The organism is Acidisoma sp. S159, from assembly GCF_009766125.1.
Lineage (GTDB): Bacteria > Pseudomonadota > Alphaproteobacteria > Acetobacterales > Acetobacteraceae > Acidisoma.
This window is the reverse complement of the sequence record NZ_LMUG01000032.1, coordinates 569,350-626,387: the sequence shown is the minus strand read 5'-3', so window position 1 is coordinate 626,387 and position 57,038 is coordinate 569,350. Positions and strand designations below refer to the sequence as shown.

Genomic DNA, 57,038 nt, shown 5'->3' with positions numbered 1-57,038 from the left:
AATGGGCGGTGGCGCCGATCACCTTCACGCCGCGGCTATGCGCCTGATGATAGGGCTTGGCGCCCTTGAAGCCCGGCAGGAAGGAGTGGTGGATATTGATGCAGCGGCCCGTCAGCTTTGCCGTGAGCCCGTCCGACAAAACCTGCATGTAGCGCGCGAGCACGACAAGGTCGGTGCGGGTTTCCTGCACCAGGCCCCAGAGCTCGGCCTCCTGCTCCATCTTCGTCGTGCGGGTGATCGGCAGGTGGTGGAAGCGGATGCCGCTGAGGTCGATCCCCGCATAGGTCTCGCGCGAGTGGTTCGCGACGATCGCGGTGATCTCCATCGGCAATTCGCCGTTGCGCCAGCGATAGAGCAGATCGACGAGGCAGTGATCGAACTTCGAGACCAGAAGCATGACCCGCTTCTTCTCCGCGCGGTCGCGCAGCGTCCATTCCATGCCGAAACGGTCCGCGATGGTGCCGAAGCCGTCCCTGAACTCACGCTCGAAATCGGTGCCGCTCTCCGCCGAGGGGGCGAAGACGACGCGCATGAAGAAGCGATCGGTCTCCTCGTCGTCGAACTGCTGCGCTTCCAGGATATTGCCGCCGGTCTCGAACAGATGCGTCGTCACGGCCGCGACGATGCCGGGGCGGTCCGGGGAGGCAATGGTCAGCACGTAATGCGGCTGGGACAGGGTGGGCTGGGACATTGTGAGCGAGGCTCCGGATGTGACGGAGATGAAGGAGAGGGCAGCAGGTTAAATACGGCAGGGCGACTATGGCGCGCGGACGGCGGCGACCCGAACGTTGTCTTGACCCGTCCCGCTAGTAATCCGCTTCCTTGTCTCCGTTTTTGCCGCCCGCGCCAATCTCCGCTGTGTCGCGGACCACGCCGCGAACCGGAAGGCGGAATGTGCCGGGGCCGAACATGTGTCCGCGATCGGCTTTCGCCTGAAGATAGGCGCGGTTGGCGTCCGTCACGTAAACGCCGGTGCGGCGGACCTCGGCGACGTCGATCCCGGCCGCTCGCAATGCCGCGACCTTGTCGGGATTGTTAGTGAGCAGCCGGATGCGCGAAACATCCAGCGCCTGAAGCATCGCGGCGGCGATGCCGTAGTCCCGCGCGTCCTCCGGAAGGTTGAGGCGGCGATTGGCGGCATAGGTGTCGAGGCCGCGATCCTGCAAAAGATACGCATCGAGCTTGGCATAGAGGCCGATGCCGCGGCCCTCCTGACGCAGATACAGCAGGATCCCGCCTTCTTCGGCGAGCAGCCCGATCGCCTCATGCAGCTGATGGCCGCAGTCGCAGCGGGCGGAGGCAAAGACGTCTCCGGTAAGGCATTCCGAGTGAAGGCGCACGAGCGTCGGGCGCGTCGCGTCCGGGTGGCGGCCGGAGAAGCGAAGCGCCACGTGCTCTTGCCCGTCGAGTCCGTCAAAACCAATGAACTCAGCCTCGACGCCGTCCGGACCCATGGGGATCAGCACCGGCGCACGTGCGACGCATGGCTGGCCGACAGCCGCCAAAGCCGGGCGAGTGGGGATATGTGTCATGCCGTCACCGGTGGCGGAGCTTTGGGTGGCGTGGCCCGGATGGGGGCAATATTGAGAGGCTCATAGGTTTCCAGCACGTCGTCGTCATATTGCTCGCGCGCGATCATACGCAGGTGCGGCGCGTCCGCCAGTCTATCCAGGCCGAGGCCGCGCAGGGCAGGCAAGCCGTTGTCGCCCAGCAGGATCGGCGCGCGATGCCAGGCCAGGCGATCCACCAGGCCCCCGCGCAGCAAGGCACCGGCAATCCCGGCACCCCCTTCGCAGAGGATCGAGGTCAGTCCGAATTGCGCGAGCCGCGCCAAGCCCTCGACAAGATCGAGGTTTCCGGCCTGGTCGCGCGGGCCACGGATGATCGTCGCCCCAAGCGCGGTGAGACTAGCGGCTCTCTCCTCCTGCGCATCCTCGGCAGTAAGGAGGATGAGCGCGTGATCCCGCGCCTGGCTCGCGACGCGGCTTTCGGGTGGTGTGCGTAGCGTGCTGTCGGCCACCACGCGCCAGCGCGGCCGGTCGGTGAAGCCATCCAGCGTGCAACGCAGCGTCGGGTTATCCGCCACTACCGTGCCGATACCGACCATTACGGCGTCATGCGCGGCGCGCATCTGCTGCACGACCCCACGCGCAGCGGGGCCAGTGATCCAGCGGCTCTCGCCTGAGCGCATGGCGATACAGCCGTCCAGACTGACGCCAAGCTTGAGCGTCACCCAGGGCAGGCCGCGCGTCACACGCTTGGCGAAGCCCGCGATGATCGCCTCCGCCTCCTCCGCCATCAGCCCGGTATCGACCGTTATGCCGGCCGCGCGGAGGCTCTCGATCCCCCGGCCCTGGACGCGGGGATCGGGATCATGGGCATGGGCGACCACGACACGCGCCACTCCGGCGGCGATCAATGCGCCGGCGCAAGGCGGGGTATGGCCCTGGTGCGCGCAAGGCTCCAGCGTGACATACGCTGTCGCCCCTCGCGCTGCTTCGCCTGCCGCCAGCAGCGCCACGGCTTCGGCATGGGGCCGGCCACCCGGCTGCGTGGCGCCCCGCGCGATGACCCGGCCGTCCCGCATGATGACGCAGCCGACGGCGGGGTTGGGCGCCGCGGTACCGAGTGCGCCGCGCGCGAGGGCTATGGCCTCCGCTATTCCGGCACGGTCGAGGTCGCTCCAGTCCGTCATCGCGCGGCAACCGATTCGGGGAAGGGCAGCAACAGCGTCGCCCGGCCGCAAGCGACGCCGAGATAGGCGCCCGCGACGATATCGCCGAGGAAGTGGAAATCGCCGCCGAGCAGGCCAATAGCGGTGAGCACGACAAGTGCCGCCCAAAGCCAGCGCAGCCTTGGCGCCCGCCACCACAGCACGCCCGCCATCGCACTGATCGCTGTGGTGTGGCCGGAGGGGAAAGCGGACCAGCCGATGCCGCCGTGGAACGGAAAGAAACCGTATGTCCCGTCGTGGATGAAGGAGGGGTTGTGGTGGCTCCAGGTCTCCGGCCATGTGCGGCCGAAGGCGTATTTGAGCTGATCCTTGAAGGCGATGGCGATCGTCACCGCCAGGGCACAGGCGATCGCGGTCCAGCCGTCCTCGCCCGGACGCCAGCCTCGCCAGGCTGCAAGCGCGAAGCAAACCAATGCCGGACCGGCAAGGTTGAGCGGGACCTGGCCGACCCCGGCCAGCGGCACGAAGAGCAGGCTGCGGCCGAAAGCATCATGCACGAAGCGGGCGATCGGCCGATCCATAACCACCACCGCGAGCAGGACCAGCACCACGCCGGACAGCACCGCCAAGGAGAAGCCGCCGACCGTGGGCGGTGGCGGCCGCAGGGTCGCGCTCACCCCTTGTTGCGCATCAACCGCGCCTTGTCCCGCTGCCAGTCGCGCGCGGCGATGGCGTGCCGCTTATCCTCTTTCTTCCGCCCCTCGCCGACACCGAGCAGAACCTTGGCGACACCGCGATCATTGAAGTGGATTTGCAGCGGCACCAGCGTCACCCCGTCGCGCGCCACGGCACCGGCGAGCTGATTGATCTGCTTATGCTTCAGCAGCAGTTTGCGCGGCGCCCTGGGCTCGAAGCGCGACAGCACGCCGGCCTGATATTCCGGAATGTAGCAGTTGAAGAGCCAAAGCTCGCCCTCGCGCTCGCCGGCCCAGGCTTCGGTCAGTGTGGCGCGGCCATGGCGCAGCGACTTCACCTCGGCGCCCTTCAGCACCAGGCCTGCCTCGACGGTTTCCTTGATCGCATAATCGAAACGCGCCTTGCGGTTCTGCGAGGCGATGCCGTGCGAGATCAGGCCCGACTTCGATTTTTCCTTGGCTTCGGCCATGTCAGTTGATCAGGCCCACCTCGGCCATGGCATCCCGCACCGCCGAGCGCGTCTCGGGCGCCACCGGTGCCAGAGGCAGACGGCAATCAGGCGCGCCGAAGCCCAGCAAATGCGCCGCGTATTTCACCGGACCGGGATTGGTCTCCACGAACATCGCGTCATGCAGCGGCGTCAGGCGGTGCTGGATGGCGATGGCGTCCCGCACCCGATCCTCCGACCAGGCGACATGCATTTCGCTCAGCAACCGCGGCGCCACGTTGGCGGTCACGCTGATGCAGCCGACGCCCCCGGCCGCGAGATGGGCGATGGCGGTGTGGTCCTCGCCCGAGAGCTGGCAGAAAGTGGCGCCGCAGGCGCGGCGGATCTGCATCGGCCGCGCGAGATTGGCGGTCGCATCCTTCACGCCGATGATGTTGGGATGGAGCGCCAGCCGCGCCATCGTCGCGACGCTCATATCGACCACGCTGCGACCGGGAATATTGTAGATGATCACAGGGATATCGGCCTGATCGGCGATCGCCTCGAAGTGCAGGTAAAGCCCTTCCTGGGTCGGCTTGTTGTAATAGGGCGTCACCACCAGCACCGCATCGGCCCCGGCGGCCTTCGCATGGCGTGCGAGGTCGATCGCCTCGGCCGTGCTGTTCGAGCCTGCGCCGGCGATCACGGGCACGCGGCCGCCGGAGACCGCGATGGTCACTTCCACGACACGGCGATGCTCGGCATGGCTGAGCGTGGGTGACTCGCCCGTGGTGCCGACCGGAACGAGGCCGTGGCTGCCCTCATTGATCTGCCAATCGACAAAGCGCTCGAGCGTTTTCTCGTCGACCGATCCATCGGGATACATTGGCGTGACGAGGGCGACGAGCGATCCCCAGAACATGGCTTTTCCTTAGGCGGCTGGCCCTTGAGCGCGGGCGAAGTGAGGCGGGGAAACTAGGGTCCGCCGGTGCCTGTCGCAAGCGGGAGGCTTTCCGCTATCATTCTTTCGCGGCCGAGCCGGTTGAGTGGGAGTTGGAGTCGGATGAAAGACGTGGCGTCCGATGCGGAGCGATCGGGCTTAAGGCATGGTAGTCCGATGCTGAGCCGCGCTCTTGAGATCCGTCATGGCACGCGAAGGCGGGGCGGCCCCCCGCGTGCCATCCACGCCTTACCTTCGTCGCGCACGCAAAAAGGCGTGGATGACCAGCCTTCGCCGAGCATGACGTGGAGAAATAAAGATGGTTCAAACCAAAGTCATCCCGTTCTAGACACCGTCGCCGCGCTCATCGAAGGCTATGCATGACGGCGAGATCGGGCGGCCCGCGACGACTGAACCGCCTTCTCCTGACCGCCGCGTGCCTCGTCGCGATCGTGCGGCCAGCCGCCGCGCAGACCACCTATGCCTCGCCTATGGATGCGGTCGCCGCGCACGACTGGAGTGCGGCCTCCACCATGGCGGGCCAATATGCCGATCCGGTCGCGGGCAAGCTCGTCACCTATTACCGGCTACTGACCCGCGGTGCCGCGACCGCCGCCGAGATCGACGGCTTCATGCGGAGCAGTCCGGACTGGCCACAGCAGCCGCTGCTCGAAACCCGCTGGGAGCAGGCGCTTGTCGAGGAGGCAGATCCCGCGACACTCGTGGCGCAGTGCCATGGCCGGTGGCCGGAGGGTGTGCAGGCATTGCTACGCTGTACCGACGCGTTCGCGGGCACCAGCGATCCCGCCGATGCAAGCGAAGCCGCCCGCCGCGCCTGGACCGCCACGGGCCTGACGGATCCCGCACAAATCGCTGTCTTTCTCGGCCAGTGGGGTTCGCAAATCCGCCCGGAGGATGATTGGGCGCGCTTCGTCGCCCTCGCCCGGAAATCCTCACCAGCCGCCGGGGCGCAGATCCAGCGGCTTGCCGCCGCTGACCAGCCCGTTGCCCTGGTTTGGGTGGCGCTCAATGATCAACAGCCCGACGGCGCAGCCCTGCTGGCCGCTTTGCCCGAGGCGCAGCGACGGGAGCCGGGACTGTTCCTCGCCGCCGCGCGATACACGCGAAAGACGGTGGGCGATCCGCAGGCCCTGGCGCTGTGGATGAGCGACGGCAATCCCGCCTTGGCCGCTGGACTGCCGGTGCAGCAGCACGCGCTTTGGACCGAGGCCGAAAAACTCACCCGCGCGCTCATCACCGACAACCAGGCGCCGCAAGCCTACGCCTTGGCCGATCTCATCAAGCCGCTCGCACCCGCCGATCGGGGCGACGAGGAGTTCCTTGCGGGCTTCATCGCTCTGCGGCTGCTGCATCAGCCGGACAAAGCGGTGCTCCATTTCCGGACACTCGCTGGCCTGTCGTCCTCCGTCATCACGCAGGCACGGGCGCATTATTGGCTGGCACGGGCGCTCGCCACCCAAGGGAGCGCTATGCAGGCGACGGCGGAATATGGCCGCGCCGCTGCCTGGCCGACGACCTTCTACGGACAGCTCGCGGCGCTGGCACTCGGCCAGGGACCCTCTGGGCTGAATACGCGCATCCTCAACGTCCCAACGCCGGGCTGGACCACCGAGGAGGCGCTCGACTTCGCGGGGCGCGAGGTGGCGCGGGCCAGCGCCTTCCTCGTCGCCTGGAATGAGCCGCGTCGTGCCTACAACCTCCTCATGGATCTCGGGCCGATCGCGCCCGACAGCCCCGACATGGCGATGGCCGGGCAGCTCGCGCTCGGCTTCCAGGTGCCGGCCGCCGCGGTGGGCGTCGCGCGCTATGCCGGGCTGCACGGGCAGATGCTGCTCGCCGCCGGCTGGCCCATTCCGGTGCAGCCGCCCGCCGGTGCAGTCGAACCTGCCGTTCTGCTGGCGCTCATGCGGCAGGAGAGCAGCTTCGATGTCGCGGCTGTCAGCCCGGCCGGGGCGCTCGGCCTCATGCAGCTTATGCCAGCGACGGCGCGGCTTGTGGCGGGCCAACAAGGCGTCGCGCTGACGCCGGGCGCCCTGACCAATGACCCTTCCGTCAACATGACGCTCGGCACCGACTATTTCGGCGGGTTGCTGCAGCGTTTCGACAATTGCCTGCCCTGCGCCATCGCGGGCTACAATGCCGGTCCCAACCGGGTCGACCAATGGCTCGGGCAGAACGGCGACTTCCGCACGCCGAACGGACCCGATGTGCTCGACTGGATCGAGCTCATCCCTTTCGACGAGACGCGCAATTACGTCCAGCGGGTGACCGAGGGCATCGAGATCTACCGCGCCAAAGAAGGCGTGGTCCTGCTCCATCCGCTCGCCGCGTGGCTCCGCTGAGAGTTTCTCGGGCCGTCGCGAGTGCGGCAGGCATCGGCTTCTTTCCTTGGGCACCGGGCACCGCCGCTTCGGCTGCCGCCGCCGTGCTCGGCGCGGTCATCCTGCGCTACGAGGGCTGGTCGGCGCTGGGCGCCGCCGCTGTCCTGGCGACGCTCGGCGGCGTGCTGGCGATCCGCGCGGCGGAGGCGGCGGATGATCCCGGCTGGGTGGTGATCGACGAGGTCGCCGGCCAGTGGATCGCGCTGCTCGGTCTGCGCCATGTGTCGCTTGGCGGTTTGGTTGCGGCTTTCGTACTGTTCCGGCTGCTCGATATCGCGAAACCCGGCCCGATCGGCTGGGCGGACCGTCAGCACAATGCGATCGGCGTGATGGCGGACGATGTCATCGCGGGGCTGATCGGCGCGGCGATCCTCTGGGCGCTGCTGCAGTGGCGGCCCACGCTTCTGGGGTGAAGAGGAGACCGCTGCGATGTTTCCACCCGACTTCCTTGCCGCCGCCGAGGCCGTGCTCGGCGCCTGCCGGGCGCGCGGCTGGCAGGTGACGACGGCTGAAAGCTGCACAGGCGGTCTCATCGCCGGGCTGCTGACGGCGATCGGCGGTTCGTCGGATGTCGTGGATGGCGGAGCGGTGACGTATTCCAACGCCGCGAAAACCCGCATGCTCGGCGTGCCGGCTGCGTTGATCGCCGCCCATGGCGCGGTGAGCGAAGAGGTGGCGCGCGCCATGGCGGAAGGCGCGCGGCGAACCGCTGGCGTCGATCTCGCGGTGGCGGTTACCGGGGTCGCCGGGCCGGGCGGCGGAACGGCGGAGAAGCCGGTGGGTCTGGTGTGGTTCGGGTTGGCATCACCGGCAGGCGTCGCCACGCAGTCGCGCATTTTCCCGGGTGATCGCACGGCGATACGGATGGAAACGGTGCGACACGCGATGGCGGCTTTGCAGAAGGCCGCCGAGGCGGGACGTTACGTCTGAGGACTTGTTGATTTACGTTTTCGCGTAGTGTCGAAAATCGCGCGCGTGATGTTTCTGGTTTGAACCGCGCTTACTCCATCACGTCATGGCACGCCTTCGCGTGCCATGACGGATCTCTTGGCGCGCTCAATATCAAAGAATCACGCCATAGAGGACATCGTTGCGCATACGTTCAAGCAGCGATCGCGCTCAACGCTGTTTCCAGCTTGTCCATACCTTCGTCCAGCAACGCATCGGACACCGTCAGCGGCACCAGAACGCGGATGACATTTGCGTTGTTGCCACAGGACAGCAGGATCAAACCCTCCTCCAGGCCGCGCGTCGTGACCTGCTTGGTCGCTATGGCGTCCGGCTCGAAGCCGCCCTTCTCCTTGAAGATCTCGAAGGCCACCATGCCACCCAGGCCGCGAATCGCGCCGATGGGGATGGAGGAATTGCCGCGCGCGATTTCCTCCAGCCGCTGCTTGATGCGGGCGCCCAAAGCCTCCGACCGCGCGAGCAGCTTCTCCTCCGCGATCACGTCCAGCACGGCAAGCGCGGCGGCGCAGGCGATCGGGTTGCCGCCATAGGTGCCGCCCATGGCGCCGGGCTCCGGCTTGTCCATGATTTCGGCGCGGCCGATGACGCCGGAGAGCGGAAAACCGCCGGCGAGCGACTTTGCGGTCGCCACCAGATCGGGAGCCACGCCCGAATGCTCGATCGCGAACATCTTGCCGGTGCGCGCGAAACCGCATTGCACCTCGTCGGCGATCAACAGGATGCCGTGACGGTCGCAGATCTCGCGCAAGGCGACGAGCAGTTCCTTGGGGGCGATGTAGAATCCGCCCTCGCCCTGCACCGGTTCGATGATGATCGCGGCGCAGCGCTCGGGATCGAGGTCGGCCTTGAACAGCAGATCGAGCCCGCGCAATGAATCGGCGACCGAGACGCCCTGATGCTCGATCGGGAAGGGGATGTGGAAAACATCCGGCGGCATCGGGCCGAGGCCCTTCTTGTAGGGATTGACCTTGCCGGTCATTGCCACCGTCAGCAGCGTGCGGCCGTGGAAGGCGCCCGTAAAGGCGACGACACCGGAACGCCCGGTAACCAGCCGCGCGATGCGGATGGTATTCTCGACTGCTTCCGCGCCGGTGGTGAAGAGGATCGACTTGGCCGGGCCCGGAAAGGGCGCCAGAGCGTTGAGGCGCTCGGCGAGCTCGATATAGGGCTCGTAGGGCACGACCTGGAACGAGGTGTGGGTGAAGCTCGCCATCTGCTTCGTCGCGGCGGCGATGACCTTGGGGTGGCAGTGACCGGTATTGAGCACGCCGATGCCACCCGCGAAGTCGATGAAACGGCGGCCGTCCTTGTCCCAGAGTTCGGAATTCAGGGCGCGCTCGGCAAAGACCGGCGTGGCATTGGCAACGCCGCGTGGCACCGCGGCCCGCCGCCGTTCGAGTAGCTCCGTGTTCTTGGACATTATGACGCTCGCTGGCTGTTACCAAGCGTCAGACTACCAATCCTTGCGAGAGGAGGCGAGGGGTGGCCCGGCCTCCTAGCCGTTAGACGTCGGCGTGGAACGTGTTGCCCGCTGTCGTCGGCTTCACATGCCCGGCGCGGATGACATAGTCGCCGAAGCTCTCCTCATCCTCGCGTGCCTCCGCATATTCCCGAAACAGCGAACCGAGGGCGCCGACGGCGGCGTCATGCCCGACATCTGGGCGATACAGCTTGTTCAGCCGCTCGCCCTCGAAACTGCCGCCGAGATAGAGGTTATAGGTCCCGGGCCCGCGACCCACGAAGGCGATCTCGGCGAGGTAGGGCCGCGCGCAGCCATTCGGGCAGCCGGTCATGCGGATGACGATGTCATCCTGCTGCAGTCCCGCCTTTTCGAGTTCGCCCTCGAGCGCCGTCAGCAGCTCGGGCATGTAGCGTTCACTCTCGGCCAGCGCGAGGCCGCAGGTCGGTAGCGCGACGCAGGCCATGGCATTGCGGCGTAGCCCGGTATCGGCACTCGTCGCCATGCCGTGCTCGGCGAGAAGCGCCTCCACGACTGGCTTCTGCGCCGCCGAGACATTGGCGATCATGAGGTTCTGATTGGGCGTGAGGATGATGACGGCGGTGCTTCCATCTAGCGCGCGCGCGATTTCCCGCAGGCCGGTCTGCAACCGCTTCTCCGGCCAATCCTTGATACGGCCGCTCTCGACGAAAAGCGTCGCATGCCAGTTGCCGTCATCGCCTTTGGTCCAGCCGTAACGATCTCCGCGACCGGTGAAAGCGGGCACATGCGCGGGGCCGAGCTTGTAGCCGAGCCGCTGCTCGACCTCGTCGCGGAAACGGTCGAGACCCATTGTCTCGATGGTGTATTTCAAACGTGCATGTTTGCGTACTGAGCGATTGCCGAAATCGCGTTGCACCAGCACGACTTTCTCCGACACATCCACCGCCTGCTCAATGGTGCAGGAGCCGAGATGGTCCGCGGCACGGGGGAAGGTATCGGACTCGCCATGCGTCATGCCCATGCCGCCACCGACCAGCACATCCCAGCCAACAATCTTCTTGCCCTTGAGGATCGCGACGAAGGAAAGATCGTGGGCATAGACATCGACATCATTCTGCGGCGGCACAGCGACGGTGATCTTGAACTTCCGAGGCAGATAGGTCTTGCCATAAATCGGCTCGACCTCATCGCTCGCGGCGTCGCTGGAGGTGTCGACGACCTTTTCGTCATCCACCCAGATCTCGTGATACGCACCCGTCTTTGGCGAAAGATGGTCGCTGATGTCGCTGGCGAGTTTCAGCGCGGTCGCATGAATCGCGCTCTGATAGGGATTGGCGGCACACATCACATTGCGATTGACGTCCCCGCAAGCGGCGAGGGTGTCGAGCAGCGCCTTGTTGATGGTGTTGATGGCGGGCCGTAGGTTGCTTTTGATGATGCCATGGAACTGGATCGCCTGGCGCGTGGTGATGCGCAGCGTGCCGTTCGCGCGTTCCTCGGCGATATCGTCGAGCGCCAGCCATTGGGCGGGCGTCATCTGTCCGCCCGGCACCCGCACGCGCGCCATGAAGCTGAAGGCTTTCTCCATCTTCTTGCGGCCGCGCTCGGCCCGCACGTCGCGGTCATCCTGCTGGTAGATGCCGTGAAACTTCGTGAGCTGCGTGTCATCTTCGGCAAGCTGGCCGGTGATGATGTCGCCAAGGCCCGCGGCAATGCCGCCGCGCAGGCCGTGGCTTTCGGTCTTGATGTATTCGTTGCGGGACAGCGGCGGCTTGTCGGTGGAGTCAGCCATCGGTTCGACTTTCAGTAAACGTCGCGCAGATACCGGTTCTCGCGCCGCAGCATATCCAGCTGCGACGTGGCCGCCGTTTCGTCTTTGCCGGTCTGATCGGCGATCACGCGGATCAGCGCGGCATGCACGTCCTTCGCCATGGCATTGGCGTCGCCGCAGACATAGATGGCGGCGCCATCGGCGATCCAGCGCATGAGTTCCGCGCGCTGCTCCCAGATGCGGTGCTGCACGTAAATCTTCTGGCGCTGATCGCGGGAAAAGGCCGTGTCGATGCGGGTGAGCAACCCGGACTTCTGCCAGTCCTGCCATTCCAGCTGATACAGGAAATCATGCGTGAAGTGGCGGTTGCCGAAGATCAGCCAGTTGCGGCCCTTGGCCTCGGTCGCCTCGCGCTGCTGCATGAAGGCGCGGAAGGGCGCCACGCCTGTGCCCGGCCCGATCATGATGACCGCGCGATCGGGATCGGCGGGCAGCCGGAAATGCGGGTTCGGCTTGAGATAGACCTTGATCGTCTGCCCCGCGCGGCGCCGCTCGGCCACATCCACCGACGCCACGCCCCTGCGTTTGCGGCCATGCGTCTCATAGCGCACGGCGGAAACCAGCAGATGGGCCTCGTCCTCGGCGAGCAGGCGGCTGGAGGCAATGGAATAGAGGCGCCCGGGCAGGGGGCGCAGCAAGCTGGTAAGCTGGCTCGCATCCAGCTTCATCGGCGCCGCAGCCAGCAGGTCAATCACCTGCCGGCCGGGCAGCCAGGCCTTCAGCGCGTCAACATCGGCCGCCAGAGTTTTCAGCGCCGCGCTGTCGGTGAGCTTGGCATAGGCCTCGACCTGCGGCCGCGTCAGCGTCGTGATGTCCTGCGCCTCGGTCAGCGCGGTTTGCGCCATGGCATCGCCCGCCAGGCCAGCGACCACCAAAATCTCATCGACAAGAGCGGGGTCGTTGCGTGGCACGATGCCCAGCGCGTCGCCCGGCTCATGCGCGAGGCCGGAGCCTTCGAGGGACAGTTCGGCATGCCAGGTCTCGGCGGAAGAGCCGGTGCCGTTGAGGTTGATAAGTTCCCGGATCTCGGCCTCGAACGGCGTGTTCCGGGTATAGGCCGGTTCGGCCTCATCTTCCTCGCCGGCACCGCCGCGGGCGAAATCGACATGGATGACAGCGCTTTCATCCGCGGGCGCCGCCTTGTCGATCGTCTCTTTCTTAAGCGTTTCAAGGGCGGACTTGATCCACGCCGCCGCCGGCTTCTCGAAATCGACGTCGCACTCGACCACGGGCGCGAGGCGCGTGCCGCCGAGAGCGGCCAGCCGCTCGTCAAAGAGATGGCCGGTCGAGCAGAAGTTCACATAGGCACGGTCGCCCAGCGCCAGCACGCTGAACCGCGTCTTGTCGAAGCGTGGCGCATCCTCCGCCTGCAATGCCTGGAGGAAGTCGGTGGCGCGCTGTGGCGGATCGCCCTCGCCCCAGGTCGCGGCGATGAGCAGCAGGTTCTCGGCCTTGGCGGCCTCGGTGGGCGTGATGTCGGCCACATCGGCGACGCGCGGAGCGAAGCCGAGCTTCTGCGATGCCTTGCGGATATTCGCCGCGAGTGTTTCCGAATTACCGGATTCCGTGGCGTAGAGGATTAGCAGCGGCACCTTCTTGGCCGCAGCGTGGGCCGGTGCTGCGAGCGCGGGTTGAAGCACCGGGCCGGTGGCGGCCTGATAGCCGGCGAGGAAGCCGCTCAGCCAGGCGCGCTGTTCGGGCGAACTTTTCGTGATGACGCCATTAAGCGCGGCGATCTCCTCCGGCCGGAACGGCGCGGTGGGCGGCAGCTGGGGCAAGCTGGGCATGATCGCTCGTGTCACTCTTCGTTCGTGGCCGGCATATCCAGCCAGCCGTTCTGCTTCACCAAGTCCCGGGTCATCGCCGCGAGAGCGGGCAGGCCATGGCCTTCCTGCCGCCACACATCGCGCTTCCGGCTGATCGTTTCCAGCCGCTCGCCCCATTCCGGTCCAAACTCCCGCGCCAGCTGCCCACGGATCGTTTGGGCAAGCCCCGGGCTCCGGCCGCCGGTCGATACTGTAAGCAGTAATGCCCCACGCCTTAGTTCAGCGCTATTGTGGAAGCTGCAATGCTCCCGCCGGTCCTCGACATTGACCAGAACTTTCTGAGCTCGGGCTCGGACGGCTAAGGCCGCCGCCGCCTGCTCCGGCACGCCGACTACCCAGAGGACATCGAGCGCCGCCAGAGCGGCCTCATCGGGCAGGCCATGCCGAAGCTGTGCGCCGGCGGCCTCCGTCAGCGCGTCATCCGCCTCATCACAAAAGCAGAGCGCGCCCTCGGCGCCCCCGGCCAGCAGCAATTGCCATCGCCGGAGGGCCGCCGGCCCATGGCCAGCAAGCGCCATCCGCAGCATCGATGGATCGAGAGAAACCGGATTCATGCCGCCATAGGCAGGATTTCGTCGATCCGGGCAAGATCCGGGCGGGATTTGGAAGGAGAGGGCTCAACTCTGTCGGAAGGAGAGAAAATCCTTCCAAATCTCGCGCAGAAAGGAGTGCGGCCTGATTCGATTCTTACCTCGTTATCAGCGCGTGTCGGTTCCGAGGCGTTGCGCAGGCCCGTACGTGACTTCAATGTTCTAACGGCGAACGATGAATTTGCGGTGGAAGAAGGAGCGAGTAAGCCTGATATAATCGAGGAGAGACGGAGCCCTGCCCCATTCGGCAAAAGACCTATCCCGTCGCACTTTCTCGATCACGCTAATACCCGATGTAACGGAATTCGAATGGACCATGCGTCATGGCCGTTCTCATGTCTTCGTTCAAAGGGTGAGTAACTCTGGATGTTTAAGGAAATCCGTCACATTCTCTCTGGTCGTCGGCCGAAGGATCGAGTCTAGGCGCGGCCCAGGCCGGCTCCACGAAAAAACAAGCCTTAGATAATGTCGGGGTAAGTCCTTGGTTGAGTCGGAAGACTGAGCCGCGGGCGCAGGGCGAGCCTCTTGTCGCAAGGGCATGAGAATCGATCAATTCTGCGGTCCAAAGTAACCGAACAAGGGTGAACGCTTTGTCTTCGGATCGATGGACCGCATAAAGTTGAACTCAGGATGCCTGTGGATAAAATAAGTCATTGCGGTCAGCAATTCATTCGAATTGGATGGCCTGTGTGTGATGCACTCATAAATTTCTGCTGCGGAGAACTCGTGTCCTGGATTGGCCAAAAGGAACTTCACCCATCCGCGTGGCTGGAAGAGCACAGCTTGAGTTGCGAGGTGTGTTTCCCCCCACTCCTTCAGCTCCTGTACCCGGAAAGTTAGTAACTGCTCTTGCTGCCGTTGGAGCGCCTTTTTCAGTTCCTTCTGCAGTCGAAGTTCCCCTGCCAGGAGCTCCCTTGGTCGTTTGTTCGGGTCCATCTCACATTGCGCTGCTGGAAGCCCGCGTAACACATAGGAAGGCGGCGGCTGGTGCGGAGCGGGCTCATACTGATGAAACCCATAGTGTGTGGGCCAAGGATCGAACGGGTTTACGGCGGTAAAAGGCGAAGGATTGATGGCCTGTGGCGGAAGGGCCGGGATGAAGGGCGGAGTTCCTTGCGCGTTCGATTGAGGTTGGCCTGAATTGACGAGAGTAAAATCCGGGCTGTACGGGATTGACGAAACGGGAGCGTCCCCCGACATCGGCAAGCACCTACGCAATGTATCCTCAAAGGAACCAGGCCCAGAGTACGAAACACCTGCGTGGTAGGGAGTATAACCAACCCGCGCGTTTCTGTTGGTGATGTACATGTTTGTCGTTTTTGGCACGGTTCTCTCCGGCTGCAATGATCGGGCCTCTCTCTCTCGTCGAGAGCCTTGAGCGAGCTGCTCAGCGAGGAAATGCACCGTCCTTTGTTCACCGAAGATGAAAATGCGATCCATCTCATAGAATAGAGACACGACTTCGCAGCGCGATATTCGGCTCTTCGTGGATCACAGAACAACCAATCCGCGACGAAACTCAGCGCAGCGAACCCTGACGCGTCCCGAGCCGTGATTAGCTCGTGATCCCGCCGTCCGCCGTGGAGCGTAAAGTCGTGCCTTGAGACTGGCTCTGCGATTGCGAGCCTCCGCCGCTCTGGCTCTGGCTTTGACTTTGGGATTGCTCAGTCGCAACCTCGGGCTCGGCTGGACGCCAGTCGCGGAAGAAGGCGCGGCCGATTACCGCGGCAAGCGTAATGAGGTCGCGCTGCATGGCGTCGAGGAAATCATGCAGACCGTCCTGGATGATCTGCTTCGCGGTGCGGTCCAGCAGTGCGCCGCGCATCTCCTCGATCTGCTCGAGCGCCGTCAGCGTCCCGCGCAGCCCGTAGCTGGTGCGGAGCTGGGTGAGGTGCCATTCCGCCTGACTGAGGCATAGCCGCACGCTGCGCGGAAAGCACGGGTCGGCGAGCAGGAAAGAGACCACCTGGTCGCCGCTGAAATCCACCGGCGCGATGCGGCGGAAGGCGTGATAGCCCGCCACCGCGCGCAGCATGCCGCCCCACTGCGTGCGCTCCTCAAGCTGACGCTCCTCCCGGCCGTTCGGCGCGAGGCGATGGAACTTGATGTCGAGCAATCGTGTGGTCTGGTCCGCTCGCTCGATAAGGCGGCCGAGTTCGTAGAAATGCCAGCCCTGGTCACGGAAGAACGTGCCCTCGGTGATTCCGGTATGGGTTTGTACCGCTTCCTTGATGCGGGTGCAAAGACGGGAAAGCGCATCGCCCCGCAGCTCCCAATCCTGAACCGTCGCGAGTTCGCGGTGGAAGACATTGAGGTGCTTCCACATCTCGGTACTGATGATCGGCCGCAAGGTGCGGGCATTCGTGCGCGCGGCCTCGATCGAGCCGATCACCGAACTGGGGTTGGAAGTGTCGAGCAGGTAGTAATGCTTGACCGCTTCGGGATCGAGCACCGTGTGATTTTTGGCGAAATGCTCCTCGTCGGCATGGATGCGAATGAGCGCATCCCAAGCCTCGGCCTCCAATCCTGGACTTTCGAAAGTCTGCGTCACATCCACAAGGCGAGCGAGGTTCTCAACGCGCTCCATATAGCGGGCGAGCCAGAACAGTCCCTCGGCATAGCGGGCGAGAAGCGGCATCTCCTGCACGCTCACGCGGCTGTCTCCGCGATCACCCAGGTATCCTTGGACCCGCCGCCCTGCGAGGAATTGACGACGAGGCTCCCCGCCTTGAGCGCGACGCGGGAGAGGCCGCCTGGCAAAACCCAGGTGCTGCGCCCGGTCACAGCAAAAGGCCGCAGATCGAGATGGCGCGGCCGGATGCCTTCGGGGGTCAGCGTGGGACCCACGGAAAGCCCGATCATCGGCTGGCTGATCCAGTTCGAGGGATCGGCGAGCAGCGCGGCCCGTGCGGCATCAAGCTCCGCGAGGGTGGAGCGCGGACCAATGGTGATGCCGTAGCCACCGGATTCACCCACCGGCTTGATGACGAGCTCATGCAGCCGGTCAAGCGTCACCGCCAGGCCGGCAGCCTCGCGACAGATATTGGTCTCGACGTTCAGCAGGATCGGCTCCTGATCGAGGTAATATTTAATGATGCGCGGCATATAGGCATAGACCGCCTTGTCATCCGCGACCCCGGTTCCGACGGCATTGGCGATCGCCACATTGCCTTTGCGCCAGGCCGCGATGAGCCCCGGCACACCGATCATGCTGTCCGGGCGAAATACCAGAGGATCGAGAAAGTCGTCACCTAATCGGCGGTAGATCGAATGCACCGCGCGTAGCCCTGAGGTCGTGCGCATGAAAACGCGGTCGTTCTCGATGACGAGGTCGGCGCCTTCCACCAGCGGCACGCCCATCTCGCGGGCGAGGAAGACATGCTCGAAATAGGCGGAGTTGTAGATGCCAGGCGAAAGCAGCACGACTTGCGGATCCAGCACACCCTCTGGTGCGATCTCCGTCAACGCCTCTCGCAAGCGCATGCCGTAGTCATCGACCGGCCGCAGCGCCATGCCGGCGAGCAGATCGGGAAAGGCGCGCCGCATCAGATGGCGGTTCTCGATAACGTAGGAAACGCCGGAGGGGGTGCGCGCATTGTCCTCCAGCACGCGGAACTCGCCGTGCTCGTCGCGCACGATGTCGATGCCGCAGATATGGGCATAGGTTCCGAAGCGAACCGGGAAATGTTCCATCTCCGGGCGGTAGTTGGAGTTGCCGAGGATGAGGTCGGCGGGAACGATTCCGTCGCTGATGATGTGCCGGTCGTGGTAGATGTCGTGGAGGAAGCAGTTGATCGCCGCGACGCGTTGCCGCACGCCGGCTTCCAGCTTGCGCCATTCCGCAGCGGTGATGATGCGCGGGATGCAGTCGAAGGGCAGGATGCGATCGATCGCGCGGGCCTCGGAATAGACCGTGAAGGTAATGCCGAGGCTCATCAGGTCATTTTCGGCGGCGGTCGCCCGGGCGCGCAGACCCTCCAGACCGATGGCCGAGATCCGATCGCGCACCGCCTGCCCAGCTCCGCCATCGCCTGCGCGGCCGGCCGAGAGCTCATCGACGAAGCCACCTGGATCGCAGTCTGCAAACAGATCTTGCGTGATAATATCGGCTTCCTCGGTTCGTGTTGACCTTTCGGCTATAAGCTGTTTGCCGCAGGGCTGCCAGACCCCTAGAAATGGCTGCTTGCTCGGCTAACGCTGTCCGCCAAAGGCCCCAGGAGCAATGGATTTCCGGCAGGAATTTATTTGCAAATCTGAGGAATACCGGCTTTACCTCACCCAACTCGCGGAGGTCGGGAGGCTCCTTCCTCCCCGATTTCAACGAGTTTCATCCGTCCGGAGTTCGACATGCGCCGCCTGATCGCTGGATTAATGGCAACCGCCTTGCTCATGCCCGGCGTGGCGAGCGCCGCCTGTCTCAAAACATACGAGGGCACCGCCCTCAATGTGGCCGGGCTCAAGAGCCAGCTCATGGTGACCGCACTCTCCTGCGACACCCGCGACCGCTACAACACCTTCATCCTGGCATTCCGACCGACGTTGATGAGTGAGGATAACGCGCTCAATTCCTATTTCTCGCACCACTACCGCCACAACTGGCGGTCTGAGCATGACGCCTACATTACCCAGCTCGCCAATGTGCAGTCCGAGGCGGGGATCAAGCAGGGCACCTTATTCTGCCAGCAGAACGTAGGCCTGTTCGATCAGGTGGCCAAGTTCAGGACCGGCACACAGATGGCGGAATTCGCCAACAACGCGCCGCTGATCCTGCCTTTTCCAGTGGAGATCTGTGGTTTCCATCGCGTCCCGGTGGCCGCGCCGGTAATTCAGACCGTGGCGGATCAGACCGGCAAGCCAGTGGCTGCTGGCGGCACGGCAGCCGCGCCGCCTGCTGCTCCGGCGACCGGGAAGAAAGGCAATTTCTTCGGCAATATCGCCCACGGTATCGGCAGCATCTTCTAAGGCGTGATGTCTTTGGTCTGAACAGGGACCCAAACTCTCGTCATGGCACGCGAAGGCGTGCCATCCACGCCTTGCCTTCGTGACCCAAGCGAAGGCGTGGATGCTCGGCCTTCGCCGAGCATGACGTGGTGGAACGCATATGGTGCGATCCAAAGACGTCCTGCTCCAGCCCGGGCGCCCGCGCCTTCCTCGAGCGAAAAACGGATTAGGGAAGGCCGACGGCGGCCTTCTTTGTTGGCCGACAGGAAGACGCTTACCGCACGATGACCTCGACCCGGCGGTTGCGCGCTTGCCGCACGCCTGGTCCGGTGACGACCAGCAGATGCGTCTGCCCAAAGCCCAGATCCGTGATCGCATTCGGGGGCACGCCGTCGGCGACAAGCTGGGTTCGGACGACGGCCGCCCGGTGCGCCGAGAGACCAAGATTATAGGCCGCCGAGCCCGAGGTATCGGTGTAGCCGTTAACAGCGATCCGCGTGAATTCGGTGCGGTTCGACGCGGCCGCGGCCTCCGCGATGATGTCCCTCGTCTGCGGCGTCAGGTTCGCCTTGTCCCAACCAAAGAAAACAAGATAGCTGCGCGCCGACTCGGCCGAAGGCGCGACATCCACGACGGGCGGCGGAGGCGTCGGCCGCGCGGAGTCGAAGGCGTAGCGCAGCCCGATGAGCCCAACATTGTCATAGACCGGCGACAGCTTGGTTTCGCCATCGACGGTTTGGTTGTCGATCGCCGCGTTCGAGTCGAACTTGCTTTGGTCGGTGGTGCCGAGGAAGTGGTATTCAGCCGTGAGCGACAAACCGGGAACAGGCAAGATCGGCACGGCGAGCCCGGCGATACCCTGAAAGGCAAAACTGCCCTCGGTGCCCTGCGCGGTCACGGGGTTCACATTGTATGTTACCCGCGAGAGGTCCTGCCAGGCGTAGCCAGCGCCGGCGCCGAGATAGGGATAGAGGTACGGCGTGCCGACATCGATATCGTACAGCGCGTTGACGAAGGCGCCATATTTCCGGTTCGTACCGCTGGCCCGCGTCGTGCCGTAATAGGGATCGGAGGCATTGTGGACGTCGCTCGGCAGATAAATGCCCTCAACCTCCAGCCGCAAACCATTGCCGAGGCCGTAACCCAGGCTGCCGCTGGCCGCGACGCCGCTATCGTAATTGAGCTTGTTCCCGGCGCCGACGGAGTCACCGGTGAAAGCCGGACCGGCAAGGACCTTCTGGCTTTGCTGCCAGTTGAGCCCGGCGCCGCCCCCGATATAGATGCCCGTCACCGGCTGGGCCGCGGCCTCTGTCGCCAAGATCAAAGTAGGGGCGGCGAGCACTGTCGCTGTCAGTGCCACCCTTCGAAACGTCATTCCGGCTCTCCTCGATCGACTGAAACACGCCCGGCAAGCCACGCGCCGAGACGCGTGCTGCCGCATGAGATTCATCGTCTGACAGTGGAGAGTTACCTCGGGCTTAACTAAATCGAGGCTTCAGCCCGAGGCAGGGAAGCGTCAACGTTATGCCGCAAAAAAGAAAAGGGGGCGTCCCGGCTGGGACGCCCCCTTTCATCGTCGAGACAAGCTTCCTGGAAAGGAAACTTACTTGATGATGATTTCCACGCGACGGTTCTGCGGCTCGCGCACGCCCGGGCCCGTGGGCACCAGGAGATGCGTCTCGCCATAGCCCGCGATGGAGATCGCGGTAGCGGGAACGCCGTCGGCGATCAACTGCGCCTGGACGCTCTTGGCGCGACGGATAGACAGACCCTGGTTGTAGGTCGGCGTGCCCGACGTGTCGGTGTAGCCGTTGACCTCGATCTGCGTGTACTGGACGTGGGTCGAGTTCGCGGCCGCCTCGGCGACGATCTCCTTGGCGCGAGGCGTCAGGTAGTACTTATCCCAGTCGAAGAACACGAGGTAGGTGCGTGCCGGTGCCGGAGCGGGAGCCACGACAGGGGCCGGCGGCGGCGGCGGCGGGGACGGCGTGTTGAAAGCATAGCGCAGGCCGACCATGACCGACTGATTAACAGCTGGGCCAAAGGTGTAGGTGGACGGCGTGCCCTCGAACGAACCGCTGAACTTCTCCTTAGCCGTCGTGCCGATGTAGTGGTAGTCGGCGGTGATGGAGAGGCCCGGAGCGGGCGGGATCGGAACCGAGAAGCCGACGATGCCCTGATAGGCAATGCTGCCGTAGGTGCCGTTAATGCTATCCACGCCGGCGGAGTTGATGCTGGCGTTGTCAATGTTGGTCCACAGATAGCCGACGCCGGCACCAACATAGGGATAGAAGAAGGGTAGGCCCACATCGACGTCATACAGGGCGTTAACGAACGCGCCGTATTTCTGCGTGTAGCCGTGGAAATCGAACTTCGGAGCGATGAACCCTGGCTTCAGCTTGTTAAGCTGCTGGCGCAGATACATGCCTTCGACTTCGAAGCGGAGGCCGTTGCCGAGGCCGTAGCCGACGCTACCTTCGCCGGAAACACTGCCCTGGAAGTAGGTGCGGCTCCCACCAAGACCACCAGGAGCGTACACGAGCTTCTGGGTGCTCTGGTAGTTATAGCCGGCGCCAGCGCCGACGTAGAGACCGCTGATGGGCTGAGCCATTGCCATGTGGGACAGGGCAAAAGCCGGGACCGCCATCACAGTCGCTGCTAGAAGCGCACTGCGGAGCTTCATTCTGTTTCTCCTCTCTGACCGACGCAATACCATTCAGCCCGGGCGGTCGCGCGGCGGCGTTGCCTGCTGTTCGGTTCAGCTGATTTACCACCTTCCGTGGCTATTCCCATACATGTCGCAGCGTTTTCGACACACCGTGATATGTTAGCAACAGTTGGCACTCAGCAACCCCAGGTTGGAATTCGCAACGCTCTACGCTCGCCATTTCGTCATCCGAGACGCCTGGTTAGGCTTCGGGCGTAACGGAAACATTGCAAAGCGTATTTTCACTAACGCGTGAACTCGCGCGCGGGTGGTCTCATCAGATATCCGGCCGCTTCAGCTGCATTGGCCGACTGCGATGTCAGTCACCGGATCGGCGAGACCCGAGAGACCCGGCTCGGCCCGCATTAGCCAGCCATAGAAGGGCGGCGGTGCGTCTGGCCGATGGTCCACAACCTGAAGGAACACGGCGGCATCGGGCGGAACATTGGGAGGCCGGACGTAACAGGCGAGCACCGTGATCTGCAGGGTGCGAACGGTGAATGGTTTGCCCAGCGCCGCCGTCACGCGATTCGTCGTGCCGTAAATCTTGTCGAGGATGATGAGGTCCGCCGTGGACTTCGGTGTCCAGTCGGGCGGCGCGGCCGTTCCTGATGCTGTCGCGGCGGCGGTGTCCGGCTCGGGTATCGGGGGCAGGGCAGGAGGCTTGGGAACTCCGGGCGCGGCGGGAACGCCGTTTCCCAAGACCCGGCTCGGATCCGTATTGGCAGGCGCCGAGAGATCCTGCGCGCTGATGGCACCGCTGGTCTGGGCAATCGCCGCCCCGACCAGGAGGGCGCTCCCAGAGAGCATCAGGAGGGCCGCGGCGGCGAAAAAGCGCATGACGCGCGTCACGGATGGCGCGGAAGCACGGCGCTGCGAGCCTTCACTGAGTCGACCCCGCGCCGGCGGGAGCGGCGCCGGTGTCATGCGTCGCGCCACCGCTTGCTCCGCCCGATTTCTGCAGCGAGGAAACGAGGTCGGTCACGCTGAAGATGAACTTGCCCAGCAGTTCCTCGAGGCTGACCGAGGATTGCGTGATGGTCACCCGGCCGCCCGACTTGATCATCGCATCGGCGCCGCCGGGCACGAGGGAGAGATACTTCCCTCCCAGCAAGCCGTCGCTGCTGATCTCGGCGCTGCTGTCGGTGGGCAGTTTGATCGCGTTGGAAACCGTGAAATTGACGTCCGCGAGATAGGTTCGCGGATCGATCGATGTGCCGATGACGGTTCCGACCTTCACACCAGCCATCCGCACGTCCGAACCGGAGGAGATTCCGTCGATGCGGTCGAACTGAGCGGTCAGCGGATAGCCGGGAACGCTCGCGGCACCTGAGGTCGCGAGCGCATAGGCCAGGAAACCCGCGGCCACGATGAGTACAACAAAACCGGCCGAAAGCTCGGCCACACTACGGCGCGCCATCCTAAACTCCTGGCGTCCCGGCATCGGTTGATCCCGCTTCGGGTGACCAGGCTTCGTAATCGCCGGTCGCCCGGCTGCGCGTGCCGCCGCTGTAATCGTGGCCGGGCGGCCGGTAGCTGAAAGGCGTTCCGGTGCGGTTCGGAAGATGTGGCTTTTGCCAGGGATGGCGCGGCACATCGGTCAACGGCGCATCGGTCGTATAATGCAGCCAGGAGTGCCATTCCGGCGGCACGGTCGAGGCCTCCGGTGCGCCTCGATAGAGCACCCAGCGACGTTGCCGCCGTCCACGGCTCAGCCCGCGCTCCTGGAAATACCGATTGCCGAAGCTATCCTGCCCCACAGCGCGACCGCGCAGCGAGGTGAAAAGGCGGGTGCCGAGATAACCGATCGTCGCAAGGGTCATCTCGCCCATATAGGCGATGCCCGGCCGCTGGTCCAACAGACGGTTTGTGACAGGGGCCGGATTGCCGCGACGCTCGTCGCACCACAAGATTATGTGGGTAACTTGCGAATCCGCCACCATATGCGCTTCCAAGCGACAACCGGCACGATTAAGGTCCGACCCATGAGAACGACTAAAGCTTGGCAGGGCGTACGACTGCGCGAGGTTAATGCCGCCGCTGAGGTGGATGACGCGCCACGGCGCGTCACTCTACCCGCGTCATGGGACGATGCGGCAGCGTCGGCAGTCGCGGCGCTTGCGCCACCGTCCGGCGCAGTTTCTCTGCCGAATCTCGCCGAGGCGTGGATCCGTCGTGCGGCGCGGGCGGCCGAATGTCGTGCGACGGGGGCGGGCGCCGATCTCGCCACTCGCCTCGAACAGGCGCTTGTCATGCGGCGAGCCGCGCCTTCGAGCGCGATATGGACCAGCGGGTCAGGCGCCGTCGAACAACCCGGCTTCATCCTGAACCTGCCCGCCTACCTCGACCCGGTAACCGGCTTCGACGATGCGGCTTTCGCGCGCGACGTCGCCATGGCGGTTGAATGCCTGACGCTGCTCCATCCCTCCGTGCCGAGGCTCGCCTTGGAAGTCGCGGATCTGCATGGGCTGCTCGCCGGCCTCGGCCTGCTCTATGACAGCGAGACGGCGCGGCAGGCGGCGGTATTGGTTGCCAGCCTTCTGCGGGGCGCGGCCGATTCCGCGTCAGCTCACCTAGTTGATGTCACCCAGCGCGAGATTTCCCCGCAACCTTGGCCCGCGCCGCGGAGTGTGGCCGCCTTTCCGGCACTCTCTGCTGCCGCCACGCGCGCCCATGCCCATGCCGCGGCGTTGAATCGCGTCGCGCATGAAGCGCTGCTCGGCGGCGAGGATGCGGTCGTCGCGGCCTTGCTGGGCGCAGAGACCTTGGGTTTGGCTCCGGCTTTCTCGCCAGTCGATGCCACGGGCCGGCTCACCCGTGCCACCGCGTCCTTCCTCGTCGCGCGCGGCCTGACGGTTGAGGCAGCCTTGGCGGCCCAACTCACCGGCGCGGATCTTTTGCCGGAAAGCTCAGTGCAATCCGCGACCGCCATGGCGGCCGCCCTACAATCGATCCTGCCGATCGCCGCGCCTCTTCTGCTGAGTGATCTTGCACCGGCCGCGCTGTCGGCCGCAGGTTCGCCGCCCTCCGCTGTGCCCGTCGAACTGCCAGCGCGCCGCAGCGGCACGCTGCAGAAGGCGACGGTTGGCGGTCACCGGCTTTACCTCACGACGGCCGAGTATCCGGATGGTCGCCTCGGCGAGATCGGCATCGCGCTGCACAAGGAGGGGCCGGCGTTCCGCGGCCTGATGGACGCCTTTGCCCAGGCGGTCAGCCTCGGGCTGCAGCACGGCGTGCCGCTCGAAGCCTATGTCGAGGCCTTTGTCGGGCTGCGCTTCGGACCCGGCGGAGCGGTGGAGGGCGATGTCGCCGTGGCCTCAGCGACATCGCTGATCGACTATGTCTTCCGCCACCTCGCCGCCGCGCATCTTGGCCGCAACTTGCCCAAGCCGGAGATGGTCGAGATGCCGGAGCCGGTGCCGGCATCGCCTTGGCTGCCGCTCGACCTGCCGCAGGACACCGCGCCGCGCCGCCGCAAACTGCGATTGGTCTCCTGATTTAACTCCCTGCGGCCTCGCCCCGGTCCAGACGCGAATCCGCCATCTTTAAGTCGGTACCGTCAGACATTCTAACCGAGCCGGCAATGTTGCGGCCCCGTCCAATGTGTTAAGGCGGGCTCTGCCATAGCCAAAGGAGCGGGCGCTTGCGTGTCACTATGATTGGCGGCGGCTACGTAGGTTTGGTGTCCGGCGCCTGCTTCGCGGAATTCGGCATGGAGGTCACCATTGTCGAGGCCGATGAGCGCAAGCTCGGCGCGCTAAGGGAAGGCCGCATCCCGATCTTCGAGCCGGGGCTTGACCGGCTGGTTTCCGAGAATGTCGCTGCCGGACGCCTCTCCTTCACGGGTGACATGGATGAAGGCCTTGCCGATGCGGAGGTCGTTTTCATCGCGGTGGGCACACCGACGCGGCGCGGCGATGGTCACGCCGACCTTACCTACGTGTACCAGGCCGCCCAGCAGGTCGCGCGCAAGCTCAAGAATTACGCCGTCATTGTAACGAAATCGACCGTTCCGGTCGGGACCGGCCGGCGCGTCGCTGAGATCGTCCGTGAGACGCGGCCTGATCTCGACTTCGATGTCGCCTCCAATCCCGAATTCCTGCGCGAGGGCAATGCGATTGGGGATTTCATGCGGCCGGACCGCGTGGTGATCGGCGTCGAGAGCGACCGTGCGGCGGAGATCCTGCGCACCCTCTATCGCCCGCTCTTCCTGATCGAGACGCCGATCATCGTAACCTCGATCGAGACGGCGGAACTCACGAAATACGCCGCCAACTCCTTCCTCGCGATGAAGGTGACCTTCATCAACGAGGTTGCCGATCTTTGCGAGCGGGTCGGCGCGGATGTCCATGACGTGGCGCGCGGGATGGGGCTGGACGGTCGGATCGGGCGGAAGTTTCTGCATCCCGGCCCGGGTTTCGGTGGCTCCTGCTTTCCGAAGGACACGCTCGCCATGGCACGCATCGGCCAGGATGCGGGTGCGCCGCAACGGCTCGTCGAAACTGTTGTCACGGTCAATGACGCGCGCAAAAGCACGATGGCGCGGCGCGTTATCCTTGCCTGCGGCGGCTCTGTGCGAGGCAAGCGCATCGCGGTCTGGGGGCTTACCTTCAAGCCCGAGACCGACGACATGCGTGATGCGCCGTCGATCCCCATCGTCAGCCGTCTGGTCGAGGATGGCGCTGAATTGCACGTTTTCGACCCGGAAGGGATGGAGCAGGCGAAGCCGCATCTGCCGCCGGGGGTGATCTACGCGAGCGATCCGATCGAGGCCGTGACTGGCGCCGATGCTTTGGTGGTGGTGACGGAATGGAACGTCTTCCGCGCGGTTGCGCCCTTGCGGCTGAAGGCCCTGATGCGCGGAAGCGTCATCGTCGATCTGCGCAACATTTTCGATCCGGTCGCGATCCGCATGGCTGGCTTCGCCTATCACGCGATCGGCCGCGCTCTACCGCCGGTCGAGGAAGCGGCGCGGCGGGGCGCGGCGTGATCCGGATCAGTTGGGGCGCTTGAGGTTGATCGTCACGCCAAATGGCCGATAGCTGATCCCACGATCAGCCAATGTGCGGTTGAGGTGAGCGAGGCTTTGGTGGTTTGAGCCGTCGGCCGGATCCATCAGGCTTCCGTCGGGCCGCTCCAGCAAGGCGTGTCCCGAGACGTCGCCGCCTTTAACGCTTGCATCGACCATCACGATTCGGCGGCATGTATTGTCGATCCGATCGATCGGCCGCCCTGCCTCCACATTAATCCCAGCGGCTTTCGCACGGCTCAATAGATACGCCTGCTCGTGTCCGTCTTTTCCGGGGTTTGTGGTCGTCGACAGGCTGATCGTGCTTTCTATCCCCATCATCTTAGCTACGCGGGCGACGGAAAGATTGGTCACGCCACCGTCCCTCGCGGGCGCCTCTTTTAGACGAACCATTTCCCGGAAGAAGCTGGCCTCGATAGCCTTCTGCTCGTGACGGTTGACGGGCGGAATGAGCTTCATCTCCAGGCAAGCGCATAGCAAAACCGCCGACGCGCAGGATTCGGGATTGCTCTGCTTGGGAGAGAATTTGCTGATCCGCTCGGCGGCGCGGTCTCGACGCTCTGCGCGTCCGTTAGTATGGCGTGTCGAGTTTTGGACTGAGGCGAGAGCGCGCGAGAAGGCGCCTCCGGAGAGGGGGGACGCATCGCCCATGAGATAAGGCCCGAGCCAGACGGGCATCTGCACCTGCGTCATTGAATCGCCTAGGAGGTCGCGGGGTCTCAGGCGTAATCGCAATGGTTTACCCAAACGCTAATACGACACGCCGTTCCGAAACCGAGCCCTCTCCGATGCCGCCGCATGAGCGGGCTGCGCGCAGTCTCAGGCTTTGCACCACAACCTCTCATAAGTCTCGTCCGGCCCGACTGGGCCGCAGTTTGGGAACGGTAGCATTGCGATGCGTTTGATCATCGCGAGGGTGGCGGGGCCGCGCTCGATATCCGCGCTCTGGCCCGGTGGATAGGCGCCGACGACGAGAAACTCATCGGTCGCTTCCAGCAAACGGTGACCCGTCCCGGCGGGCAGCAAGACGACATCGCCAGCCGTTACAGTCACCGCCTGACCGGAGGGGCCGCCCAGCAGCAACCGCGCACCTCCGCCAGCGATGCCCAGCACTTCATGCGCGGCGGAGTGGAAGTGGTGGAAGTCGTAGACGCCGTCACGCCATTGCGGCGGCCAGCCGCTGCGCGCGAAAAGCGTCTCCTGCGCCGCCGGGCCCGCTTGCGGCGCGACCGCGCCACGATAGAGCAGCGCAGGCAGATGCGGATGGTTTGGCATGCCGCCGCTCAGCGCGAAACGCAGGACTTCCGGCGGCGGCATCTGGCGTGGCGCTAGGTCTTGTCCGCCGTCACGCTGTGCTGGTGCCGGTCGCCGCTATTGGCGCCCCATAGCCGCGCTCCGCCGTCAATGCCGGCCTCGTTGGAGACCAGAGTGATGTTGGAGGGCAGATCGAACGTCACGAGCCGCGAATTGCCTCCGCCAATGAACAAATGGTCGTAATGCGTCAGCGCCTCGACGATCGCGACGACCTTCTGCACCCGCTTGTTCCAGCGCTTCTTGCCGACCTTTTTGAGCGCCTCAGCGCCGACATAAAGGTCGTAGGTCTTGTCGCCATGCACGGGATGCGTCGAAAGTTCGAGATGCGGGGCGAGTTCGCCATTGTGGAAAATGCCCGTGCCGCAGCCGGTGCCGAGGGTGAGGATGAACTCCAGGCCTTTCCCCTCGATGACGGCGAGACCCTGCATCTCCGCGTCATTCACAACCCTTGTGGGCTTGCCCAGGCGCTCAGTGACGAGTGCCGCAAGATCGACACCGTGCCAAACTTCCTCGCCGAGATGAGGAGCGGTCAGGATCGTGTTGTCTCGCACGGCGCCGGGAAAGCCGATGGCGATGCGGTCATAGGGTGGCAGCGGCGTCACCAACTTCGCGATCGCCTCTACGAGCACGCCGGGCGGAGAGGGGTGCGGCGTGCTCACGCGCACTTTCTCGGCAAGCATCTTGCCATTATTGTCGATCACCGAGGCTTTGAGTCCGGTGCCGCCGATGTCGATGCCGAGAATGCCCGGTCCCGCGGCATCGGTCGCTTCCGTGGTAGCCTGCGGGCGCGCCTCGCTCCGTTTCGCCATCTCGACCTCCCTTATGCAGCGTGATTCGAACGATCACATGCCGCCTGTGTGCGGCTTGCGCCGAATTCTTCGCCGCGCGCCGCCTTGATGGCGCTCACCGGGCTTCGCGTACTCACGCCTGTTCGCGAGCCCGGTCTTGCCCGCACCTCAGATCGGCAGCCAGCTTCGGCCATCTTCCGCCAGAAGATCGTCGGATGCTTTCGGCCCGGCGCTGCCCGCGGCATAGTTCGGGAACTCGGTCTCAGGTTTCGCCCAGGAGTCGAGAACAGGCTGCACCACCTTCCAGGCCGCTTCCATCTGGTCGGCGCGCTGGAACAGCATCGCGTCGCCGATGAAGACATCGAACAGCAGTGTTTCGTAGCCGGTCGCCGGCGCCTGGCTGAACCAGTCGTCGTAGTTGAAGCTCATGGCGACTTTCTCGAAGGTCAGCATCGGCCCAGGCTTCTTCGCGTTGAAGCGCAGCTTCATGCCTTCCTCGGGCTGGATCTGGATGATCAGCCAATTCTCGCCCAGCGTATCCACCGGTGTATCCCGGAACATCGCGTAAGGCGCTTGCTTGAAGCGGATGGCGATCTCGGTTTTGCGCTTGGTCATCCGCTTGCCGGTGCGGAGGTAAAAAGGCACCCCCGCCCAGCGCCAATTGTCGATGGATAGCCGCATCGAGACGAAGGTCTCGGTATTGCTGTTGGGATCGACATCCGGCTCGCTGCGATAGCCCTGCACCGCCTGATCTCCGAGCGTCCCCGCCGCGTATTGCCCGCGCACCGCATCCTCAAGCTTGAGCGGATGCATCGAGGAGAATACCTCCGCCTTCTTCGCGCGGATCGAGTCGGCGTCGAAAGCCGGTGGCGGTTCCATCGCGGTCATGGCGAGCAACTGGAAGACATGGTTCGGCACCATGTCCCTCATCGCACCGGTGGCCTCGTAAAACTTGCCGCGCCGCTCGACGCCCACGGTCTCGGCGACCGTGATCTGCACATGGTCGATGCGGTCGCGGTTCCACATCGGCTCGAACATCCCGTTGGCGAAGCGCAGCGCCATGATGTTCTGAACCGTCTCCTTCCCGAGGAAATGGTCGATCCGGTAGACCTGCTCTTCGGTCAGCACGCTCAGCACCTGGGCGTCGAGCGCTGTAGCCGAAGCGAGATCATGGCCAAAGGGCTTCTCGATGACTACGCGCCGGAAGGAGCCTTCCGGTTCCTCCGTGAGCTTCGCGGCCCCCAGATGCTCGACTGTCGAACCAAAGAAGCGCTCGGCAACGGCGAGGTAGAACACAACGTTGCCACCGAGTTGATGCTCGGCGTCGAGCGCCTTGAGACGTTGCGCGAGCTGCTCGAAGGTATCCTGCTTGGTCAGGTCGCCTTGGAGATAGCTCAGGTTTTTGGCGATATGGCTCCAGGCCGCCTCGTTGATTACCTCGTTCGCAGCCGTGCCTTCGCCACCGCGGCTCAGGCTGGCTTCGAGGAAGTCATGCATCCCCTTCGCCCAGGTGGGGGCATCCTGTTGCGCCATATCGACACCCAGGATCACGAAATTCTTGGGCAGGAGATTGGAGACGCAAAGATTGTAGATCGCTGGCATGACCAGTCGTTTGGTGAGGTCTCCACCGGCGCCGAAAATGACCAGAGCGCAAGGAGGAGCGACAGGCGGCTTTTTAGCCGTGGCGGTTTCAGTGCTCATGAACGGATACTCGGTGCGTTGCTGTGACCCTCGACATGGCCGCCGAACTTGTTGCGCATCGCCGACAGCAACTTGTCGCCGAAGCTGTGGTCGATGCGGCTGCGGAAGCGTGCGAAAAGCGCGGCCGTCAGCACGTCTGCCGGAACCGCTTCCTCAATCGCCGCATTGATCGTCCAGCGGCCTTCGCCGGAATCATCCACCGCACCGGTGAACTCCTCGAGTGCCGGACTTTCCGTCAGCGCCATGGAGGTGAGGTCGAGCAGCCAGGAAGAGATCACGCTGCCACGTCGCCAGACTTCCGCCGTGTCAGGCAAGTCGATGGTGAATTGTTCATCGGTTGGGAGCTTGGTCGAGGACTTGCCGCGCAGGATGTCGAAGCCCTCGGCATAGGCCTGCATCAGGCCGTATTCGATGCCGTTATGCACCATCTTTACGAAGTGCCCGGCGCCGGGTGGCCCGGAATGGATATAGCCGCGCTCGGCCCGCGGATCGCCTTTGTAGCCGGGCGTGCGCTCGATATTCCCAAGACCGGGGGCCAAAGTGCCGAAGATCGGGTCGAGGCGATCCACCACGGCCTTCTCGCCGCCAATCATCATGCAATACCCACGCTCGACGCCCCAGACGCCGCCGGAGGTGCCGACATCGACATAGTGAATGCCTTTGGACAACAGCGCTTTCGCGCGGCGAATGTCGTCCTTGTAGAAGGTATTGCCGCCGTCGATGATGGTGTCGCCCGCCTCGAGCAGGCCGGACAGCGTTTCGATTGTGCTTTCGGTTATGTTCCCGGCCGGGAGCATGACCCAGACGGCGCGCGGCGTGGTCAATGCCTGGACCAGGCCTTCTAGGGAATCAGCGGGTTTGGCCTGCGCGGCGGCGAGTTCCGCCACGCTCTTTGGGTTGACGTCGTAAACAGCCACTTCATGGCCGTTATTGATGAGCCGCCGGGCGATATTGCCGCCCATCCGGCCCAGGCCGATCATACCCAGCTGCATCCTGCTTCCCCTGACGTGCCGCGTCGGAGAGCTAACGATATAGGCGTATGGCCGCCTAGGCTACCCGACCCGTTCAGGCCAACCGGCAATGTCACAAGGACACCCGGATGACGGCGGCTGCGTCATCCGGGTGCGTCGCGTGCGTCAGAAGAGTTGGTTACGGAATTGGGTCGGTCGAAATCGCTCAGCGCCGTTGGGGACCGGGTGGCCTCACCTCAGCGCGTGGCGCCTGACGAGGTGCTTCCATACGGGGCGCTTGGCGAGGCGCCTCCATGCGCGGCGGCGGGCGGGGTGCTTCCATGCGTGGCGCGACGGGGCGAGGGGCCGCGGCCCGCGGCGCCTCCATGCGCTGCGGCGCGGGTGGCCTAGGCGCTTCGGCGCGTGGCGCTTGTTGCGGCGGGCGGGGTGCTGCGACCTGCGGCGCCTGCATGCGCGGCGCTTGTGGGCGTGGCGCCTGCGGCCTGGCCTCAGCGGCTGGCGGTAGCGCCTGACGCGGCGCCGCCGGGTTCGGCGATGGGGGACGAGCGACCGGCATCGTCGGTGGCGTGCCTCTCGGGGGGACGGCACCCGGCGCGGGTTGATTACGCAAGCCGGGTTCCCGCGGGGCCGCGCCGGGAGCCGCCGGCCGGAACTGGGGCCGAGGCGCACCGTTCGTGGCGCCGGGAATAGCAGGCGCCGCGGTCACGCCGGGACGAGGAGCCGCCGCGCCGGGGATAACGGGCGGGGCGACTACGCCGGGGCGCGAGTTCGTGACGCCGGGCCGAGGAAGCTGAGGAACGCCCGGAACTGGAGCGTTTGGCCGGAGGTTCGGCTCGCCGATGCGAGGCGCTTGCGGCTGGCCTGGCAGCGGAACACCGCCTCGGGCATTGCCCGGCGCGCCGGGCACGATCCCTGGAGCCGGTACGCCCGGCGCTTGAGGTGCGCCGCCACGGAAACTCGGGGCGAATTGGGCATGGGGCACCAAGGGCGGCGGCGGAGCGTGACCGCGTTCCACTCCTGGCACCTGCCGGATCGCCGGGCCGGGTGCTCCAGATCGGAGCGCGGCGCCCGGCACCTGGGGCAGGTTAAGCCGCCGCGCCAGCGCCGGATCGACGCCCGCTGTCTGCACGGTCGGTCGCGGCAATGCCTGACCGTCGATTGCCCGGAATGGCCGCAATTCCCCTTGCGGAACAGGCTGAACCTCACCACGGACCTGCCGCGAATTCATCATGGCGGCGGTCGGGACAAAGGTTGCGCCCTGCCTATTGGCGAATTGCCCTTCCCGCCCGGCCTGGCCCGCGCCGTTGTTGAAGTTGTTAATGGTCGTATTGCGATATTCGACGCGATTATTGACGATATTGACGTTGCGCTGAACAAATTGATTGTAGTTCGGTACATAGGGCTGATTGTACGACTGGAAATAACGCGGGCTTACGCGGTAAGGTGGATAATAAGGCTCGCGAGGGCCAAGCGGCGCCCAGCCGATAGAGCCATTGCTCCAGGCATTGGCGGCAAGGACGCCGACGGCGGCCCCTGCGGCCGCGCCTAGAAACGTTACGAGTGCTGGTGAATAGGCAGGGGCGGGCGCGACATAACCCGGCTGCGCGTAATACCCTTGGCTCTCACTATAGTTATAGCCGTAGCCATAACCTTGGCCGTAGCCGGGTTCCGCGACGGGTTGCGGTATCCAGCCCCATTGCCCATCGAATTGCGACCAGCGCCCATAATGAAAAGGTGCGAAGCCCCAAGGCGCGTTATCGACCCAGGTCCAGCCCCACGGCTGCACATAAGCCCAATGGCCCTCACGATAGGGCACCCAGCCAGAGGCGACATGAGGAAACCAGACCGTGCCATATTGCGGCTGCGGTTTCCACGAGCCGTATTGCGTGAGCACGGCGGCGCCCGTCATCTGCGCGCAGACCGGCGGCGCTTGAGCGGCTGTTGGCGGAGGCGGCGGCGCGACCTGTTGCAGCATGTTCGTTAGAAACTCGTCCTGCTGCATGGCAACGAGTTGTACCTGTACCGGATTGTCGCCCGAAATCTCGGCCGTCTGCTGTGCCCCCACCGTCTGCGGCGCTGACGAACCCAGCCCGGTGAACTGAATCGAGCCGACGACCGCGGTCACATAAGTTGGCGTGGTGGTGTCGCCGGCATAAATTTCGTATTCGCCATTTCCGGTGATTTGTGCCGTACCGCGAGGCGTTTGAATTACCACGGTTTGGCCTGGCTGCATCGCGACGAGATTTAGAAAGATCTCGCCCTGCGACAACACCGCATCAACCGTGTTCTGATTGATCTCCTGTGCTGTGACTTCCGTTCCAGCGGCCATCGCCATCCGGCTGGAATCGACCATGATGGACGCAGCGCTTTGCGGCTGCGTCCATACGGCGTCACCGGTCGTGACAGGATAGTTCTGTGTCGCAGTCACCCACTGGTCTTGGCCGGCGCTATGGAAAGAGACAGTACCGGAAAGCTGCGACAACCAGCCGACCCGCGCAGGCGGATCGCCTGAGGTCGCGCCCGGCACATCGGCGGTCGGGGCCGGTGGCGGAGGCACGGCGGTCTGCGCCAAAGCCGGGAATGGCAGGATCGAATTGGTGGCCAAGCCGAAGCTCGCGGCCAGAGTTGGCAGCAATCTCCAGCGAATACGCAGGCTCATGATCGTTAGCCTTTCTAGCGCGCCGATCAGGCGCGACGACAATCTGGGTAACTTCATGTGTCTTTGCGGCGAAAACAGCACCGCCTCTGTGTCAATCGCGTGTCCGAGCGTTCGATCACTTTCGTACGTGCCACGCCCGCGCCCTACGGGCCGCATGGAAAAGCCGCAGTCCTAGGCCATATTTAATTCTTCGCCTCGCTTTATGCACCGCGATCCGGTCCGCGCACAGTTCCGTGATGACGTGCATTCGCGAAACGCAGCAGTCGGGGAAGATCATGAAGACGCCTATGAAACGAGCGACTGCCATGGTTGCGGCGGCTGCGTCGATGATGCTCCTCGCGGGTTGCTACTACCCTCCTGGCTATGCAGGCTACGCTGCACCGGGCTACGCGGCCCCTGGCTACGCGGGTGGACCTGTCTACGCGCCCGACTACGGACCGGGCTATGCCCCCGGCTATGGCTATTCATCGGCCATTATCGTGGGCGGCGGCGGTTGTGGAAATTGCGGCTATGGCGGGGGCTATTATCGGCCGCCGCCACCGCCGCCGAGATATGGTGGTCCCGGCTACGGCCATCCTGGCTACGGCGGTCCTGGTTACGGCGGCCCGGGTCACCCGCCGCCGCCCGGTTATGGCGGTCCGCCTCCGGGTGGCCCGCGCTACGGTGGTCCCGGCGGTCCTCCGCCTGGCTATGGGCAACCGCCCCGGCCGCCGGGTGGATATGCCGGTCCGGTCGGCCAGCCCGGTCGTCCGATGGGTCCGCCTCCGGGAGGGCAACCACAATATGTGCCGGGCGCCGGTCCGGTTAATCAACGCGGCTACAGCCACTGAAGAAGCGCTAGGTGGTCTTCGCTTGCGAAGACCCAGCGCTTTCAGTGACCGCGTCGTGCAGTCAGGTCTTACGCGGACGGCCGCGACCGCGGGTCTGGGCGCGGAAGCTCGGCAGCCACCATTCGATTGGCTGCGGCTCCGGTTCGTTGCTGTCGGCGACGACCTTGGCCTTGCGCGGCTCCCGCACTAAACGCGACTGCGGCTCTTCAGCCACGAGCTCCGCCTGGCTGACTGGCTCGCTTTCCGGTTGGGCCTGGGTCGTCTGCACCTGGGTCTGACGCTCGATCGCTGCCGCAGCCTCTGCGCGTGCCTGACGCTCGGCCGCGCGGGCCTCGTCGATCGCCATTTCCGAATGGGCGAGCTTGGTACGCAATGATTGAATAGTGGCCTGACAGCTTTCGACGGTTCGCTCCGCCGTCTGGCGTGCCGCGCGCTCTTCCTGCAGTTTCGTTTCGAGTGCGGCGACCCGCGATTCCTGAGCCGCTTCGGCCTCCCGGCTTCGCCCAAGTACAACCACTGGAACATCACCATCCTGCGCGAAGCGGCGGCGCACGCGGTTGGGATCGGAGGTATGCGGCGTATGATTCTGCTGCGGATGCGCGACGCTCTCAGAGCGCTTGCCGAGGCCGAGCGCCTCTCGCATGCGCTCCTCAGAGGCATCGGCAGCGTCCGTGGCGGGATCGGTGGGGTAACGGCGGGGCATGATACTGCTCATCTTGGGAATATGGCCGGTCAGGGCAGGCCGATCGCCCGGCGCGTAGAAAACCACGCCTGTGAAGTATCGATAGCAATGTTCCAGCTTAATGGCAAATCGAGCATTGGCGGGTGTTAGTGCAACTATCGGATGAAAGGATGAATATTCTGGGTTATTCCGCTTCTTCGCCATCGTCGCCCTGCACCTCGCCCGGCTCGCCGTGGTCCACGCCCACGGCGGCGACCAGATAGGCGTGGACCTGCTTGAGGCCCCGCATCGCTTCGAGCAGCGTCGCACTCGCCTCGGCAACGTCGTTGTTCCCGTCACGCAAATAGCCGAAATGGGCAGCGGTCGCGGCGGCCTCGAGGTCATCCAGAACGACTTGCTCGCCCGTCAGGATCTCCATGCCACGGCGCTGCTCGGAAATGAAGACCGCGGCCGCCGCGCGTGAACCCGCGATGAGTGTGTCGATCATTGCGATTAGCGCGGTCTGTCCCGCGATCGGAAAAGAGAGGCCGCGTTTGAGCTTGCGCAGCGCAATTCCAAGCAAGCTGCGGTGGATGACATCGGCTGCTTGGCTAATCGCGACACAGAAGGCCAGAATCTCGCGAATACGCCTGAAATCTGCGGCGTTCAGCGAATCGGTTTCAAGTGTGGTCAGATAGAAGCTGATCGCCGCTTCAAGACGCTTGAGCACGGCATTGTGGCGTTTCGTCGCGGTAATCCGCCGCCGATCGCCTTTCTGCATCGCATCCCGCAAGCCCTGCAGCATGGCGAGCAGCAAATCGACGAGTCGCAGCGATTCTCGCGATGCCGCTCCCAGCGCCACGACCGGCGCCGAGGCCGCGGACGGCACCAGATAGAGGGGAATTGCGGGGTCCGCCTTGTCGATCCGGGTAGGTAACAATGCCTGTAACAGCCGCGCATAGGGGCTGAGCAATGGAAAGAAGATGAGGCCGATCACCAGGTTGAAGGCTGTGTGAAAATTCGCGACGGCGTGGGACGGCGTGCCGCCGAAGCGCGAGACCAGGGGGGCGAGCGGCCCAAGCACGGCTAGGGCGACCAGGACGCCGGCCAGGCGGTTGAGTAGATTTCCCACCGGCAGCCGCTTGGCGGCGCGATCATGTCCGGTCGCGCCCTCGATCACCGGATTGATCGCGGTGCCGAGATTCGCGCCGAGAACCAGGGCAAAGGCCGCATAGGGTGAGATATCACCATGGCTCGCGAAGGACATGATCAGCAGCACGACTGCGACGGAGGAATGTGCCGCCCAGGTCAGCAGTGCTGCGAGAATGACATCTACCAGTCCCTGAGACGAAATCAGCGCCAGGGCAGCGTGGACATCGGGTGAAGACGCGTAGGGGCGTAGCAAGCCGACGAACTGCGACAACGCGAGCAGCAGCAGGCCGAGGCCGATGAGAACGCGGCCAAAGTCGCGCATCCCCGCCTGAGCGCGGCGGAAAATCACGACTCCCGCCAGAATGAAGGCCGGGGCGAGCGCCGCCACGTCGAACGACAACACCTGGACGATCAGTGTCGTGCCCACATTCGCGCCGAGCATGACGGCGAGGGCTGGCACGAGTTCGACGAGTCCACCGGCGGTAAAGCCGGTAACCATAAGACCGGTCGCGGTGCTGCTCTGAAGCAGCGCGGTGACACCGATCCCGGCCAGGAAGGCGGAAATCCGGTGGCGCAGCGCGGTCGCCAGAAAGCCGCGGAGCCGAGCGCCGAAGGCCCGCTGCACACCGGTTTGCACCATATGGACGCCCCACAGCAGCAGGGCGACGGAGCCGGCGAGATCGATCAGTATAAGCGGCAAATCCATGCCCGGCGAAATTCCTAGAATAGCATCGGCGACGAATAGGTCGGGCTCGCGATAGCATAAGCCTGGGAAAACTCCGCTTTCCGAGGGAACCGGAGTTGGATTGTTTCGATGAAAATTCAGTGGCGATGTTAGAACCGCCGCGGCGGAATCCAATCATATTCGTAACGAATAGCGTCTGCTTTATCCCTGGACGCTCTTCTAGCGCCGCAGGTTTGTGCCTGAGGGTGGGAGGCATTCGGCCCGCAGCACGCGCTTGACGCGCTCCAGCTCGACCGCGAGCGCCTGCAACTGCGCGGCCTGGCCGACCCGGTCGGAGAGGTCGAGCTGGCGCATCTGCCGGCACATCGCCTGCACGCCCTCGGCGCCGAGATTGGCGGCGGCGCTGCTCAGCGCATGGGCCTCGGCCTGGAACAGGCTCATGTCGGAGGCTTCAGCCGCGGCCCGCAGCGAGAGTAGCAGGCTGTCCGCGTCCCCGATGAAGTCCTGGGCGATTCCTACCAGGAAGTCCCGGCCGCCGAGCGCCTCGAGGTCCCGCAGCATATTCGCATTCACCGAAGACGGGCCGGCCTGGTAACGCGGATGGTCGGCGATCGAGGTGACGCTTGCCGTGCTCGGCTTACTGCGCGCCGCGCCAAACACGAAGCTGTCGATGATGTCGAGCAGTCGAGCCGGCTCGACCGGCTTGACGATACAGGCGTCCATGCCGCTGTCCAGGCAGCGCTGCGCCATCTGTGGCGTCGCATCCGCCGTGAGAGCAAGGACCGGTATCCGGGGTTTGTCGAGTGCCGCGAAGCGGTAGAGCTTGGTCGCTTCGATGCCGTTCATCACGGGCATGTTCACGTCCATCAGCACAACGTCGAAGTTTTCCTCCTCCAAGGCGTCCAGCGCCTGTTCGCCATCCGAAACGATGCGGGCCGTGTGGCCGGCACGGTCCAAAATTTTCGCGACGACGCTCTGGTTGATGCGGTTGTCGTCTGCCACCAGGATGTGGAGCGGCCGCGTCGCGCTGCGGATGAGCACGGGTTGCGCCGCGGCGGCGGCGCGCGGGGCGAGGATGCGCAGCAGGCGCTCGACCTCGGCCGGACCCGCCGCCGCGCTCAGGATACTGATGCAGGAGCGGCGCAATGCGAGATCAGGTGCTGCGGCCTCGGCATCACCCTCGGTCGGCGTCTCGATCACGACAACGGGCGTCGGCTCCGGCTGGGCCTGGCCGAGGGTTCGCGCGAAAGCGTCGGCGCCGGCCCGCTGTCCGAGCCCGAAACTCGAGATATCGGCGAGGATCGCATCGACCGGTCCGACCTCCGCGAGAGCGCGACCGATGGCGAGGAGATCCGCCTCGACCGGAAGCGGACGACGCTGGACGACGGAGCCCCAGGCTTCCATCCGCCGCGCCACCGGCTCGACCCGGCCGGGATCGGCAGAGAGCAGGACCACACGCAAAGCCGCCGGCGCGGGGGCCGGCTTGGCGGGTATCACCAGCGGCAATTCGATCCAGAAGGTGCTGCCGGCGCCGCTTTCGCTGACCACACCGATCGCGCCGCCATGGAGTTCGACGAGTTTGCGCGAGATGGCGAGGCCGAGGCCGGTGCCGCCGAAGCGGTCGATGATGCTGGAATCCGCCTGGGTGAAGCTGTCGAAGATGCGGGTCTGAGCCTCGGGCGCGATGCCGATGCCGGTATCGATCACCTCGACGCGGAGGGCTGGCGTGCCATCAGGTTGCTCGACCGTATCGGCGGCGATCAGAACGGAGCCGCGGGCGGTAAACTTCACCGCGTTGCTGGCGAGATTGAGCACGACCTCGGCGATATGTTTGGCGTCGCCCTCGAGCCAGCTCGGGGTCCGCGTGCTGATGTGGGAGGAAAGGGCGACGCCCTTCGCCTGCGCGGTTGCCGCGACCAGACGCTCGACATTGGCGATCAGGCTCGGCAGGTCGAAAGGTGCGAGCTGGACCGGAACCGCGCCCGCCTCGATGCGGGAGAAGTCGAGAATGCCGTCGATCAGCGAGAGCAGCGACCGCGCGGCGGTGCCGACCGTCCGCACCATGTCCCGCTGCTCGCCATCCATGCGGGTGCCGACGAGCAGATCGCTCATACCGATCACGGCGTTGAGCGGAGTCCGCAACTCGTGGCTGACGCTCGCCAGGAACAGGCTTTTGGCCTGGCTCGCCTCTTCCGCCTGCTGCTTGGCGACTGACAGGCTACGAATGAGAGAGCCTGCATAAAGCGGAATGGCGATTAGCCCGACCAGGAGGCCACCGGAGAGAAACGGGTTTTCCCGCCAATAGGGCGTCGTGATGACGCAGAGCAGAAAGCCGAGCACGCCGAGGCAGGTGGCGGCGCGGAGGTAGCCGAGGCCGAAGCGGAAACCGTAACCCAGGATGGCCCAGAGATAGGCGGGGTAGAGCGGGGCCGCGATCATCCCGCCGATATGCATGCCGAAGGAGAGCACGCCGATATCGGTCAGCAGCTGCAAGGCGAGCCGCGGTACGGAGGGTCGTGCGCGAACAACGAGGTCGAGGAAAAAAGCCACGGCGAAGGCGGCATAGGCCGCGCTCATCACCAAGGGCCGGAGCGAGCCGAGGGATCCGTCGATTCGGAGCGCGAGGAGATAGGCAAAGATGCCGCTGCCGATGACCAGACGGTTCAGCACGATCTGGTATTCCAGACCGTGCCCCATCTTCAATCGTTCGAAAATCTGCCTGGCCGCATTGCGAACGGAGACGCGCGCGGCCCAAAGACCTGGTGGCGTCAAGGAGGGCGTGGACCGGGAGGGGGCAGGACTAACGGGCTTCGGCGCCTCGTCTTTGCCGGGCTTAATCCTCAACGACAACCGACGTTTGTCCTTAAATGTGCCCGAAGACCATGCAAGCCACATGCCCGGAGCGCCAAACGCAATGCCTTTGGCAAGATGAGCGGGCGCGAAGTCGATCCCTATTTTGAGACCTGGGCCTCGATGAGGGGCTCCGCAACCCCGGTCTTCGCCCAGTTCGCTCGCACATATTGCTCGAATTCGAGGGGCGGAACGGGACGGCTGAACAGATAGCCCTGCACTTCGTCGCAGCCCTCCGCCTCAAGCTCGTGGAGCTGCTCGATGGTCTCGACGCCTTCCGCGACCACACGCAAGCCCAAGCCGCGACCAAGGCCAATGATCGCGCGGATGACCGCAGGGCCTTCTATACGGTGTGTCAGGTTATGGATGAAAGCCTGATCGATCTTGAGTCGGTTTACCGGCAGCTTGTCGATATAGGAGAAGGACGCGTAGCCGGTGCCGAAATCATCGATCGAGAAGGAGATCCCAAGCTCCTGCAGCTCGACGAGTTGCTTCCGCGCCGTCTCGTGATCCTCCAGGAACATCGTCTCGGTGAGTTCGAGGTCGAGCAGCCGGGGGTCGAGCTTGGCACGGCGGACGGCGGCAATGACGACCTGTGCCACGTCCTGCTGCTGGAAGATCGTGGCGGAGAGGTTGACCGCGACGCGAAGCGCCATGCCGGACGCGGCCCAGGCGGCGGCCTGGCGGCAGGCGGCCTCCAGCACCCAGGTATTGATCGGGATAATCAGCCCGGCCTCCTCGGCGATCGGCAAGAAACGGCCGGGCGGCAGAAGGCCATGGCCCGGTTGTTCCCACCGCACTAGCGCTTCGGCCCCGGTCACCCGACCGCTGCGGGTATCGATCTGCGGCTGGTAGTGCAGCCTGAGCTCATTGCGGATGAGCCCGGCGCGAAGATCGATCTCCAACTGCGCCGCATCCCGCACCGCTGACTGCATCTCGGGCTCGAAGGCGCAGAAGCGGCTGCGGCCGAGCCCCTTTGCCCGATACATCGCGAGATCGGCGGTCTTGAGGAGGGTCTCCTGCGAGTTGCCGTCGGCCGGAAAGAGCGTGAAGCCCAGGCTGCAACTCGTGCTGATGGCGCGGCCATCGAGGTCATAGGGTTCGGCGAAAAGCTGCACGATCCGCTCGGCTAGGCGTTCGGCATCTCCGCTGCCGGAGATGCCGCCTTGGATAATCGCAAATTCGTCGCCGCCAAGACGCGCGACGGTGTCGCTGGCGCGGATGGTGCGACGCAGCCTCTCGGAAACCTCGGTCAGCAGCGCATCCCCGACATGGTGTCCGAAGGCATCGTTGATGCTCTTGAAGCGGTCCAGGTCGAGGAAATGCAGGGCGAAAACCGCATTGCTATCGGCCGCCGCATTCACCGCCTCCTCGAGGCGAAGATGCAGCAGCAGCCGGTTGGGCAGCCCGGTCAGCACGTCATGATGGGCGAGGTGGTGGAGATAGCGCTCCGCCCGCTTGCGATCGCTGATGTCGAGCGAGGTGGTCAAGACGGCCGTGACACGGTTGGAATCGTCGGTCAGCGGCGTCTTCGTGGTCAGGAAGACATGAGTGGTCCCTTGCGCGTCGCGGATTTCCTCCTCGAAATCGGGCAAGGCCATGCCTGTCGCGAAGACCCGGGCATCCAGTTGCCGGCTGCGGTTCCGGCGCTCCCTGTCGAGCCCGTCCTCATCGGTGCGCTCGGTCGCCCCGTCTTCGAGCAGTTTCGTCTGGAACGCATTGGCGAAGATGCACACGCCTTGACGGTCGGTGGCGCTGATGAGCGCCGGCACCGTGTCGATGACCTGCGCCAGGCGCTCGCGGTTGTTGCGCAGCAACTCCTCGCGCTCGCGCTCGACGTGGTGGAGCTCCTCCGCCAGCGCATGGGCACGGCTGCGGATGAGCTTCTGCTGAGTGCCGAGCTTGAGGAGGTTGCGGGCCCGCGTGACGAATTCATGGTGGTCGATCGGGCTCTGGAGGAAATCCGTGGCCCCGGCTTCCAGCGCCTGGAGCCGGAAGTCGCGATCCTCGTAGGCGGTGATGACCATGATCGGCACTTCCGCGCCGTGCGGGGTCGCGCGGATGTGCTGGGTGAAGGTTGCGCCCGTCATGTGCGGCATCTTGTAGTCAGTAATAATGAGATCGGGAGTCTGGTTTACCATCCAGGCCAGCGCCGCTTCCGGCCCAGCGAATGCCTCGACCTGAACGTCGGATGCGAGCGAGGCGGAGAGCTTGGAGAATATGCTGCGGTTGGTCGCGCGGTCGTCGATGATCATGATGAACGGCATGCCCGCTCACCACGCCAAAACGGTGAGGAAAAACGGCGCGCGAGAAGGTCTGAGCATGCGGAACGCCATGACGCAGAACCTAGAGCATGCGAGCCAAGACTAGAACCGGAAACTGGCGGTCGTCGCTCGAGGCGGGCGGCCTCGTCTCATTTTCTGAGACATACCATGGCGTAAACCGCATAGGAACGTTCCACAAATCGAGACTGCCGCTGGTTTTGGCTGCCATCGGGAAATTATTCCTGTCATGCCCAAAAAACTCGTCAAAATAGAGCTGGCGGCCATGGTTAAGCCTTAAACCGTAAGGCCTGATTCTGGCGCCTCGAGCAAAACGGCTTTTTCCGGAGAGTATCATGACCAACGTTCAACAAATCAGAGCCCACGTCGCTGTGGATAATCTCGCCGCGCTTCCCCAGCCACGACCGCTGGAAAAGCTCACCAGCCAATACTTCTCGACAATGCAGGTGGAGCATGACGCGGCGGCGCAGGCACTGTTCTGCTTCATGCGTCCCGAAGGACGGCCCAGCTACACGCCCGAGCTTCTGCGGGACATGGCGGCGATCCAGGGCCAAATCTATCAGGCCGTCCAGGCCGGCGGCTCAGCCCCATTTCGCTACGTCGTCGTGGGCTCTCGGATCGATGGCGCCTTCAATCTGGGCGGCGATCTAACCCTGTTTCAGCAGAGTATTCGCGACCAGAATCGCAAGGCCCTCACCACCTATGCCCATGCCTGCGTGGACATCGTCTATCACAATGCCTTGGGCTACGGTCAGTCGGTGATGACGGTGGCGCTCGTCCAAGGCGACGCCCTCGGCGGCGGCTTCGAGGCCGCGCTGGCCTGTAACTACATTGTCGCCGAACGCGGCGCGCGCTTCGGCCTGCCCGAGGTCCTGTTCAACCTCTTCCCCGGCATGGGCGCCTATTCCTTCCTGTCACGGCGTCTGGATGCGGTGCGGGCGGAGAAGCTCATCATGAGCGGCAAGGTCTATACCGCCGAGGAACTGCACGAGATGGGTCTGGTCGATGTCCTGGCCGAGGATGGGGAGGGCGAGACGGCACTGCGTGCTTTCCTTGCCAAGATTGATCGCCGCCATAACAGCCACCAGGCGGTGCTGCGGGCCCGTCAGCGCGTCAATCCGCTGACCCACGAGGAGTTGCGCGACGTCGTCGAAATCTGGGTCGATGCCGCACTGCAACTGTCGGAAAGCGACCTGCGCAAGATGAGCCGGCTGATCGCCGCGCAGACCCGTCGCCATGGTGATGCCGCGCCGCGGATGGCGGCCGAATGAGGGCCTGCATGGCCGGATGGCGGAACGTTAAGGGCAACGCGTCTAGGAGTGGGCCTGTGCATGCCCTACTCTTAGATACTCGGACTGAGGAGATTGCCCGCTATGCGTCCAGCCGACCTGCCGCGCCTGCCCGACGGCCAGGGACTTCCGAAAGCGGGAACGCCAGCCGATGCCGAGGTGTTGCCCAGCTGGGATCTGAGCGACCTCTACGAGTCACCGGAAAGCCCGCGCATCGCCGCCGATCTGGACCGCGCGATGCGGGATGCCAAGGCTTTCGCGACAACCTACCGGGGCAAGCTCGCGGAGCTGGAGCCGGTGGCGATCGCAGGTTCCCTGGCGGAATACGAGCGGATCGAGGAGAGCCTGGGACGGATCATGTCCTACGCTCAGCTCCTCTTCAGCGGCGATTCCTCCGATGCGCGGATCGCCAAATTCTATCAGTCGATGAGCGAGAAGGTGACCGAGATCAGCACAGAGCTGCTGTTCTTCACGCTTGAGCTCAATCGCCTCGACGAAAATGTTGTGAAAGCCAAGCTCGCCGATCCAGCGCTTGCCCCCTGGGCCTCCTGGATCGAGGACCTTCGGGTCTTCCAGCCCCATCAGTTGTCGGACGAGCTGGAAACCCTTCTCCACGAGAAGGATGTGAGTGGCGCCGCCGCCTGGAGCCGCCTGTTTGACGAGACCATGGCCGGGCTACGCGTGCCGGTGGGCGATGAGCGCCTGACCGTGAGCGATGCCCTCAACCGCCTGTCGGACCGTGATCGGGACACGCGCGCCAAGGCCGCCGCCGGCATCAGCGCGACTCTGGGCGACAATCTCCGCCTCTTCTCCCTCATCACGAACACGCTGGCCAAGGATAAGGAGACTGTAGACCGCTGGCGCCACTATCCGCGCCCCGGCAGTTCCCGCAATCGCTCCAACATGGTCGAGGACGAGGTGGTCGATGCGCTGGTGAGCGCTGTCGTCGCTGCCTATCCACGCCTGTCCCACCGCTACTACGTGCTCAAGGCGCGCTGGCTCGGCCTGGAGACGATGCAGCACTGGGATCGCAACGCGCCTTTGCCCGCCGACGAGAATCGCCGCGTCTCCTGGCCCGACGCCCAGGCGCGGGTGCTGGACGCCTACGGCGCCTTCAGCCCGGAACTCGCCTCGCTCGGCAGCCGCTTCTTCGAGCGTCCCTGGATCGACGCGGCTTTGCGGGACGGCAAGTCGGGCGGCGCCTTCGCCCATCCCACGGTCCCTTCAGCACATCCTTATATCTTGATGAACTATCACGGCCGCGCCCGCGACGTGATGACCCTGGCGCATGAGCTCGGCCACGGCGTTCACCAAATTCTGGCCGGTGAATCCCAGGGCTACCTGCGCTCCGGCACGCCGCTGACCCTGGCCGAGACGGCCAGCGTCTTCGGCGAGATGCTGACCTTCCGCGCTGTGTTGGATGCCGAGACCGACCCCGCCCGCCGCCGTCTGATGCTGGCCGGCAAGGTCGAGGACATGCTGAACACGGTGGTCCGGCAGGTTGCCTTCTACCGCTTCGAAACGCTGCTGCATGACGAGCGGCGGAGCGGGGAATTGCTGCCCGAAAGGATCGGCGAGATCTGGATGGATGTGCAGCGCGAGAGCCTCGGCCCCGCCTTCACCTTCACGCCGGACTATGCGGCCTACTGGGCCTATATCCCGCACTTCGTCCATTCGCCCTTCTACGTCTATGCCTATGCCTTCGGGGATTGCCTGGTGAACGCCCTCTACGCGGAGTTCCGCGCCGGTCATCCGCGTTTCCAGGAGAAGTATCTCGACATGCTGCGCGCCGGCGGCACCAAGCGTCATCGCGAATTGCTCGCGCCCTTCGGGCTGAACGCCGCCGAACCGGCCTTCTGGCAACGCGGCCTCGATATCATAGCCGGCTTCATCGACGAGCTGGAGGCGGATGCCCCCGTTGCCACCTCGAATGGCTGATCGCAACGAGGTTAGTCTCTTCGGCAGCGTCCGCCGCTTCGCCCGCACGTCCGGTGCCGTCGGCGGCATCGCGGCGCGCGTCGCCGGCGAACGCGTCTTCGGCTTCAAGACCGATCGCGCGGCGCATGCCGAGGATCTGCGCGCCATCCTTGGTGGCCTGAAGGGGCCATTGATGAAAGTGGCGCAGATCCTCACCACCATTCCGGATGCGCTGCCGCCGGAATACGCGGCCGAACTCTCCGAGCTGCAAGCCAATGCGCCGCCGATGGGCGCGGGCTTCGTGCGCCGCCGCATGGCGGGCGAGCTGGGTCCCGACTGGCAATCCCGTTTCCGCAGTTTCGGCCAGGAAGCCGCGGCGGCGGCGAGCCTGGGGCAGGTGCATCGCGCGACGCTGCTCGATGGCCGCGACGTCGCCTGCAAGCTGCAATATCCGGACATGCCCAGCACGGTGGAAGCCGACCTGCGCCAGCTTAAGCTGGCCATGGCCGTCTATCACCGCATGGACAACGCCATCCAGCACGACGAGATCTACAAGGAACTCGCCGAGCGGCTGCGTGAGGAGCTGGACTACCTGCGGGAGGCCGCGCAGATGCGCCTCTATCGCACGATGCTCGATGATGTGCCGGACGTGCATGTGCCGGAGGCGATCGCCGAGCTGACGACGCCGCGGCTGCTCACCATGACCTGGCTCGAAGGCGGACCGCTGCAACGCTGGATCGAAACGGATCCGCCGCTGGAAGCACGCAACCGCGTGGCGGAGGCATTATTCCGCGCCTGGTATCTGCCGCTTTACCGGTTTGGCGTGATTCACGGTGACCCGCATCTCGGCAATTACCAGGTGCGGCCGGATGGGGCGGTGAATTTGCTCGATTTCGGTGCCATCCGTGTCTTCCCGCCGCGTTTCGTCAGCGGTGTCATCGACCTCTTCGAGGCGGTGCGAGACGGCAATGCCGAGAAGGCCGCCACGGCCTATCGCAACTGGGGTTTCAAGGACATTACACCGGCGAAGGTGGAGGTGCTCAACGAATGGGCGCGTTTCCTCTACGAGCCTTTGTTGCAGGACCGTGTTCGCCGCATCCAGGAAACTGACGGACAGTTCGGCCGGTCGGTGGCGGAGAAAGTGCATGCGGGCCTGAAGAGCATCGGCGGGGTAAAGCCGCCGCGCGAATTCGTTCTGATGGATCGCTCGGCGGTCGGCCTCGGCAGCGTCTTCCTGCGGCTCAAAGCGGAGCTGAACTGGAGCCGGCTCTATCAGGAAGTCGTCGCCGGCTTCGACGAGGCGGCACTGGCGCGGCGGCAGTCGGATGCGCTGGCGGTGGCAGGAGTTCCGCCGACGCGGTGAGCGTGGGGCGCTAACGGTTCGACAGGGTTTATTCGGTAAACTGCGGCCGGTCACAGTCGTTGTCGAGGACGCGGTCGCATCCTCGGACTCCTCGGTTTTGATCTGCCTGCCGCGACCCACCCTCAGGAACCGCTTCAATGCTCAGCTCACTAAAACCGCTCGATGGTGTGCCGACAGCACGCACTGCGGCAGCAACGGATCAGGGGCCGCATGATTTTGCGGCGCGGCTGCGTAGGGCTCCAGGCGGTGGGCGCATCGTCGAGTCCCGGCCAAATCCTCTCTTCGACACGCTCCGGCGGCGGATCGGCGATCCTCAAGCTTATGAGCGCGTCGTGCAGAAGCTGAAGAACTACGAAAAATATTTCAAGGCAGGCGGCCCAGTCCAAAGGCACTTGGTGACGCGCTATCCTGGCGATGTTGTAAGGGCGATCGAATCCATGCGGATTTACAGCAATATGCCCGCGCATAAGGCACGCAGGATGGCGTTCACGCGCCGTCTCACGACGATGGACGACGACACATATACGCCCGAAGTGAATCAGGCGGTCCTTGGGAATGCGCAATGCCTCGCGCGGACCAATGCTGAATGCGTGCTCCCCGGCAACCAAGTGTCGCTGGAGATGCGCTCGCCCTTCATGCGGGATGATGGGAAGGTTGTGCGCCCCGTCATTCTCAGCGTGTCCGCCCCCGACCTCGGTTCGCCGGATCAGCCGGAGTGGCCTCACTACGTGAACAGCGATAATCGGCTTCGCGAGGCGCCATACCGCTACTCGCTTGAGACGCTGTGGGGCCACATCTTCAGAAGCAGCGCGCAGCATCCGGACCATCGAGTGGTCTTGTCGGCTTTTGGAATGGAGAACTTCATCAAGGGGTTGCCGCCGAAGGAAAAAGGGCGGGCGAGGGCAATCGGCGCGGATGTTTTTGCTCGTTCGATCAAGGAGCTGCAGCACAGAGGCATCGACGTCGCCTTCAGCGACATCGAGGAAAACGGACCATTTTGGACCGATGTGAATCGCCTGCTGCCGGAGGGATCAGCCATCCGCTGGGTGGGAGCGCTGCCGGGTCGCTGGATGCGTAACAAGGATATTACGGTCAACTCCTGGGATCCGATAGCCTTGGTCGGAAACGGGTGTCGGATCGACAACTCTTTCGACGGCTGGTTGGGCCGCTCTTCTGCGACGAGTTGGTCGGATGCGCTCGTATGTATCCTCTATTATGAAGGCGTGTTAGGCGAAGTTGCCAATATCCCTGTGCAGCACTGACAGAACGAAGACTCTGCTGCTGGTCGCGGCGAGCTGAGCAACCGAGCCACCCGGTTGCTTTCTGCCCAGGCGGAGCATCGACATTCTCGGGCGATACGGTGAATCGCGTAAAGTCGTGGATGACAAGTCCCGCATGGCATACGTCGTGAATTCATAAACTCGTTGTCGAGGGCCTATACCACGGGCGTAGTCAGCTTTTAGCAATGAGCCTTGCTGCATTTCCGGCACGCTCATGCTATGTCCCCGGACCCTGACGCCGCCGCCTGGCAAGAAGAGACTTTCATGTCCGCCCTCGCTCCCCCCGCATCACGCGCGACGCTTTTGCGCGAGATCGGGATCCTGCTCCCGCTCGCCATACCGCTCATCCTCGGCCAGCTCTTCAGCTTCGGCACGGATGTGGTGAGCACCCTGCTGGCTGGGCATCTCGGGGCCTCGGTACTGGCGGCGGTGTCGGTGGGCACCAGCCTCTGGATCGTCATCTTCGTGGTTGTCGTCGGGCTCATGATGTCGGTTCAGCCGACGGTCGCGCAGCTCGACGGCGCCAGCCAGCGCGCCGCGACGGCCGGCGTGTTCCGGCAAGGCGTCATCCTCGGGTTGAGCGTCGGGCTTCTCTGCTTGGTGATCGTCGCCATCGCGGGGCGGTCGCTTGCCGCGGCCGTCGGCGTGCCCATCAATCTGATACCAATGGCAAGCGGCTTCCTGCTGGCCTCGACGCTGTCCTTTCCCGCGCTAGGTCTGCTCTCGGCCTGCCGTGGCTTCTCCGAGGGGCTGTCGCGCACCCGGCCGACCATGATCTGCGGCGCCATCGGCCTGCTGATGCTGGGGCCGATTGGCTACGGGCTGATGTATGGCATCCCCGGCGTCCTGCCCGGGCTCGGCGCGACCGGCGACGGGCTTGCCCTCTCCGCCGTGCTTTGGGCCGAGGCGCTGGCCTATCTCGCCTGGATCCGCCTCTCCGGCCGCTATGGCGGGGTCGACTGGGACAGCGGTGGCTGGCGACCGGACTTTGCCATCCTCCTTCGCCTCTTGCGGATCGGCTTGCCGATCTCGGTGACGCTTCTCCTCGAAGTCACGATGTTCTCGGCCGCGACGCTCGTTGTGGCGCATTTCGGTGCGGTCGCGGTGGCGGCGCATCAGATCGCGATGACCATGTCGGCGCTGTTCTTCATGGTGCCGCTCGGCCTCTCGCTCGGTGTCACGGTGCGGGTGGCGCGGTTTATCGGGCAACGTGATCCGGAAAGCGCCCGTCGCGCCGGCACGGCCGGCTTCATCCTGATGCTCGCGACGCAAACGGTGAGCTTCGTCGTGTTGCTGTGCTTCGCGCACAACATCGCCGGCGTCTTTACGGATGACCTCAAGGTCGCGGCGCTCGCCTCGCTCCTGCTCGGCTTCGCGGCGGTGTTCCAGTTCTCGGATGGCACCCAGGTTGTCGCCAACGGCGCGCTGCGCGGCTTGCCGGATACCCGCATGCCGATGCTGCTGGTGCTGTTGTCCTATTGGGCGGTCGGCATGCCGGTAGCCATCTGGCTTGCCTTCAGTTGGAGGCTCGGCCCGGCGGGGATCTGGATCGGCCTCACCGCCGGTCTATCGGTCGCCGCCCTGCTGCTGACCGGCCGCTTCTTCCGCGCGACGCGGCCGAGGCTCGGCCTGGCGGGCGCTCCCTTCCTCTCGCCCGGCGAAACACGCTAGGGAGGGCTTGCGCCCTCAAGGGTGTTGCTAGCCGGAGGACGCCTAATGAAAAGCCCAGGTCCAACCCGCGCCACTGCCTGGCGGGTTCTTCTCGCCGTGCCGGTGATCGCCGTCCTCTGGGTGCCGAGCTTCGATCGCACCGGCCCGGCGCTGTGGGGCTTTCCCTTCTTCTATTGGTATCAGCTCCTCTGGGTGCCGCTTTCCTCAGCCATCATCGGGCTGGTTTTTCTCTTCGAGCGAAGAAGGTCTGGCCCTTCGGAGGATGAGGGGTGAGCGAACTCGCACTCCAGCCGGTGGCGATCGTCGTCTTTCTGGCTCTTTTCCTTCTCGTCACGGTCATGGGTTTCATGGGCGCCCGATGGCGGCGCGGGGACCTCGACACGCTCCACGAATGGGGGCTGGGCGGACGGCGCTTCGGCACGGTCGTCTCGTGGTTCCTGCTCGGCGGCGATCTCTATACCGCCTATACTTTCGTCGCCGTGCCGGCTTTGGTGTTCAGCGCCGGAGCGATCGGCTTCTTTGCCGTGCCGTACACGGTGATCGTCTATCCGCTGTTCTACATGGTGTTTCCGCGCCTGTGGCGGATCTGCAAACAGCACGGCTATCTCACCGCGCCGGAATTCGTGCGCGGGCGTTTCGACAGCCGTGCCTTGTCCCTGGCGGTCGCGGTGACCGGCATCCTGGCGACGATGCCCTATATCGCGTTGCAGCTCGTCGGCATGCAGGTTGTGATCGCGGCCTTGGGACTTTCGGGCTCCGGTATCATGGCAGATGTGCCGCTATTCGTCGCGTTTCTCGTGCTGGCCGCCTTCACTTACACCAGCGGGCTGCGCGCGCCGGCGATCATCGCCATGGTCAAGGACGTGCTGATCTATGCGACGGTCATCGTCGCGGTCGTCGTGATCCCGATGCAGCTCGGCGGCTGGGCGCATATCTTCGCGGCGGTCCCAGCGGCGAAGCTCACTTTGCCGGTGCCGACGGCACATACCCTCGGCAGCTACGGCGCCTATGCGACCCTTGCGCTCGGTTCCGCGCTCGCGTTGTTTCTCTATCCGCATTCGATGACGGCGGCTTTGAGCGCCAGCGGCGGCCGCGTGCTGCAGCGGAACGCGATGCTGTTGCCGGCCTATTCCTTCATCCTCGGCCTGCTCGCCATGCTGGGCTTCATGGCGCTGGCCTATGGCGTGGGCCATGCGCCACAATTCGCCGCCGGTTTCCGCCACTACGGCCCGAACTTCGCGGTGCCGGCGCTGATCCTGTCGGCTTTCCCGTCCTGGTTCGTCGGCGTCGCCTTCGCTGCCATCGCCATTGGCGCCTTGGTGCCGGCCTCGATCATGTCGATCGCCACCGCCAATATCTTCACCCGCGACATCTACAAGACCTACCTCAAGCCGAACGCGACCGATGCGCAGGAATCCAGCATGGCGAAGCTGGTCTCGCTCCTCGTCAAGCTCGGCGCGCTGATCTTCATCCTGGCATTGCCGGCGACGGCGGCGATCGAGTTCCAGCTTTTGGGCGGCATCTGGATCATCCAGACTTTGCCGTCGGTCTTCCTCGGCCTGTCGCGCTGGCGGCTGCGGCCGGGGGCACTGCTGCTGGGCTGGGCCTGCGGCATGGTGGTCGGCACCGCGATGGCCGCCTCGACCCATTTCAAGACCGCGATTTTCCCGCTGCATCTCGGCGCCTTCACCGCGCCCGGTTATGCGGCGCTGTACGGGCTGATCGTGAACCTCGCCGTCGCCATCGTTCTGAGCGCGATCCTCAACGCCTTCCGCAGCGCGGAGGCCGCGGCCCGCGACCCCGCCGCCCGTTTCGGCTTCTAGCCGATGCAGCCGATGCCCCTCGTCGTCACGCCCGGCGACCTGACGCTGCGGCTGGCGCTGACGGTGGCGGCGGGGCTGCTGATCGGCATCAACCGGGACGAACACGGCCGGCCCGCCGGGCTGCGCACGACTCTGCTGGTCTGCCTCGCCGCTTCAGTCGCGATGATCCAGGCGAATCTGCTGCTGCCACTGGCGGGGCGGCCCGACGGCTCCTTCGTGATGCTCGACCTGATGCGGCTGCCGCTCGGTATCCTCTCGGGCATGGGCTTCCTGGGCGCCGCCGCGATTGTTCGCCGGGGCGACCTGGTGCAGGGCGTCACCACCGCCGCGACGCTCTGGATCGTCACCGTCATCGGGCTTTGCCTTGGCGGCGGCCAATTGGTGCTGGGCATCGCCGCGACGGTTCTGGCGCTGCTCGCGCTATGGGGCCTGAAGCGCGTCGAGGTCTTCGTACATCGCGAGCACCGCGCGACGCTCACCGTAACCATCGACAGCGAAGCCGATGCCACGACCGAGCCGCAGGTCATCGCGGGCTTCTCCGCCGACGGTTACTGGGTTGCGCGCGAGTCAGTGACCCACGCGCCGACGGCCGGCTACAGCGAGCATTGCTACGAGCTGCGGTGCACGGGATTGGTTCGTAGTCCGGCGGGGCCAGCTTTCCTGCGCGTCCTCGCGGCGCTCCCGAAAGTGCAGGCGGTGAGTTGGAAACCGCAGGGCATGGGGACGGTCTAGGCGGGAAAGCCCGCACCGGCTGATGCAGGCTTCCGCGACCGTGCCGACGCCTATTGGCTTACCGAGAGATTCGAATAGGCATAGTCAAACGGAGCCTTCGCGCTGCCCTCGCCGATGATTCCGACAGTGCCGCCCGTGGGAGGCGCCTGGATCTGGAGCTTGCCGATCGGTTGCCCGTTGACGAAGAGCGAGACGAGATTGCCTTTGGTGACGAGCCGCAGCGTGTTCACCGCGGTAGCGCCGGTTTTGACGTTCGGGTTCGCCATGAAGGGCACGATGGGTTGCCAGCCGGTGGCGGCGACATGGCGATAGATGCCGAAGGTTCCGGCGGTATCCGAGACGCCGAAGAAGTAGAAGTCGCTCGGCCCGGTGGCCCAGAAGATCAGCCCGGCATCGCTGCCGGCAGTCTTCGGCGTGATCGTGACGCTCGAATCCTGGTCAGTGAAGTTGAACCCGGCATAGGTCGCCCAGTTGACCCCGGAGGTCGGCATGGTGATGTGCACGAAGCCATCCTTCAGCATCATGCTCGTGCCCTGGGCACCGAAATTCAGCGGCCAGGATGTCAGCGGGTCCGTCAAGACGGCTTGCGCCGCCCGGCTGGCCTGAATGCCGCCAAGGCCGAAGCAGGCCACTAGACCTGCCAAAGCCACCGATCTGAAAATTGGAGTCACCACATTCCCCTTAAATCTTCGAAACGACTGTAATCTAAGCCGAAGTTTTCCGGCCTCGAAAGCTAATCGAAGAGCTGAGGGCTTTAGAAGCTAAGATTGCAGGACGATTGACCCAGCCGGGCGTCGTTGGCGTCTAAATCCGAACGTCTGCCGCCTTCGCCAGATCCGGTCCGCACAACGACCGCACCTTCGCGGCCGCCTCCTCGGTGCCCCAATCGGCGCCGCCGATCAGCCGTGCCTTCGGATGGCCCGCCCGGTCGAAGATCACCGTTACCGGGATGCCGGGCACCTGCCACGCCTGCAGGATGGCGCTGTTATGGTCGAGCAGCACCGGCAGATGGCGGATGTCGTGGCTGCGGTAGAAGCCCTGCACCGCCGTCGCTCCGCCGATATCGGAGGAGACCGGCAGCACCACGATGCCGTCCTTCGCCAGCGTTTGCGCCAGCGTGTCCATGGTGGGCAGCTCGGCGGTGCAGGGGCCGCACCAGGTCGCCCATAGATTGATCACCACCCCCTGGCCGCGGTAATCGGCCAGCGTCCGCACCTTGTTGTCGGCCGTGTAGAACTGGAAGGGCGGCAGCGACTGGCCGGGCGGCACGGTCTCCAGCCCAGAGATATCGCCGAGCGACTGTGCGGCGGCCGGGCGCGTGCTAAACCCCCCGGCGACACCGCCGGCCAGCAAGCCGCCGAGACGAAGCGCCGCGCGGCGCGAAACCTTCAAGCGCATTGGATCAGGCTCCTTGAACGACAGCACTCAGCCGCGACCGCACCAAGCTTCGCACGGATCGGAGGCCAATGCCCAATGGGGCGGCCGCTTCGCCGAGGGGCCGGCGCGGATCATGAGCGACATCAATGCCTCGATCGGTTTCGATCAACGCATGTGGCGCCAGGATATTCGCGGGTCACGCGCGCATGCCGCGATGCTGGCCCGCGCGGGGGTCATTTCCTCCGCCGATGAGCGCGCCATCGCCGGCGGGCTCGATGCCATCGCCGCCGAGATCGAGGCGGGGCGGTTCCCGTTCGAGGCGGCGCTCGAGGATATCCATATGAATATCGAGGCGCGGCTGACCGACCGGATCGGCGATGCCGGCCGTCGCCTCCATACCGGCCGCAGCCGCAACGACCAGGTGGCGACAGATTTTCGCCTTTGGGTGCGGGACGCCATCGATGGGCTGACCCTGCAAGTCGAGGACCTCATGCGGGTGCTGGCGGGGCGCGCGGCTGAACACGCGGCCGACCCCATGCCGGGCTTCACCCATTTGCAGACGGCGCAGCCAGTGACGCTGGGCCATCACCTCTTGGCCTATGTCGAGATGCTGGCGCGTGATCGCGGCAGGCTGGCGGATTGCCGCCGCCGCCTCAACGAATGCCCGCTGGGTGCCGCGGCCCTCGCCGGCACCTCCTTCCCGATCGACCGGGAGGAGACCGCCGCCGAACTCGGCTTCGACCGCCCGACCGCTAATTCGCTCGATTCCGTCTCGGACCGCGATTTCGCGCTGGAGTTCCTGGCGGCGGGCGCGATTTGCGCCATGCACCTGTCGCGCTTCGCGGAGGAGGTTGTGATCTGGTGCAGCGCGCCTTTCCGCTTCATCCGCCTGTCGGACTCCTTCACCACCGGCAGTTCGATCATGCCGCAGAAGCGCAATCCGGACGCTGCCGAATTGGTGCGGGCGAAGACCGGCCGCATGGCGGGCTCTCTGGTGGCTCTGCTGACGGTGATGAAAGGCCTGCCGCTCGCCTATGCCAAGGACATGCAGGAAGATAAGGAGCCGGTTTTCGAGGCTGCCGACGCACTCGCCCTCAGCCTCGCCGCCAGCGCCGGGATGGTGCGGGACATGACGCCGGAGCTTGCGCGCATGGCGGCGGCCGCCGGGCAGGGCTACGCGACCGCGACCGACCTCGCCGACTGGCTGGTGCGGACGCTGAAACTACCCTTCCGCCAAGCCCATCACGTCACCGGCCGGCTGGTGGCGCTGGCCGAGGCGCGGGACATCGATCTCGCCGCACTCGACCTCGCCGATATGCAATCTGTTGAGCCTGGGATAACCGAGGCGGTCTATGGCGTGCTGACGGTGGCCGCTTCGGTCGCCTCGCGGACGAGCTTTGGTGGCACGGCGCCGGCCAATGTCGCGAGGCAAGCCGCTCGGTGGCAGGAGATCCTGGGGTGAGGTCGGGGATGACGGTTCAGGCGAGACGCATCGCGTTGGTGCTGGGGGGTGTGGCGCTGCTGGCTCTCGCCGCTTGCGGGAAGATGGGTTCGCCTTCGCCGCCGGGCCCGCCCGACAAGATTTTCTACCCGCACCTTTACCCCTCGGATTAGCCGATGGCCGATATCGACCAGCCCGAGCCCGGCCAACCGGATCGCGCCGCCCTGATCGCCACCCGGCCGCCCCTGCGGGACTTGAGCGCGGCGGGGCTACATTTCGAGGGCGTCGCTTTGGCCGAGATCGCGGCCGAACTCGGCACGCCGGCCTGGGTTTATGGCGCTGGCACCTTCCGCGACCGCCTCGCCACGCTGCGCGCCGCGCTCGACGGGGCGGGGCTGTCCGCAGCCAAGATTCACTATGCGGTGAAGGCGAACGACCATCAGGCGATCCTGACGCTTGTCGCCCAGGCGGGTGCTGGCGCCGACGTGGTGAGCGCGGGGGAGATGATTCGCGCGCGTCACGCTGGGATTCCTGCGGCCCACATCGTTTTCTCCGGCGTCGGCAAGACCCTCGCCGATCTTCGCCTCGCGGTGGGCGAGGGGATCGCGCAGATCAATGCCGAGAGCGTCGAAGAACTCGCGATGCTTTCTGTGGTTGCCACCGAGCAGGGCCGCCAGGTCGATGTCGTGCTGCGGGTCAATCCGGATGTCGATGCGGCGACCCATGCCAAGATCACCACCGGCCGTGCCGACAATAAATTCGGCATCGCCTGGGAGGATGCCCCCGCCGCCTATGCCCGCGCGACCGCGCTGCCGGGTCTCAATCCGGTCGGTCTCGCCGTTCATATCGGCAGCCAAATCCTTTCGCCCGCGCCTTATGCCGCCGCCTATCGGCGCGTCGCCGACCTTGTTCGGGCGCTTAGGCAAGGTGGTCACGCGGTCAACCGTGTCGATTGTGGCGGCGGCTTTGGGATCGCCTATGGCGCCGCCACACCGTCACCGCTGGATGCCTTCGCCGCGGTGCTGGCCGAACAGCTTGGTGGCCTCGGCCTTGATCTCATGGTTGAGCCGGGCCGCTGGCTGGTGGGACCGGCGGGGCTGCTGCTCGCTTCCGTGGTGCTGGTGAAGCAGACCGGGACGCGCCGTTTCGTGGTCCTGGATGCCGCAATGAACGACCTCATCCGCCCCGCGATGTACGAGGCCTGGCACGCGATCGTGCCGGTGACGCCCGAAACGGCGCCGCTCGCTTTGGTCGATGTCGTGGGGCCGGTCTGCGAGAGCGGCGACACTTTCGCGCGTGACCGTGCGCTGCCGCCGCTCGCAGCGGGCGATCTCGTGGCGATCCTCGATGCCGGGGCCTATGGTGCGGTGATGAGCTCGACCTACAACGCGCGCCCCTTCGCCGCCGCCGCCCTGGTCGATGGCCCGCGCTGGAGCGTGATCACGCCCCGCCAGCAGATCGCCGACTTGTGGTCGCGCGAAACTGTGCCCGATTGGATAGCGGGCGAGCGGTGACGCGGGCAGCCCCGCCCCTAATTCTGCCGGCTCCAAAGCGGAGCCTCGAAGCGTGAGCCCCGGAGGCTGGCGGCGCCGCGCACAGGCCGTGCTCATCTTCGAGCGGCTCTGGCCCGTTCTATGGCCACCCGCCGGGATCCTCGGCCTGTATCTCTTGGCCGCATTGCTCGATCTGCCGCAACGTCTCGGCCCATCGCTCAACACGCTCCTTCTTCTAGTGTGCGCGATTGTCGCGCTTGGCGTTCTAGGCTGGGGCCTCCGACGC

The 57,038-nt window shown here is 64.9% G+C and carries 49 protein-coding genes (2 of these 49 only partly in view); 19 read left to right on the top strand and 30 right to left on the bottom strand.

The annotated features are described in order from the left end of the window. From purU to dapA, 6 genes are all read right to left on the bottom strand, one after another. Positions 1-691 carry the 5' portion of a formyltetrahydrofolate deformylase gene (purU, locus tag GSQ92_RS10745; protein WP_159013430.1) on the bottom strand. 194 nt of this gene lie to the left of the window's left edge, so the window shows 691 of its 885 coding nt (coding positions 1-691); its start codon is at positions 689-691; the stop codon falls past the left edge of the window. 115 nt (positions 692-806) lie between these two features. Continuing rightward, positions 807-1,532: a GTP cyclohydrolase II gene (gene ribA, locus GSQ92_RS10740; protein ID WP_174246624.1), complete on the bottom strand. Its 726-nt coding sequence runs from the start codon at positions 1,530-1,532 to the stop codon at positions 807-809. After that, positions 1,529-2,695: a bifunctional diaminohydroxyphosphoribosylaminopyrimidine deaminase/5-amino-6-(5-phosphoribosylamino)uracil reductase RibD gene (ribD, locus tag GSQ92_RS10735; RefSeq protein WP_158801779.1), complete on the bottom strand. Its 1,167-nt coding sequence runs from the start codon at positions 2,693-2,695 to the stop codon at positions 1,529-1,531. Before ribD ends, ribA begins: the two co-directional genes overlap by 4 nt. Then, positions 2,692-3,351 carry a phosphatase PAP2 family protein gene (locus GSQ92_RS10730; RefSeq protein ID WP_158801778.1) on the bottom strand — a complete coding sequence of 220 codons (660 nt, stop codon included), beginning with the start codon at positions 3,349-3,351 and terminating at the stop codon, positions 2,692-2,694. Before GSQ92_RS10730 ends, ribD begins: the two co-directional genes overlap by 4 nt. Further along, on the bottom strand, positions 3,348-3,839 hold the full coding sequence (gene smpB / locus GSQ92_RS10725; protein WP_158801777.1) for an SsrA-binding protein SmpB: 492 nt from the start codon (positions 3,837-3,839) through the stop codon (positions 3,348-3,350). The genes GSQ92_RS10730 and smpB overlap by 4 nt, the downstream gene beginning before the upstream one ends. A gap of 1 nt (position 3,840) precedes the next feature. Beyond that, positions 3,841-4,719 (bottom strand): 4-hydroxy-tetrahydrodipicolinate synthase, encoded by an 879-nt coding sequence (gene dapA, locus GSQ92_RS10720; RefSeq protein ID WP_158801776.1) that lies wholly within the window; start codon positions 4,717-4,719, stop codon positions 3,841-3,843. A gap of 398 nt (positions 4,720-5,117) precedes the next feature. Between dapA and GSQ92_RS30890 the strand changes: the two genes are divergently transcribed. Genes GSQ92_RS30890 through GSQ92_RS10705 form a run of 3 tightly spaced genes read left to right on the top strand, consistent with a single transcriptional unit; the run spans position 5,118 to position 8,069 of the window. Next, positions 5,118-7,100, top strand: coding sequence for a lytic transglycosylase domain-containing protein (locus tag GSQ92_RS30890; RefSeq protein WP_158801775.1), 1,983 nt, complete (start codon positions 5,118-5,120; stop codon positions 7,098-7,100). Then, positions 7,088-7,552, top strand: a complete 465-nt coding sequence (locus tag GSQ92_RS10710) for a phosphatidylglycerophosphatase A (protein WP_254065508.1) — start codon at positions 7,088-7,090, stop codon at positions 7,550-7,552. Before GSQ92_RS30890 ends, GSQ92_RS10710 begins: the two co-directional genes overlap by 13 nt. Before the next feature lie 16 nt (positions 7,553-7,568). Continuing rightward, a complete protein-coding gene (locus GSQ92_RS10705) occupies positions 7,569-8,069 on the top strand; it encodes a CinA family protein (protein WP_158801773.1) in 501 nt (166 codons plus the stop codon). Positions 8,070-8,241: 172 nt separating this feature from the next. On the opposite strand, the gene gabT is transcribed toward GSQ92_RS10705, so the two are convergent. The 7 genes from gabT to GSQ92_RS10670 form a co-directional block, all read right to left on the bottom strand. Then, on the bottom strand, positions 8,242-9,528 hold the full coding sequence (gene gabT / locus GSQ92_RS10700; protein ID WP_158801772.1) for a 4-aminobutyrate--2-oxoglutarate transaminase: 1,287 nt from the start codon (positions 9,526-9,528) through the stop codon (positions 8,242-8,244). Positions 9,529-9,610: 82 nt separating this feature from the next. Next, positions 9,611-11,341, bottom strand: a complete 1,731-nt coding sequence (locus GSQ92_RS10695; protein WP_158801771.1) for an NADPH-dependent assimilatory sulfite reductase hemoprotein subunit — start codon at positions 11,339-11,341, stop codon at positions 9,611-9,613. Between the two features lie 11 nt (positions 11,342-11,352). Then, a complete protein-coding gene (locus GSQ92_RS10690; protein ID WP_158801770.1) occupies positions 11,353-13,167 on the bottom strand; it encodes a sulfite reductase flavoprotein subunit alpha in 1,815 nt (604 codons plus the stop codon). Between the two features lie 11 nt (positions 13,168-13,178). Next, positions 13,179-13,760: a bifunctional precorrin-2 dehydrogenase/sirohydrochlorin ferrochelatase gene (locus GSQ92_RS10685; RefSeq protein WP_158801769.1), complete on the bottom strand. Its 582-nt coding sequence runs from the start codon at positions 13,758-13,760 to the stop codon at positions 13,179-13,181. 585 nt (positions 13,761-14,345) lie between these two features. Next, the gene (locus GSQ92_RS10680; protein WP_158801768.1) at positions 14,346-14,996 is read right to left on the bottom strand and encodes a hypothetical protein; all 651 of its coding nucleotides are present in this window, start codon (positions 14,994-14,996) and stop codon (positions 14,346-14,348) included. A 355-nt stretch (positions 14,997-15,351) separates the two neighbouring features. After that, a complete protein-coding gene (locus tag GSQ92_RS10675) occupies positions 15,352-16,449 on the bottom strand; it encodes an alpha-E domain-containing protein (protein ID WP_254065507.1) in 1,098 nt (365 codons plus the stop codon). Beyond that, positions 16,446-17,804, bottom strand: a complete 1,359-nt coding sequence (locus GSQ92_RS10670) for a circularly permuted type 2 ATP-grasp protein (protein WP_371417967.1) — start codon at positions 17,802-17,804, stop codon at positions 16,446-16,448. The genes GSQ92_RS10675 and GSQ92_RS10670 overlap by 4 nt, the downstream gene beginning before the upstream one ends. Before the next feature lie 339 nt (positions 17,805-18,143). Here GSQ92_RS10670 and GSQ92_RS10665 point away from each other — a divergent pair, with 339 nt between their 5' ends. After that, positions 18,144-18,758: a hypothetical protein gene (locus tag GSQ92_RS10665; RefSeq protein ID WP_158801767.1), complete on the top strand. Its 615-nt coding sequence runs from the start codon at positions 18,144-18,146 to the stop codon at positions 18,756-18,758. 253 nt (positions 18,759-19,011) lie between these two features. Here GSQ92_RS10665 and GSQ92_RS10660 read toward each other — a convergent pair whose 3' ends face one another. The 5 genes from GSQ92_RS10660 to GSQ92_RS10640 all read right to left on the bottom strand — a co-directional run bounded on the left by GSQ92_RS10660 (position 19,012) and on the right by GSQ92_RS10640 (position 23,387). Next, entirely contained in the window at positions 19,012-20,112 is a 1,101-nt protein-coding gene (locus GSQ92_RS10660; protein WP_158801766.1) for an OmpA family protein, read from the bottom strand. Positions 20,113-20,340: 228 nt separating this feature from the next. Then, entirely contained in the window at positions 20,341-21,420 is a 1,080-nt protein-coding gene (locus GSQ92_RS10655) for an OmpA family protein (protein WP_158801765.1), read from the bottom strand. Between the two features lie 318 nt (positions 21,421-21,738). Continuing rightward, complete coding sequence (locus tag GSQ92_RS10650; RefSeq protein WP_159013429.1) at positions 21,739-22,296, bottom strand: DUF2155 domain-containing protein; 558 nt, start codon at positions 22,294-22,296, stop codon at positions 21,739-21,741. Positions 22,297-22,327: 31 nt separating this feature from the next. After that, positions 22,328-22,864, bottom strand: a complete 537-nt coding sequence (gene mlaD / locus GSQ92_RS10645; protein WP_158801763.1) for an outer membrane lipid asymmetry maintenance protein MlaD — start codon at positions 22,862-22,864, stop codon at positions 22,328-22,330. A 1-nt stretch (position 22,865) separates the two neighbouring features. Then, positions 22,866-23,387: an NADH:ubiquinone oxidoreductase subunit NDUFA12 gene (locus GSQ92_RS10640; protein ID WP_371417965.1), complete on the bottom strand. Its 522-nt coding sequence runs from the start codon at positions 23,385-23,387 to the stop codon at positions 22,866-22,868. A gap of 42 nt (positions 23,388-23,429) precedes the next feature. Between GSQ92_RS10640 and GSQ92_RS10635 the strand changes: the two genes are divergently transcribed. Next, positions 23,430-24,941: a TSCPD domain-containing protein gene (locus GSQ92_RS10635; RefSeq protein ID WP_159013428.1), complete on the top strand. Its 1,512-nt coding sequence runs from the start codon at positions 23,430-23,432 to the stop codon at positions 24,939-24,941. A gap of 146 nt (positions 24,942-25,087) precedes the next feature. Then, positions 25,088-26,434, top strand: a complete 1,347-nt coding sequence (locus tag GSQ92_RS10630) for a UDP-glucose/GDP-mannose dehydrogenase family protein (protein ID WP_216849935.1) — start codon at positions 25,088-25,090, stop codon at positions 26,432-26,434. A gap of 6 nt (positions 26,435-26,440) precedes the next feature. On the opposite strand, the gene GSQ92_RS10625 is transcribed toward GSQ92_RS10630, so the two are convergent. The 6 genes from GSQ92_RS10625 to GSQ92_RS10600 form a co-directional block, all read right to left on the bottom strand. Further along, entirely contained in the window at positions 26,441-26,932 is a 492-nt protein-coding gene (locus GSQ92_RS10625) for a hypothetical protein (protein WP_159013427.1), read from the bottom strand. Positions 26,933-27,292: 360 nt separating this feature from the next. After that, complete coding sequence (locus GSQ92_RS10620) at positions 27,293-27,790, bottom strand: cupin domain-containing protein (protein WP_216849934.1); 498 nt, start codon at positions 27,788-27,790, stop codon at positions 27,293-27,295. 11 nt (positions 27,791-27,801) lie between these two features. Then, positions 27,802-28,596 (bottom strand): ROK family protein, encoded by a 795-nt coding sequence (locus GSQ92_RS10615; protein WP_159013426.1) that lies wholly within the window; start codon positions 28,594-28,596, stop codon positions 27,802-27,804. Between the two features lie 147 nt (positions 28,597-28,743). Further along, positions 28,744-30,276 (bottom strand): glucose-6-phosphate dehydrogenase, encoded by a 1,533-nt coding sequence (gene zwf / locus GSQ92_RS10610; protein WP_158801759.1) that lies wholly within the window; start codon positions 30,274-30,276, stop codon positions 28,744-28,746. Beyond that, positions 30,273-31,268, bottom strand: a complete 996-nt coding sequence (gene gnd / locus GSQ92_RS10605; protein WP_158801758.1) for a phosphogluconate dehydrogenase (NAD(+)-dependent, decarboxylating) — start codon at positions 31,266-31,268, stop codon at positions 30,273-30,275. Before gnd ends, zwf begins: the two co-directional genes overlap by 4 nt. A gap of 184 nt (positions 31,269-31,452) precedes the next feature. Next, positions 31,453-33,906 (bottom strand): DUF6600 domain-containing protein, encoded by a 2,454-nt coding sequence (locus GSQ92_RS10600; protein ID WP_158801757.1) that lies wholly within the window; start codon positions 33,904-33,906, stop codon positions 31,453-31,455. Positions 33,907-34,181: 275 nt separating this feature from the next. Here GSQ92_RS10600 and GSQ92_RS30145 point away from each other — a divergent pair, with 275 nt between their 5' ends. Continuing rightward, a complete protein-coding gene (locus GSQ92_RS30145) occupies positions 34,182-34,736 on the top strand; it encodes a hypothetical protein (RefSeq protein ID WP_216849933.1) in 555 nt (184 codons plus the stop codon). A 61-nt stretch (positions 34,737-34,797) separates the two neighbouring features. Here GSQ92_RS30145 and GSQ92_RS10590 read toward each other — a convergent pair whose 3' ends face one another. The 4 genes from GSQ92_RS10590 to GSQ92_RS10575 form a co-directional block, all read right to left on the bottom strand. Then, positions 34,798-35,439, bottom strand: a complete 642-nt coding sequence (locus GSQ92_RS10590; RefSeq protein WP_159013425.1) for a hypothetical protein — start codon at positions 35,437-35,439, stop codon at positions 34,798-34,800. Between the two features lie 163 nt (positions 35,440-35,602). Beyond that, the gene (locus GSQ92_RS10585) at positions 35,603-37,255 is read right to left on the bottom strand and encodes a Na/Pi cotransporter family protein (protein WP_158801755.1); all 1,653 of its coding nucleotides are present in this window, start codon (positions 37,253-37,255) and stop codon (positions 35,603-35,605) included. A gap of 198 nt (positions 37,256-37,453) precedes the next feature. Next, entirely contained in the window at positions 37,454-39,931 is a 2,478-nt protein-coding gene (locus tag GSQ92_RS10580; protein WP_159013424.1) for a hybrid sensor histidine kinase/response regulator, read from the bottom strand. A 254-nt stretch (positions 39,932-40,185) separates the two neighbouring features. Next, positions 40,186-42,351, bottom strand: a complete 2,166-nt coding sequence (locus GSQ92_RS10575) for an EAL domain-containing protein (protein ID WP_158801753.1) — start codon at positions 42,349-42,351, stop codon at positions 40,186-40,188. 350 nt (positions 42,352-42,701) lie between these two features. On the opposite strand from GSQ92_RS10575, the gene GSQ92_RS10570 reads away from it, so the two are divergent. From GSQ92_RS10570 to GSQ92_RS10535, 8 genes are all read left to right on the top strand, one after another. Beyond that, complete coding sequence (locus GSQ92_RS10570) at positions 42,702-43,637, top strand: crotonase/enoyl-CoA hydratase family protein (RefSeq protein ID WP_158801752.1); 936 nt, start codon at positions 42,702-42,704, stop codon at positions 43,635-43,637. A 102-nt stretch (positions 43,638-43,739) separates the two neighbouring features. Beyond that, positions 43,740-45,593, top strand: coding sequence for a M3 family oligoendopeptidase (locus GSQ92_RS10565; protein ID WP_159013423.1), 1,854 nt, complete (start codon positions 43,740-43,742; stop codon positions 45,591-45,593). Then, on the top strand, positions 45,586-46,935 hold the full coding sequence (locus GSQ92_RS10560; RefSeq protein ID WP_158801750.1) for an AarF/ABC1/UbiB kinase family protein: 1,350 nt from the start codon (positions 45,586-45,588) through the stop codon (positions 46,933-46,935). The genes GSQ92_RS10565 and GSQ92_RS10560 overlap by 8 nt, the downstream gene beginning before the upstream one ends. 332 nt (positions 46,936-47,267) lie before the next feature. Beyond that, complete coding sequence (locus GSQ92_RS10555; RefSeq protein WP_158801749.1) at positions 47,268-48,197, top strand: hypothetical protein; 930 nt, start codon at positions 47,268-47,270, stop codon at positions 48,195-48,197. 282 nt (positions 48,198-48,479) lie between these two features. Next, on the top strand, positions 48,480-49,886 hold the full coding sequence (locus GSQ92_RS10550; protein ID WP_158801748.1) for an MATE family efflux transporter: 1,407 nt from the start codon (positions 48,480-48,482) through the stop codon (positions 49,884-49,886). Positions 49,887-49,931: 45 nt separating this feature from the next. Beyond that, entirely contained in the window at positions 49,932-50,159 is a 228-nt protein-coding gene (locus GSQ92_RS10545; protein ID WP_158801747.1) for a DUF3311 domain-containing protein, read from the top strand. Beyond that, the gene (gene mctP / locus GSQ92_RS10540; protein WP_254065506.1) at positions 50,156-51,709 is read left to right on the top strand and encodes a monocarboxylate uptake permease MctP; all 1,554 of its coding nucleotides are present in this window, start codon (positions 50,156-50,158) and stop codon (positions 51,707-51,709) included. Before GSQ92_RS10545 ends, mctP begins: the two co-directional genes overlap by 4 nt. 3 nt (positions 51,710-51,712) lie before the next feature. Then, entirely contained in the window at positions 51,713-52,441 is a 729-nt protein-coding gene (locus GSQ92_RS10535; RefSeq protein WP_174246623.1) for an MgtC/SapB family protein, read from the top strand. A 50-nt stretch (positions 52,442-52,491) separates the two neighbouring features. Here the strand turns inward: GSQ92_RS10535 and GSQ92_RS10530 are convergent, their stop codons facing one another. Then, entirely contained in the window at positions 52,492-53,112 is a 621-nt protein-coding gene (locus GSQ92_RS10530) for a hypothetical protein (protein ID WP_158801746.1), read from the bottom strand. 133 nt (positions 53,113-53,245) lie between these two features. Then, on the bottom strand, positions 53,246-53,839 hold the full coding sequence (locus tag GSQ92_RS10525) for a TlpA disulfide reductase family protein (protein ID WP_158801745.1): 594 nt from the start codon (positions 53,837-53,839) through the stop codon (positions 53,246-53,248). 13 nt (positions 53,840-53,852) lie between these two features. On the opposite strand from GSQ92_RS10525, the gene argH reads away from it, so the two are divergent. The 4 genes in view from argH to GSQ92_RS10510 are tightly spaced (at most 52 nt apart) and all read left to right on the top strand, a layout consistent with a single transcriptional unit that may run on beyond the window. Beyond that, a complete protein-coding gene (gene argH, locus GSQ92_RS10520; RefSeq protein ID WP_254065505.1) occupies positions 53,853-55,280 on the top strand; it encodes an argininosuccinate lyase in 1,428 nt (475 codons plus the stop codon). Beyond that, positions 55,277-55,432: a hypothetical protein gene (locus GSQ92_RS29805; protein ID WP_216856804.1), complete on the top strand. Its 156-nt coding sequence runs from the start codon at positions 55,277-55,279 to the stop codon at positions 55,430-55,432. The genes argH and GSQ92_RS29805 overlap by 4 nt, the downstream gene beginning before the upstream one ends. Before the next feature lie 3 nt (positions 55,433-55,435). Beyond that, on the top strand, positions 55,436-56,773 hold the full coding sequence (lysA, locus tag GSQ92_RS10515) for a diaminopimelate decarboxylase (RefSeq protein ID WP_158801744.1): 1,338 nt from the start codon (positions 55,436-55,438) through the stop codon (positions 56,771-56,773). 52 nt (positions 56,774-56,825) lie between these two features. Continuing rightward, positions 56,826-57,038, top strand: partial view of a DUF4175 domain-containing protein gene (locus tag GSQ92_RS10510; RefSeq protein ID WP_158801743.1) — the start only. It continues 2,196 nt past the right edge of the window; the window shows 213 of its 2,409 coding nt (coding positions 1-213); its start codon is at positions 56,826-56,828; the stop codon falls past the right edge of the window.

What these genes read in the sequence shown, in the direction of transcription:
- ribA (WP_174246624.1), bottom strand. Translation starts at nt 1,532, where the DNA reads ATGACACATATCCCCACTCGCCCGGCTTTGGCGGCTGTCGGCCAGCCA.
- ribD (WP_158801779.1), bottom strand. Translation starts at nt 2,695, where the DNA reads ATGACGGACTGGAGCGACCTCGACCGTGCCGGAATAGCGGAGGCCATA.
- smpB (WP_158801777.1), bottom strand. Translation starts at nt 3,839, where the DNA reads ATGGCCGAAGCCAAGGAAAAATCGAAGTCGGGCCTGATCTCGCACGGC.
- dapA (WP_158801776.1), bottom strand. Translation starts at nt 4,719, where the DNA reads ATGTTCTGGGGATCGCTCGTCGCCCTCGTCACGCCAATGTATCCCGAT.
- GSQ92_RS30890 (WP_158801775.1), top strand. Translation starts at nt 5,118, where the DNA reads ATGACGGCGAGATCGGGCGGCCCGCGACGACTGAACCGCCTTCTCCTG.
- GSQ92_RS10705 (WP_158801773.1), top strand. Translation starts at nt 7,569, where the DNA reads ATGTTTCCACCCGACTTCCTTGCCGCCGCCGAGGCCGTGCTCGGCGCC.
- gabT (WP_158801772.1), bottom strand. Translation starts at nt 9,528, where the DNA reads ATGTCCAAGAACACGGAGCTACTCGAACGGCGGCGGGCCGCGGTGCCA.
- GSQ92_RS10695 (WP_158801771.1), bottom strand. Translation starts at nt 11,341, where the DNA reads ATGGCTGACTCCACCGACAAGCCGCCGCTGTCCCGCAACGAATACATC.
- GSQ92_RS10690 (WP_158801770.1), bottom strand. Translation starts at nt 13,167, where the DNA reads ATGCCCAGCTTGCCCCAGCTGCCGCCCACCGCGCCGTTCCGGCCGGAG.
- GSQ92_RS10685 (WP_158801769.1), bottom strand. Translation starts at nt 13,760, where the DNA reads ATGAATCCGGTTTCTCTCGATCCATCGATGCTGCGGATGGCGCTTGCT.
- GSQ92_RS10680 (WP_158801768.1), bottom strand. Translation starts at nt 14,996, where the DNA reads ATGTCGGGGGACGCTCCCGTTTCGTCAATCCCGTACAGCCCGGATTTT.
- GSQ92_RS10665 (WP_158801767.1), top strand. Translation starts at nt 18,144, where the DNA reads ATGCGCCGCCTGATCGCTGGATTAATGGCAACCGCCTTGCTCATGCCC.
- GSQ92_RS10660 (WP_158801766.1), bottom strand. Translation starts at nt 20,112, where the DNA reads ATGACGTTTCGAAGGGTGGCACTGACAGCGACAGTGCTCGCCGCCCCT.
- GSQ92_RS10655 (WP_158801765.1), bottom strand. Translation starts at nt 21,420, where the DNA reads ATGAAGCTCCGCAGTGCGCTTCTAGCAGCGACTGTGATGGCGGTCCCG.
- mlaD (WP_158801763.1), bottom strand. Translation starts at nt 22,864, where the DNA reads ATGGCGCGCCGTAGTGTGGCCGAGCTTTCGGCCGGTTTTGTTGTACTC.
- GSQ92_RS10640 (WP_371417965.1), bottom strand. Translation starts at nt 23,387, where the DNA reads ATGGTGGCGGATTCGCAAGTTACCCACATAATCTTGTGGTGCGACGAG.
- GSQ92_RS10635 (WP_159013428.1), top strand. Translation starts at nt 23,430, where the DNA reads ATGAGAACGACTAAAGCTTGGCAGGGCGTACGACTGCGCGAGGTTAAT.
- GSQ92_RS10625 (WP_159013427.1), bottom strand. Translation starts at nt 26,932, where the DNA reads ATGAAGCTCATTCCGCCCGTCAACCGTCACGAGCAGAAGGCTATCGAG.
- GSQ92_RS10620 (WP_216849934.1), bottom strand. Translation starts at nt 27,790, where the DNA reads ATGCCGCCGCCGGAAGTCCTGCGTTTCGCGCTGAGCGGCGGCATGCCA.
- GSQ92_RS10615 (WP_159013426.1), bottom strand. Translation starts at nt 28,596, where the DNA reads ATGGCGAAACGGAGCGAGGCGCGCCCGCAGGCTACCACGGAAGCGACC.
- zwf (WP_158801759.1), bottom strand. Translation starts at nt 30,276, where the DNA reads ATGAGCACTGAAACCGCCACGGCTAAAAAGCCGCCTGTCGCTCCTCCT.
- gnd (WP_158801758.1), bottom strand. Translation starts at nt 31,268, where the DNA reads ATGCAGCTGGGTATGATCGGCCTGGGCCGGATGGGCGGCAATATCGCC.
- GSQ92_RS10600 (WP_158801757.1), bottom strand. Translation starts at nt 33,906, where the DNA reads ATGAGCCTGCGTATTCGCTGGAGATTGCTGCCAACTCTGGCCGCGAGC.
- GSQ92_RS30145 (WP_216849933.1), top strand. Translation starts at nt 34,182, where the DNA reads ATGAAGACGCCTATGAAACGAGCGACTGCCATGGTTGCGGCGGCTGCG.
- GSQ92_RS10590 (WP_159013425.1), bottom strand. Translation starts at nt 35,439, where the DNA reads ATGCCCCGCCGTTACCCCACCGATCCCGCCACGGACGCTGCCGATGCC.
- GSQ92_RS10585 (WP_158801755.1), bottom strand. Translation starts at nt 37,255, where the DNA reads ATGGATTTGCCGCTTATACTGATCGATCTCGCCGGCTCCGTCGCCCTG.
- GSQ92_RS10580 (WP_159013424.1), bottom strand. Translation starts at nt 39,931, where the DNA reads ATGGGGCACGGTCTGGAATACCAGATCGTGCTGAACCGTCTGGTCATC.
- GSQ92_RS10575 (WP_158801753.1), bottom strand. Translation starts at nt 42,351, where the DNA reads ATGCCGTTCATCATGATCATCGACGACCGCGCGACCAACCGCAGCATA.
- GSQ92_RS10570 (WP_158801752.1), top strand. Translation starts at nt 42,702, where the DNA reads ATGACCAACGTTCAACAAATCAGAGCCCACGTCGCTGTGGATAATCTC.
- GSQ92_RS10565 (WP_159013423.1), top strand. Translation starts at nt 43,740, where the DNA reads ATGCGTCCAGCCGACCTGCCGCGCCTGCCCGACGGCCAGGGACTTCCG.
- GSQ92_RS10560 (WP_158801750.1), top strand. Translation starts at nt 45,586, where the DNA reads ATGGCTGATCGCAACGAGGTTAGTCTCTTCGGCAGCGTCCGCCGCTTC.
- GSQ92_RS10550 (WP_158801748.1), top strand. Translation starts at nt 48,480, where the DNA reads ATGTCCGCCCTCGCTCCCCCCGCATCACGCGCGACGCTTTTGCGCGAG.
- GSQ92_RS10545 (WP_158801747.1), top strand. Translation starts at nt 49,932, where the DNA reads ATGAAAAGCCCAGGTCCAACCCGCGCCACTGCCTGGCGGGTTCTTCTC.
- GSQ92_RS10535 (WP_174246623.1), top strand. Translation starts at nt 51,713, where the DNA reads ATGCAGCCGATGCCCCTCGTCGTCACGCCCGGCGACCTGACGCTGCGG.
- GSQ92_RS10525 (WP_158801745.1), bottom strand. Translation starts at nt 53,839, where the DNA reads ATGCGCTTGAAGGTTTCGCGCCGCGCGGCGCTTCGTCTCGGCGGCTTG.
- lysA (WP_158801744.1), top strand. Translation starts at nt 55,436, where the DNA reads ATGGCCGATATCGACCAGCCCGAGCCCGGCCAACCGGATCGCGCCGCC.